The 57,671-nt window shown below is 71.7% G+C and carries 51 protein-coding genes, 3 tRNA genes and 1 pseudogene (2 of these 55 running past the window's edge); 33 read left to right on the top strand and 22 right to left on the bottom strand.

Going from position 1 to position 57,671, the window contains the following annotated elements; all coding sequences use genetic code 11:
* Both NRO40_RS14930 and NRO40_RS14925 read left to right on the top strand, forming a co-directional pair.
* Positions 1 to 20, top strand: partial view of an inositol-3-phosphate synthase gene (locus NRO40_RS14930; RefSeq protein WP_058943631.1) — the 3' portion only. 1,063 nt of this gene lie to the left of the window's left edge; the window shows 20 of its 1,083 coding nt (coding positions 1,064-1,083); the start codon falls outside the window, past its left edge; its stop codon occupies positions 18 to 20.
* A gap of 91 nt (positions 21 to 111) precedes the next feature.
* Positions 112 to 1,368, top strand: a complete 1,257-nt coding sequence (locus NRO40_RS14925; protein ID WP_058943630.1) for an MFS transporter — start codon at positions 112 to 114, stop codon at positions 1,366 to 1,368.
* Positions 1,369 to 1,460: 92 nt separating this feature from the next.
* Here the strand turns inward: NRO40_RS14925 and NRO40_RS14920 are convergent, their stop codons facing one another.
* A complete protein-coding gene (locus NRO40_RS14920; protein ID WP_058943629.1) occupies positions 1,461 to 2,903 on the bottom strand; it encodes a CCA tRNA nucleotidyltransferase in 1,443 nt (480 codons plus the stop codon).
* A gap of 206 nt (positions 2,904 to 3,109) precedes the next feature.
* Between NRO40_RS14920 and NRO40_RS14915 the strand changes: the two genes are divergently transcribed.
* From NRO40_RS14915 to trxA, 7 genes are all read left to right on the top strand, one after another.
* Entirely contained in the window at positions 3,110 to 5,449 is a 2,340-nt protein-coding gene (locus NRO40_RS14915; protein WP_058943628.1) for a DUF6049 family protein, read from the top strand.
* A 45-nt stretch (positions 5,450 to 5,494) separates the two neighbouring features.
* Entirely contained in the window at positions 5,495 to 7,741 is a 2,247-nt protein-coding gene (gene murJ, locus NRO40_RS14910) for a murein biosynthesis integral membrane protein MurJ (RefSeq protein ID WP_058943627.1), read from the top strand.
* 117 nt (positions 7,742 to 7,858) lie between these two features.
* On the top strand, positions 7,859 to 9,577 hold the full coding sequence (locus NRO40_RS14905) for a protein kinase family protein (protein ID WP_058943626.1): 1,719 nt from the start codon (positions 7,859 to 7,861) through the stop codon (positions 9,575 to 9,577).
* Positions 9,578 to 9,634: 57 nt separating this feature from the next.
* The gene (gene sigM / locus NRO40_RS14900) at positions 9,635 to 10,339 is read left to right on the top strand and encodes an RNA polymerase sigma factor SigM (RefSeq protein WP_058943625.1); all 705 of its coding nucleotides are present in this window, start codon (positions 9,635 to 9,637) and stop codon (positions 10,337 to 10,339) included.
* Positions 10,336 to 11,265, top strand: coding sequence for an anti-sigma factor (locus NRO40_RS14895; RefSeq protein WP_058943624.1), 930 nt, complete (start codon positions 10,336 to 10,338; stop codon positions 11,263 to 11,265). Before sigM ends, NRO40_RS14895 begins: the two co-directional genes overlap by 4 nt.
* 125 nt (positions 11,266 to 11,390) lie before the next feature.
* Positions 11,391 to 12,365: a thioredoxin-disulfide reductase gene (gene trxB / locus NRO40_RS14890; RefSeq protein ID WP_058943623.1), complete on the top strand. Its 975-nt coding sequence runs from the start codon at positions 11,391 to 11,393 to the stop codon at positions 12,363 to 12,365.
* A gap of 43 nt (positions 12,366 to 12,408) precedes the next feature.
* A complete protein-coding gene (gene trxA / locus NRO40_RS14885) occupies positions 12,409 to 12,753 on the top strand; it encodes a thioredoxin (RefSeq protein WP_058943622.1) in 345 nt (114 codons plus the stop codon).
* 93 nt (positions 12,754 to 12,846) lie between these two features.
* On the opposite strand, the gene NRO40_RS14880 is transcribed toward trxA, so the two are convergent.
* The 9 genes from NRO40_RS14880 to rpmH all read right to left on the bottom strand — a co-directional run bounded on the left by NRO40_RS14880 (position 12,847) and on the right by rpmH (position 19,508).
* Positions 12,847 to 13,464 (bottom strand): GNAT family N-acetyltransferase, encoded by a 618-nt coding sequence (locus NRO40_RS14880; RefSeq protein WP_058943621.1) that lies wholly within the window; start codon positions 13,462 to 13,464, stop codon positions 12,847 to 12,849.
* A 183-nt stretch (positions 13,465 to 13,647) separates the two neighbouring features.
* Positions 13,648 to 14,751, bottom strand: coding sequence for a ParB/RepB/Spo0J family partition protein (locus NRO40_RS14875; RefSeq protein WP_058943620.1), 1,104 nt, complete (start codon positions 14,749 to 14,751; stop codon positions 13,648 to 13,650).
* Entirely contained in the window at positions 14,748 to 15,833 is a 1,086-nt protein-coding gene (locus NRO40_RS14870; RefSeq protein ID WP_079047285.1) for a ParA family protein, read from the bottom strand. Before NRO40_RS14870 ends, NRO40_RS14875 begins: the two co-directional genes overlap by 4 nt.
* A 238-nt stretch (positions 15,834 to 16,071) precedes the next feature.
* Entirely contained in the window at positions 16,072 to 16,806 is a 735-nt protein-coding gene (gene rsmG / locus NRO40_RS14865) for a 16S rRNA (guanine(527)-N(7))-methyltransferase RsmG (protein WP_391953556.1), read from the bottom strand.
* A gap of 80 nt (positions 16,807 to 16,886) precedes the next feature.
* On the bottom strand, positions 16,887 to 17,396 hold the full coding sequence (locus tag NRO40_RS14860) for a Jag family protein (RefSeq protein ID WP_058943617.1): 510 nt from the start codon (positions 17,394 to 17,396) through the stop codon (positions 16,887 to 16,889).
* 17 nt (positions 17,397 to 17,413) lie between these two features.
* Complete coding sequence (gene yidC, locus NRO40_RS14855; protein ID WP_058943616.1) at positions 17,414 to 18,652, bottom strand: membrane protein insertase YidC; 1,239 nt, start codon at positions 18,650 to 18,652, stop codon at positions 17,414 to 17,416.
* 3 nt (positions 18,653 to 18,655) lie between these two features.
* On the bottom strand, positions 18,656 to 18,982 hold the full coding sequence (gene yidD / locus NRO40_RS14850) for a membrane protein insertion efficiency factor YidD (protein ID WP_058943615.1): 327 nt from the start codon (positions 18,980 to 18,982) through the stop codon (positions 18,656 to 18,658).
* Positions 18,979 to 19,350, bottom strand: a complete 372-nt coding sequence (gene rnpA / locus NRO40_RS14845; protein ID WP_079047284.1) for a ribonuclease P protein component — start codon at positions 19,348 to 19,350, stop codon at positions 18,979 to 18,981. The genes yidD and rnpA overlap by 4 nt, the downstream gene beginning before the upstream one ends.
* 20 nt (positions 19,351 to 19,370) lie before the next feature.
* Entirely contained in the window at positions 19,371 to 19,508 is a 138-nt protein-coding gene (rpmH, locus tag NRO40_RS14840) for a 50S ribosomal protein L34 (RefSeq protein WP_018846094.1), read from the bottom strand.
* Positions 19,509 to 19,868: 360 nt separating this feature from the next.
* On the opposite strand from rpmH, the gene dnaA reads away from it, so the two are divergent.
* The 11 genes from dnaA (at position 19,869) to NRO40_RS14785 (ending at position 35,121) form a co-directional block, all read left to right on the top strand.
* On the top strand, positions 19,869 to 21,707 hold the full coding sequence (dnaA, locus tag NRO40_RS14835) for a chromosomal replication initiator protein DnaA (protein WP_079047283.1): 1,839 nt from the start codon (positions 19,869 to 19,871) through the stop codon (positions 21,705 to 21,707).
* A gap of 1,171 nt (positions 21,708 to 22,878) precedes the next feature.
* Positions 22,879 to 24,009 carry a DNA polymerase III subunit beta gene (gene dnaN / locus NRO40_RS14830; protein WP_058943612.1) on the top strand — a complete coding sequence of 377 codons (1,131 nt, stop codon included), beginning with the start codon at positions 22,879 to 22,881 and terminating at the stop codon, positions 24,007 to 24,009.
* A gap of 91 nt (positions 24,010 to 24,100) precedes the next feature.
* Positions 24,101 to 24,976: a phosphogluconate dehydrogenase (NAD(+)-dependent, decarboxylating) gene (gnd, locus tag NRO40_RS14825; RefSeq protein ID WP_058943611.1), complete on the top strand. Its 876-nt coding sequence runs from the start codon at positions 24,101 to 24,103 to the stop codon at positions 24,974 to 24,976.
* A gap of 31 nt (positions 24,977 to 25,007) precedes the next feature.
* The gene (gene recF, locus NRO40_RS14820) at positions 25,008 to 26,135 is read left to right on the top strand and encodes a DNA replication/repair protein RecF (RefSeq protein ID WP_058943610.1); all 1,128 of its coding nucleotides are present in this window, start codon (positions 25,008 to 25,010) and stop codon (positions 26,133 to 26,135) included.
* Positions 26,132 to 26,683, top strand: coding sequence for a DUF721 domain-containing protein (locus tag NRO40_RS14815; protein WP_058943609.1), 552 nt, complete (start codon positions 26,132 to 26,134; stop codon positions 26,681 to 26,683). Before recF ends, NRO40_RS14815 begins: the two co-directional genes overlap by 4 nt.
* A 749-nt stretch (positions 26,684 to 27,432) precedes the next feature.
* On the top strand, positions 27,433 to 29,565 hold the full coding sequence (gyrB, locus tag NRO40_RS14810; protein WP_257375427.1) for a DNA topoisomerase (ATP-hydrolyzing) subunit B: 2,133 nt from the start codon (positions 27,433 to 27,435) through the stop codon (positions 29,563 to 29,565).
* Between the two features lie 41 nt (positions 29,566 to 29,606).
* The gene (gyrA, locus tag NRO40_RS14805) at positions 29,607 to 32,258 is read left to right on the top strand and encodes a DNA gyrase subunit A (RefSeq protein WP_257375426.1); all 2,652 of its coding nucleotides are present in this window, start codon (positions 29,607 to 29,609) and stop codon (positions 32,256 to 32,258) included.
* A gap of 3 nt (positions 32,259 to 32,261) precedes the next feature.
* Entirely contained in the window at positions 32,262 to 32,921 is a 660-nt protein-coding gene (locus tag NRO40_RS14800; RefSeq protein WP_079047316.1) for a DUF3566 domain-containing protein, read from the top strand.
* A gap of 58 nt (positions 32,922 to 32,979) precedes the next feature.
* Positions 32,980 to 33,053: transfer RNA gene (locus NRO40_RS14795), tRNA-Ile, on the top strand.
* 192 nt (positions 33,054 to 33,245) lie between these two features.
* Positions 33,246 to 33,374, top strand: coding sequence for a DLW-39 family protein (locus tag NRO40_RS14790; protein ID WP_010467770.1), 129 nt, complete (start codon positions 33,246 to 33,248; stop codon positions 33,372 to 33,374).
* A 403-nt stretch (positions 33,375 to 33,777) separates the two neighbouring features.
* Positions 33,778 to 35,121, top strand: a complete 1,344-nt coding sequence (locus NRO40_RS14785; RefSeq protein ID WP_058943843.1) for a hypothetical protein — start codon at positions 33,778 to 33,780, stop codon at positions 35,119 to 35,121.
* A 1-nt stretch (position 35,122) separates the two neighbouring features.
* Here the strand turns inward: NRO40_RS14785 and NRO40_RS14780 are convergent, their stop codons facing one another.
* Positions 35,123 to 36,445, bottom strand: coding sequence for a serine/threonine-protein kinase (locus NRO40_RS14780; protein WP_058943844.1), 1,323 nt, complete (start codon positions 36,443 to 36,445; stop codon positions 35,123 to 35,125).
* A gap of 87 nt (positions 36,446 to 36,532) precedes the next feature.
* The gene (locus NRO40_RS14775) at positions 36,533 to 37,081 is read right to left on the bottom strand and encodes a helix-turn-helix domain-containing protein (protein ID WP_058943845.1); all 549 of its coding nucleotides are present in this window, start codon (positions 37,079 to 37,081) and stop codon (positions 36,533 to 36,535) included.
* 149 nt (positions 37,082 to 37,230) lie between these two features.
* On the opposite strand from NRO40_RS14775, the gene NRO40_RS14770 reads away from it, so the two are divergent.
* A tRNA-Ala gene (locus NRO40_RS14770) sits at positions 37,231 to 37,303 on the top strand.
* A gap of 404 nt (positions 37,304 to 37,707) precedes the next feature.
* Positions 37,708 to 38,166, top strand: coding sequence for a DUF6344 domain-containing protein (locus NRO40_RS14765; protein ID WP_058943846.1), 459 nt, complete (start codon positions 37,708 to 37,710; stop codon positions 38,164 to 38,166).
* Positions 38,167 to 38,168: 2 nt separating this feature from the next.
* Here the strand turns inward: NRO40_RS14765 and NRO40_RS14760 are convergent, their stop codons facing one another.
* On the bottom strand, positions 38,169 to 38,873 hold the full coding sequence (locus NRO40_RS14760) for a DUF5324 family protein (protein WP_058943847.1): 705 nt from the start codon (positions 38,871 to 38,873) through the stop codon (positions 38,169 to 38,171).
* Between the two features lie 194 nt (positions 38,874 to 39,067).
* Between NRO40_RS14760 and NRO40_RS14755 the strand changes: the two genes are divergently transcribed.
* Together NRO40_RS14755 and NRO40_RS14750 are read left to right on the top strand one after the other, a co-directional pair.
* On the top strand, positions 39,068 to 39,595 hold the full coding sequence (locus NRO40_RS14755) for a peptidylprolyl isomerase (protein ID WP_058943848.1): 528 nt from the start codon (positions 39,068 to 39,070) through the stop codon (positions 39,593 to 39,595).
* Positions 39,596 to 39,852: 257 nt separating this feature from the next.
* Positions 39,853 to 40,731: a rhomboid family intramembrane serine protease gene (locus NRO40_RS14750; protein WP_058943849.1), complete on the top strand. Its 879-nt coding sequence runs from the start codon at positions 39,853 to 39,855 to the stop codon at positions 40,729 to 40,731.
* 255 nt (positions 40,732 to 40,986) lie between these two features.
* Here the strand turns inward: NRO40_RS14750 and crgA are convergent, their stop codons facing one another.
* Entirely contained in the window at positions 40,987 to 41,244 is a 258-nt protein-coding gene (gene crgA / locus NRO40_RS14745) for a cell division protein CrgA (protein WP_058943850.1), read from the bottom strand.
* Between the two features lie 145 nt (positions 41,245 to 41,389).
* Here crgA and NRO40_RS14740 point away from each other — a divergent pair, with 145 nt between their 5' ends.
* The 5 genes from NRO40_RS14740 to NRO40_RS14720 all read left to right on the top strand — a co-directional run bounded on the left by NRO40_RS14740 (position 41,390) and on the right by NRO40_RS14720 (position 45,292).
* Positions 41,390 to 42,157 (top strand): DUF881 domain-containing protein, encoded by a 768-nt coding sequence (locus NRO40_RS14740; protein WP_079047317.1) that lies wholly within the window; start codon positions 41,390 to 41,392, stop codon positions 42,155 to 42,157.
* Between the two features lie 228 nt (positions 42,158 to 42,385).
* Complete coding sequence (locus NRO40_RS14735) at positions 42,386 to 42,547, top strand: hypothetical protein (RefSeq protein ID WP_198549420.1); 162 nt, start codon at positions 42,386 to 42,388, stop codon at positions 42,545 to 42,547.
* A complete protein-coding gene (locus tag NRO40_RS14730; protein ID WP_058943852.1) occupies positions 42,544 to 43,182 on the top strand; it encodes an aminodeoxychorismate/anthranilate synthase component II in 639 nt (212 codons plus the stop codon). Before NRO40_RS14735 ends, NRO40_RS14730 begins: the two co-directional genes overlap by 4 nt.
* Positions 43,179 to 44,591, top strand: a complete 1,413-nt coding sequence (locus NRO40_RS14725) for a class E sortase (RefSeq protein WP_058943853.1) — start codon at positions 43,179 to 43,181, stop codon at positions 44,589 to 44,591. Before NRO40_RS14730 ends, NRO40_RS14725 begins: the two co-directional genes overlap by 4 nt.
* 23 nt (positions 44,592 to 44,614) lie before the next feature.
* Positions 44,615 to 45,292 (top strand): class E sortase, encoded by a 678-nt coding sequence (locus NRO40_RS14720; RefSeq protein ID WP_058943854.1) that lies wholly within the window; start codon positions 44,615 to 44,617, stop codon positions 45,290 to 45,292.
* Between the two features lie 222 nt (positions 45,293 to 45,514).
* Here the strand turns inward: NRO40_RS14720 and pknB are convergent, their stop codons facing one another.
* From pknB to fhaA, 7 genes and pseudogenes are all read right to left on the bottom strand, one after another.
* Positions 45,515 to 47,575 carry a Stk1 family PASTA domain-containing Ser/Thr kinase gene (gene pknB, locus NRO40_RS14715; RefSeq protein ID WP_058943855.1) on the bottom strand — a complete coding sequence of 687 codons (2,061 nt, stop codon included), beginning with the start codon at positions 47,573 to 47,575 and terminating at the stop codon, positions 45,515 to 45,517.
* A gap of 144 nt (positions 47,576 to 47,719) precedes the next feature.
* Positions 47,720 to 49,180, bottom strand: a complete 1,461-nt coding sequence (locus tag NRO40_RS14710; RefSeq protein ID WP_058943856.1) for a peptidoglycan D,D-transpeptidase FtsI family protein — start codon at positions 49,178 to 49,180, stop codon at positions 47,720 to 47,722.
* Entirely contained in the window at positions 49,177 to 50,598 is a 1,422-nt protein-coding gene (locus NRO40_RS14705) for an FtsW/RodA/SpoVE family cell cycle protein (RefSeq protein ID WP_058943857.1), read from the bottom strand. Before NRO40_RS14705 ends, NRO40_RS14710 begins: the two co-directional genes overlap by 4 nt.
* A 28-nt stretch (positions 50,599 to 50,626) precedes the next feature.
* The gene (locus tag NRO40_RS14700) at positions 50,627 to 52,123 is read right to left on the bottom strand and encodes a Stp1/IreP family PP2C-type Ser/Thr phosphatase (protein ID WP_058943858.1); all 1,497 of its coding nucleotides are present in this window, start codon (positions 52,121 to 52,123) and stop codon (positions 50,627 to 50,629) included.
* 132 nt (positions 52,124 to 52,255) lie between these two features.
* Positions 52,256 to 52,753: an FHA domain-containing protein FhaB/FipA gene (locus tag NRO40_RS14695; RefSeq protein WP_058943859.1), complete on the bottom strand. Its 498-nt coding sequence runs from the start codon at positions 52,751 to 52,753 to the stop codon at positions 52,256 to 52,258.
* Between the two features lie 10 nt (positions 52,754 to 52,763).
* Complete coding sequence (locus tag NRO40_RS30795) at positions 52,764 to 53,147, bottom strand: FHA domain-containing protein (protein ID WP_391953704.1); 384 nt, start codon at positions 53,145 to 53,147, stop codon at positions 52,764 to 52,766.
* Between the two features lie 147 nt (positions 53,148 to 53,294).
* Positions 53,295 to 53,636: pseudogene (gene fhaA, locus NRO40_RS30790) on the bottom strand (antibiotic biosynthesis regulator FhaA); the annotation flags it as partial.
* Between the two features lie 556 nt (positions 53,637 to 54,192).
* On the opposite strand from fhaA, the gene NRO40_RS14685 reads away from it, so the two are divergent.
* From NRO40_RS14685 to NRO40_RS14670, 4 genes are all read left to right on the top strand, one after another.
* Positions 54,193 to 54,279: transfer RNA gene (locus NRO40_RS14685), tRNA-Leu, on the top strand.
* A gap of 207 nt (positions 54,280 to 54,486) precedes the next feature.
* The gene (locus NRO40_RS14680) at positions 54,487 to 56,013 is read left to right on the top strand and encodes a DUF2252 domain-containing protein (RefSeq protein WP_079047318.1); all 1,527 of its coding nucleotides are present in this window, start codon (positions 54,487 to 54,489) and stop codon (positions 56,011 to 56,013) included.
* Positions 56,014 to 56,046: 33 nt separating this feature from the next.
* Complete coding sequence (locus tag NRO40_RS14675; protein WP_058943860.1) at positions 56,047 to 56,961, top strand: J domain-containing protein; 915 nt, start codon at positions 56,047 to 56,049, stop codon at positions 56,959 to 56,961.
* 16 nt (positions 56,962 to 56,977) lie between these two features.
* Positions 56,978 to 57,322, top strand: a complete 345-nt coding sequence (locus NRO40_RS14670; protein WP_058943861.1) for a rhodanese-like domain-containing protein — start codon at positions 56,978 to 56,980, stop codon at positions 57,320 to 57,322.
* Between the two features lie 116 nt (positions 57,323 to 57,438).
* On the opposite strand, the gene NRO40_RS14665 is transcribed toward NRO40_RS14670, so the two are convergent.
* Positions 57,439 to 57,671, bottom strand: partial view of a 2Fe-2S iron-sulfur cluster-binding protein gene (locus NRO40_RS14665; protein WP_058943862.1) — the 3' portion only. It continues 826 nt past the right edge of the window; 233 of the gene's 1,059 nt are visible here — the last part of the coding sequence; the start codon falls outside the window, past its right edge; it ends in the stop codon at positions 57,439 to 57,441.

Here is a 57,671-nt window from a genome sequence, read left to right as displayed (position 1 = left end):
GGGGCGAGGCCGAGCGCTAGGATCCCCGCTCCAAGGAAGGCCCCGCCTCCCGGTGTTGAGGCCCCCGTGGCGTGTGCCCGGGGGCCTCACCCGTGTGTGACGCTTGTCGGCATGCCTGTCGTACGTGATCTGCGCGTACTCGTGCGCCTGACGAACTTCCGCCGCCTCCTCGCCGTGCGACTGCTCTCCCAGTGCGCCGACGGCGTCTACCAGGTCGCGCTCGCCACGTACGTGGTCTTCTCCCCGGAGCGACAGGCCACGCCCGCCGACATCGCCTCGGCCATGGCGGTCCTGCTGCTGCCCTACTCCGTCGTCGGGCCGTTCGCGGGCGTGCTCCTCGACCGCTGGCGCCGCCGCCAGGTCCTCCTCTACGGCAACCTGCTCCGCGCCCTCCTCGCGGCGATCACCGCGCTGCTGGTCCTCGCCTCCGTGCCCGACTGGCTCTTCTACGCTTCTGCGCTCTCCGTCACCGCGGTCAACCGCTTCGTCCTCGCCGGCCTGTCGGCGGCCCTCCCGCGCGTCGTCGACACCGACCGTCTGCTGGCGGCCAACTCGCTCTCGCCCACCGCCGGCACCCTCGCGGCGACGGCCGGCGGCGGGCTGGCCTTCGCCGTGCGGCTGACCGCGGCCGACTCCGACGCCGTGGTCGTCCTCGTGGGCGCGGCCCTCTACCTCCTGGCCGCCCTGGCCTCGCTGCGCATGGGCCGGGACCTCCTCGGTCCGGACCCCGACCTCGCTCCGGCCCGGATCGGCGCGGCGCTGACGGCGACGGCCCGCGGCCTGTGGAGCGGGCTGCGCCACGTGGCGGAACGACGCCCGGCCGCCCGGGCCCTCGCCGCGATGACGCTGGCACGGTTCTGTTACGGCGCGCTGACGGTGATGGTGCTGATGCTGAGCCGGTACGCCTGGGGCTCGGACGGCTCCGGGGGACTGGCCCTGCTGGGGCTCGCGGTCGCCGTCTCCGGCGCGGGGTTCCTCACCGCCGCCGTGATCACCCCCTGGGCGGCGGGCCGATGGGGGGCGGGCGGTTGGATGGCGGTGTGTGCCGGGACGGCCGCCGTACTGGAACCGGCCCTGGGGCTCTTCTTCGCCCCGGCGCCCACCCTCGCCGCCGCCTACGTCCTGGGCGTCGTCACCCAAGGAATCAAGATCGCGGCGGACACGGTCGTCCAGCGGTCGGTCGACGACGCGTACCGGGGGAGGGTCTTCGCCCTCTACGACATGCTCTTCAACGTCGCGTTCGTCGCGGCGGCCGGAGCGTCCGCCCTGGTGCTCCCCCTGGACGGCCGCTCGCCGCTGCTCATCATGGCCGTCGCCGCGCTGTACACGCTGGCGGCGGCCGCGCTCGCCCGCGCCCCCCGCACATGAGGAAGGGGGGCGGTGTTTCACGTGAAACACCGCCCCTCGCCGTGACTCACGGTCACCGGTCATGTTTCACGTGAAACACGACCGCGACGCGATCAGCCCTCCGCCGCCCACCACTCCCGGAGGGCCGCCACCGCGGCGTCCTGGCCCATGGGGCCGTTCTCCAGCCGCAGCTCCAGGAGGAACTTGTAGGCCCGCCCGACCTCGGGGCCGGGCCGGATCCCGAGGGTCTCCTGGATCTGGTTGCCGTCGAGGTCGGGTCGGATCGCGTCCAGCTCCTCCTGCTCCTGGAGCTGGGCGATGCGGTCCTCCAGGCCGTCGTAGGCCCGGGACAGCGCGGCGGCCTTGCGCTTGTTGCGGGTCGTGCAGTCGGAGCGGGTCAGCTTGTGCAGTCGGTCCAGCAGCGGGCCGGCGTCACGCACGTAGCGCCGGACCGCGGAGTCCGTCCACTCGCCGGTGCCGTACCCGTGGAAGCGCAGGTGCAGCTCCACGAGCCGGGACACGTCCTTGACCATGTCGTTGGAGTACTTCAGCGCGGTCAGTCGCTTCTTGGTCATCTTCGCGCCCACCACCTCGTGGTGGTGGAAGGAGACCCGGCCGTCCGGCTCGAAGCGCCGGGTGCGCGGCTTGCCGATGTCGTGCAGGAGGGCCGCCAGCCGCAGTACGAGGTCGGGGCCGTCCTCCTCCAGGTCGATCGCCTGCTCCAGCACGATCAGGGAGTGCTCGTAGACGTCCTTGTGCCGGTGGTGCTCATCGCTCTCCAGACGCAGCGCCGGCAGCTCGGGCAGCACCCGGTCGGCGAGGCCCGTGTCGACGAGCAGGGTCAGGCCCTCGCGGGGGTGCGCCGAGAGGACCAGCTTGTTCAGCTCGTCCCGCACCCGCTCCGCGGAGACGATGTCCAGCCGCTCGGCCATCCCCTTCATCGCGGACACCACCTCGGGCGCCACCTCGAAGTCGAGCTGGGCGGCGAACCGCGCCGCCCGCATCATCCGCAGCGGATCATCGGAGAAGGACTCCTCGGGCGTGCCGGGTGTACGCAGCACCCGTCCCGCGAGATCCTCCAGTCCGCCGTGCGGGTCGATGAACTCCTTCTCGGGGAGCGCCACCGCCATCGCGTTGACCGTGAAGTCACGGCGGACGAGGTCTTCCTCGATGGAGTCGCCGTAGGAGACCTCGGGCTTGCGCGAGGTGCGGTCGTACGCCTCCGAGCGGTACGTCGTCACCTCGATCTGGTAGCCGTCCTTCTGCGCCCCGACCGTGCCGAACGCGATGCCGACCTCCCACACGGCCTCCGCCCACGGCCGGATGATCCTGAGCACGTCCTGGGGACGGGCGTCCGTGGTGAAGTCGAGGTCGTTGCCGAGCCTGCCGAGCAGAGCGTCCCGTACCGAACCGCCGACCAGGGCCAGGCGGAAGCCGGCCTCTTGGAAACGGCGGGCGAGATCGTCGGCGACCGGGGAGACGCGCAGCAGCTCGCTGACCGCGCGGCGCTGCACCTGGCTCAGGGCAGTCGGGGTGTCTTCGTTGGCGTTCGGCACAACAGAAGAGGGTACGTGGCCCCGCCCTGGGCAGCCTCCTCGATTCCCGGCGCCCTCCGCCCCTCCTTCCGGCGCCTCCCCCGCCCTCCCGCGGTGATCTCGTGCGCGACTCCGCAGCACTTCGCCGCGGGGCGCCTCGTTACCATGCGTGGACGCGGGAACCGGCAGGGACCGACGGCACCAGACGACGAGGGACGGACGAGCGCGTGGCCGAGGCGGCAGACATCCAGGGCACCGATCCCTCCCCTGCCCTCCGATGGCTGCGGCGGGCGGCCGCAGCCGTCGCCGCCGTCCCGCTCATGGCCGGCCTCGTGCAGGTGCCCACCGCGTCGGCCGCGTCGGCCGCCCGGACTCCGGACACGGCCGTCCAGGCGCCTGCCCGCGCAGGCGGGCTCGATGTGTCGCTGGACACACTGACGCCGAGCGCCCCGGTCAAGGGGGACTCCCTCACCATCGGCGGCACGGTGACCAACCGGGGCCGGGAGACCGTGGGGCAGGCGCGCATCGACCTCCACGTCGGCCCCCGGCTCTCCAGCCGGGGCGCCATCGAGGACGCCGCACGGCGCACCGGCTTCTCGGAGAGCAAGGACGGCAAGGCCCTCGGTGGCGCCTTCACGGTCACGTTGCCCGCGCTGCCCTCGGGCACCAGCCGCGAGTTCACGCTCGCCGTCCCGGTCGAGAAGCTCGGCCTCGACGAGGACGGGGTCTACCAGCTCGGCGTCACGCTCTCCGGGCGCACGCCGAGCAACCCGTACGACGAGGTGCTGGGCATCGAGCGGACCTTCCTGCCATGGCAGCCCGCCGCCACCGCGAGCAAGACCCAGCTCACCGTCCTGTGGCCGCTGATCTCCCCGGCGCACCTGTCCGCCGAGACGGGTTCCGACGACCAGCAGACGCCCGTCTTCGAGAGCGACGCGCTCGCGGCGGAGCTGGCACCCGGCGGGCGGCTGGAGCGGATGGTCACCCTCGGCGCGGAGCTGCCCGTCACCTGGGTCATCGACCCGGACCTCCTGGCCACCGTCGAGGCGATGACCCGCGAGTACCAGGTCAGGAGTGCCGACACCACCGTCGCGGGGAGGAACCAGGCCGTCGCCAAGCAGTGGCTGAACGCCCTCGACAAGGCCGTGCAGGGAGACAAGGTCGTCGCGCTGCCCTACGGCGACCCCGACCTGGCCTCGCTCGCCCACCGGGGTGAGCGCATCTCCGGCTCCCTCAGCCACCTGCGGCCGGCCACGGAGCTCGCCGAGTCCACCGTGGAGACGATCCTCCACGTGAAGCCGTCGGTCGAGTACGCCTGGCCCGCGGACGGTGCGGTCGACCCGTCGATCGTCGACGTGGCCACCTCAGCCGGCGCGGACAAGATCATCACCCGCAGCGACAGCATGCGCGAGGACCTGTCGTACACGCCGAACGCCGCCCGCCCCATCGGCGGCGGGACCACCGCGGTGGTGTCGGACGCCGCGCTCTCCACGGCCTTCCAGGGCGACATGGTGCGGGCGGGCGACGCGACGCTCGCGGTGCAGCGGTTCCTGGCCCACACGCTCGCCCTCACCCAGGAACGGCCCGGGACCGGCCGTAGCGTCGTCGTCGCGCCCCAGCGCATGCCGACGGGCTCCCAGGCGGAGTCCCTGGCCGACGCCCTGCGGGTCCTGGGCGCCCAGCGCTGGTCCCAGCCGTCCGACCTGATCGCCGCCACCACGGCCAAGCCCGACCCCAAGGCGACCACGAGCGTGCCCTCCGCCCGGAAGTACCCGCGGGAGCTGGCCCGCCGGGAGCTGCCGGTGTCGGTCTTCCAGCAGGTGCGCACCACCCAGGACACCCTGGACAACTTCAAGGTCATCCTCACCGCCGCCTACCGCGTGGTGACCCCGTTCGGGAACGCGATCAAGCGGGAGATGTCCACCTCCTGGCGGGGCCGCCCGGTGGAGGCCGCCGCCTACGGCGCGAGCGTGCAGACCCACCTGGAGAGTCTCACCGACGAGGTCAAGCTGATCGACAAGTCGGACCTGACCCTGTCGGGGCGCAGCGCCACGATCCCGGTGACCGTGCAGAACAAACTGGTGCAGGGCGTGCACCACCTCGTCCTGCGACTCGAGTCGACCAAGCCGACCCGGCTCAAGCTGAACGGCGGCGAGGCGGTCGCCGAGCTGCCGGTGCGCATCGAGGGGGGCCACAGCCAGTCCGTGAAGTTCACGGCCTCCGCCAACGCGAACGGCCCGGTCCCGGTGAGGGCGCAGCTGTACACCGAGGACGGCCGGCGGTTCGGCCCGCCGATGGAGTTCACGGTGAAGGTCTCGGAGATCACATCGACCGTGATGCTCGTCATCGCCGGCGGCGTGCTGCTCCTGGTCCTCGCCGGTGTCAGGATGTACACCCAGCGCAAGCGCGCCGCGGCGCGCGGCGGGGACGCCGACCCGGCCGAGGGGACGGACACCGCGCCTCCGGTCGCCGAGGGCGACGATCCCGTGCAGGCGGGTGACCCGGCACCGGACACCGGACCGGAAAGCGCGGAGCCGTCCGGCCCGGGTGAGAAAGTGGACCGTTGAGCGATGTCGTGGCCGGCCGGCCGGAAACGATGAGGTGGGGTAACCATGAACGCGCCGTACGACGGTGACCGCGGCCAGGGCGCGGGCGGCAGTGCGCCTTCGGGCGGCGACCCGTCCGGCCCGGCGCCCGGGCATGTACCGCCCGCCGCCCAGCCGGCCCCGCAGGACCCCTACGCGCCGGGTGGCCAGGACCCCTACGCCCAGGGCGCGCACGTGCCGGACCCCTATGTCCAGCAAGCCTACGACCACGACCCGTACCGCTCCCGGGACCTCTCGTCGCAGGACCCGGTCGGTGAGGCGCTCTACGACCGGGCGGCGCACCCGCCGCCCCCGCCGGGCACGTACGAGGAGCCCCGCCCGCTGTACCAGCAGCCCGCCGCGCCGCAGTACGCGCCCGACCCGCGGGTGTGGGCGCAGACCCCGCCGCCGGAGCCGGACGGCCCGTCCCGCCACCTGCCGTACGGCGACGACGCGCGGACGGTGCAGTTCACCGGCGTCGACGACCTGGTGACCCACGCCGCCGACGACGGGCCGGCACCCGACGCCTTCGCGCACCTCTACCGGGACCAGCAGGTCCAGCAGGGGCAGCCGTCGGCGGCCGTCCCCGAGCCGGCCGCGCCGGTGGAGCCCGCGGTGCCCCCGCCGCCGCCGAAGAAGGCCGGCGGACGCGCCTCCGGCGTGCTGAAGTCGAGCGCCGTGATGGCGGCCGGAACCCTGGTGTCCCGGCTCACGGGCTTCCTGCGCAGCCTCGTGGTCACGGGCGCCCTCGGTGCGGCACTGCTCGGTGACACCTTCACCGTCGCGTCCACCCTCCCGACGATGATCTACATCCTCACCGTGGGCGGCGGCCTCAACTCCGTCTTCGTCCCCCAGCTCGTCCGCGCGATGAAGAACGACGAGGACGGTGGCGAGGCGTTCGCCAACCGCCTGCTGACCCTGGTCATCGTCGCCCTCGGCGTGATCGTCGGCATCGCGGTGTTCGTCGCGCCGCTGCTGATCCACGCGATGTCGCCCACGATCGCGGCCGATCCGGACGCCAACGGCGTCGCCATCACCTTCGCCCGGTTCTGCCTGCCCACGATCTTCTTCATGGGCGTGCACGTGGTGATGGGTCAGATCCTCAACGCGCGCGGCCGGTTCGGCGCGATGATGTGGACCCCGGTCCTCAACAACATCGTCGTCATCTTCACCTTCGGCCTCTTCATCTGGGTGTACGGCGCCCACTCGGAGACCGAGATGGGCGTCAGCACCATCCCGGACGAGGGCGTGCGACTGCTCGGCACCGGCATGCTGCTCGGGCTCGTCGTCCAGGCCCTGGCGATGATCCCCTACCTGCGCGAGACGGGTTTCCGGTACCGGCCGCGGTTCGACTGGAAGGGCCAGGGCCTCGGCAAGACGGTCAAGCTCGCCAAGTGGACCGTGCTGTTCGTCCTCGCGAACCAGGCGGGCGTCGTCGTCGTCACCCAGCTGGCCACGGCGGCCGGAAAGGCTTCCGGCCAGAGCGGCGCGGGCATCCTCGCCTACTCCAACGCCCAGCTCATCTGGGGCATGCCGCAGGCCATCATCACCGTCTCCGTCATGGCCGCGCTGCTGCCGCGGCTCTCCCGCGCCGCGCACGACGACGATCCCGGCGCCGTCCGCGACGACATCTCGCAGGGCCTGCGCAACTCGGCGGTGGCGATCGTGCCCGTCGCCTTCGGCTTCCTGGCGCTCGGCGTGCCGCTGTGCACCCTGCTCTACGCCTCCAGCGGCGTGGAGGCGGCGACCGGCATGGGCTTCATGCTCATGGCGTTCGGCCTCGGCCTGATCCCCTTCTCCGTCCAGTACGTCGTCCTGCGCGGTTTCTACGCCTACGAGGACACCCGCACGCCCTTCTACAACACCGTCATCGTCGCGGCCGTCAACGCCGCCGCGTCGGCGCTGTGCTACCTCGTCCTGCCGGCCCGCTGGGCCGTCGTCGGCATGGCCGCCTCGTACGGCCTGGCCTACATGGTGGGCGTGGGCGTCGCCTGGCGCCGACTGCGCGTCCGGCTGGGCGGCGACCTCGACGGGGCCCACGTGGTCCGCACGTACGCCCGCCTGTCGATGGCCTCCGTGCCGGCCGCCCTGGCCGGCGGCGCGGTCGGTTTCGGCCTGCTGTCCCTGCTCGGCATGAGCGCCCTGGGGTCGCTCGCCGCACTCGTGGCCGGTGGAGTGGTGCTGATGGGCGTGTTCTTCGTGGCGGCCCGCAGGATGCGCATCGAGGAGCTCAACGCCATGGTGGGCATGGTCCGGGGCCGTCTCGGCCGCTAGCACGGGGGGTGTCGCACAACCTTCGCCGCCCGCCGCGTGTCGTGCATGGCGCCGGACTGTGGGCACAATTGGCATGGCTGTCGAAGAGGCGGATCGGATGGGGAGGCAGGAACGACGGTGGCGGAACGTAGCACGGCTGCCGTCGACGTGGCCGACAACAGCGGCGACGACCCGCTGACCGCCAAGGCGGACGGGACCACGGCCGACGGGGCGGAAACACTGGACGCGACGGACACGTCCTCCCGTGGCACGGACGGCGGTGGGGAACCCGGCGACGAGACCTCCCTCACCACGCCCGAACTGCACAGCGGACACAAACTGGCCCGCCGCTACCGGCTGGAGGAGTGCGTCACCCGTCTGGACGGGTTCAGCAGCTGGCGGGCCGTGGACGAGAAGCTGCGCCGGGCCGTCGGGGTGCACGTGCTGTCGGCCGACCACCCCAGAGGGCGTTCGGTACTCGCGGCAGCGCGTTCGTCGGCCCTGCTCGGCGACCCGCGGTTCGTCCAGGTCCTGGACGCGGTCGAGGACGACGACCTCGTGTACGTCGTGCACGAATGGCTCCCGGACGCCACCGAACTGACGGCCCTCCTCGCCTCCGGTCCGCTGGAGCCGTACGACTGCTACCAACTCGTCAGCCAGGTCTCGCAGGCGATGGCCGCGGCCCACCGCGAGGGCCTGGCCCACCTCCGGCTCACGCCGGGCGCCGTGCTGCGCACCTCCACCGGCCAGTACCGGATCCGCGGGCTCGCCGTGAACGCCGCCCTGCGCGGCATCACCGTCGACCAGCCCCAGCGCACCGACACCGAGGCGATCGGCGCGCTCCTCTACGCGGCGCTCACCCAGCGCTGGCCGTACGAGAACGACGCCCACGGGTTGTCCGGCCTGCCCAAGGACGTGGGTCTGATCGCGCCCGACCAGGTGCGGGCCGGCGTCCACCGCGGTCTCTCCGACCTCGCCATGCGGGCCCTCGTCAACGACGGGGCGACCGCCTCGCGCCAGGATCCGCCGTGCACGACGCCCGACGAGCTCGCCAAGGCCGTCGCCGCCATGCCCCGCATCCGCCCGCCGGAGCCGACCTTCCCGGCCGTGCCGGACTTCCAGCGCACGACGTACCAGCAGGGCTACGGCAGAGGGCAGCAGCACCAGAGCGTCACCGCCGTCCAGCCCGCGCCGCCGCTCCCCGCTCCGCTGGAGACGCGCACGGGCAGGGCCCTGAAGTGGACGGTGTCCGCCCTCCTCATCGCTGCCCTGGGCTTGGGCAGCTGGCAGATCGCCGACCGTCTCCTGGACCAGAGCGGCGGCGACGACCCCGGCACGACACAGCCGTCGCCAGGCGCCTCGTCCGACGGCAAGGCGGCGCGTCCGCTGAGCCCGCTGAAGATCGAGGACGCACAGGTGTTCGATCCATCAGGTCGCGATCCGATACGGCCGGAGAAGGTCGGGAACACGGTCGACGGCGACCGGGGGACGGCCTGGGTCACCCCCGAGTACCACGGCTACCCCAACTTCGGAAACCTCACCGACCGCCGGGACGGCAGCGGTGTCATCGTCGACCTCGGGTCGGAGCAGGAGGTCTCCGCTGTCCGGGCGCACCTCTACCGCAGCGGCCAGACCCTGCAACTGCGGGCCGCCGGTCCCGGGGCGACGGACCCGGGCTCCCTCTCCGACTTCCCGCAGGAGCTCACCGCCCTGAAGCAGGCCGGTGACAGCCTGGACGTACGGCTGGAGAAGCCGGTCCGCACCCGCTACGTGCTGCTCCACATCACCGAGCTCCCCACGGACGGCTCCCCCGGCAGGTTCCGCGGAGGCGTCTCCGAGATCGAGGTCCTGGGCTGACCGCCGGCCGCACGGGCTCCGTGCGGCCGGCGCCGAGCACGACGGAGGGAAGGCCGCATGGCAGCGGGCACACAGCGGGAACCCGGCGACGCCGACCTCCTCGCCCGGCACGTCGCCGGCGATCCCGATGCCTTCGGTGAACTCGTGCGACGCCACCGGGACCGGCTGTGGGCGGTCGCGCTGCGGACCCTCGGCGACCGCGAGGAGGCCGCCGACGCCGTCCAGGACGCCCTCGTCTCGGCGTTCCGCGCCGCCCACACCTTCCGCGGTCAATCCGCCGTCACGACCTGGCTCCACCGGATCACGGTCAACGCCTGCCTGGACCGGGCCCGCAAGGCCGCCTCGCGCCGGACGTCCCCAGTGGACGACACGGAACGGCTGGAGCAGCTCCTGGAGCCCCACGAGTCGGCCGAGGCGCCCGCAGAGCGCCACGACCTGCACCGCCAGCTGCTCGCCGCCCTCACGCAACTGCCCGTCGACCAGCGGGCGGCCCTGGTCCTCGTCGACATGCAGGGGTACGCCGTGGCCGAGGCGGCGGAGCTCCTCGGTGTCCCCGTGGGGACCGTGAAGAGCCGCTGCGCCCGGGGCCGGGCCCGGCTCGTCCCCCTGCTCACTCATCTGCGCGGTGACCCCGTGGATAACAGCGGTACCGACGGGGGAAGGAACCGGACGCCGGGGACATCCGTCCCAGAGGCGTCGGGTCCCCGGGATCCGGGACCGAATGATCCTGCTGCTGTGAAGGGCGGAGGTGGACGCGCGTGACATCCACGGCCGACACGACCCAGCACCCCGACGTCTCGGAGATCTCGGACCTCACCGAAGGCGTTCTTCCCCCGGCCCGGACGGCGCACGTCCGCCGCCACCTGGACCGGTGCGAGCTCTGTGCCGACGTGCGGGACTCCCTGGAGGAGATCCGGGGGATGCTCGGGACGCTGCCGGGCCCGGCGCGGATGCCGGTCGACATCGCGGAGCGGATCGACGCCGCCCTCGCCGCCGAGGCCCTCCTCGACGCCACCTCCCCCGACGGGGCCCCGGCTGCTGCCCGGGAAACCGTCAGCAGCGGGGCCTCACCGGACGGTGACGCCGAACGGCACGGCGACGCCGTGCGTGGTCCCCGGCCGAAGCCCGCCGAGCGACCGGCCACGCCGCCGCACGGCTCCACCGGCCCCGGGCGCAAGCCGCCCCGGCGGCGCCGACGCCACGCGGTCCTCAGCGCCGTGTGCGGTCTGGCCGCGGTCGGGCTCGGCGTCCTGCTCTTCCAGGCGGTCGGCCCCACGGACGAGACCCCCAACGCCACCAGGGCCGACAGTGCCGTCTCCCAGGGCAGTGACCCGCGCTTCTCCGGTACCGCCCTGTCGGAGCGGGTCCGCTCGCTGCTCGCGGCCCCCGAGCGTTTCCGGTCCGGCCCGTCGCCGCGAGCCCAGCAGGACGACGGCCCCGACCCCATGATCGCCGGGAGCGCCACGCCGCTGCCGCCCTGCGTGCGGCAGGGACTCGACCGCGCTGAGCAGCCACTGGCCGCGGAGCTCGGCGCCTACCGGGGACGGCCGGCGTACCTGGTCCTGCTCCCGACCGCAGGCGCCGAGCAGCGCGTGGACGTCTACATCGTGGACGCGTCCTGCGCGACGGATCGAAGCGCCTCGGGCGCCGCCGACGTGCTGCTCAAGGAGTCACGGCCACGCCCCTGACGGATCCGCCGCACGCCGCGTGGGCCGTACGGGAATGTGCGCCCCGTAGGATCCGTTGGGTGGGGTGAGAGTCAGATCCGGCCCCCGTAGGCAGTAGGCAGTCTGCAGAGACGAGGAAGAAACCCGTGAGCGACGTCCGAAACGTGATCATCATCGGCTCCGGGCCCGCCGGTTACACGGCAGCGCTCTACACGGCGCGCGCGTCGCTGAAGCCGCTGGTCTTCGAGGGTGCCGTCACCGCCGGTGGCGCCCTCATGAACACGACCGACGTGGAGAACTTCCCCGGGTTCCCTGAGGGTGTCATGGGCCCGGAGCTCATGGACAACATGCGGGCCCAGGCCGAGCGCTTCGGCGCCGAGCTGGTCCCGGACGACATCGTCGCGGTCGACCTGACGGGCGACGTCAAGACCGTGACGGACACCGCCGGCACCGTGCACCGCGCCAAGGCGGTCATCGTCACCACCGGTTCGCAGCACCGCAAGCTCGGCCTGCCGAACGAGGACGCCCTCTCGGGCCGGGGCGTCTCGTGGTGCGCCACCTGCGACGGCTTCTTCTTCAAGGACCAGGACATCGCCGTCGTCGGCGGCGGTGACACGGCGATGGAGGAGGCGACCTTCCTCTCCCGGTTCGCCAAGTCCGTCACGATCGTCCACCGCCGGGACAGCCTGCGCGCCTCCAAGGCGATGCAGGACCGCGCCTTCGCCGACCCGAAGATCAAGTTCGCCTGGGACAGCGAGGTCGCGTCGATCCACGGCGAGCAGAAGCTCACGGGCCTCACCCTCCGCGACACCAAGTCGGGCGAGACCTCGGAGCTGCCGGTCACGGGGCTGTTCATCGCGGTCGGCCACGACCCGCGTACCGAGCTGTTCAAGGGGCAGCTGGAACTGGACGACGAGGGCTACCTGAAGGTGGACGCACCGTCCACGCGTACCAACGTGAAGGGCGTCTTCGCCGCCGGCGACGTCGTGGACCACACCTACCGCCAGGCCATCACGGCCGCCGGTACGGGGTGCTCCGCCGCGCTGGACGCGGAGCGTTTCCTCGCCGCCCTCGCCGACACGGAGCAGCTGGCCGAGCCGGAGAAGACCCCCGTGGTCTGACCCTCGATCCCCCACCCACACCCCGCACAGTGAGGAGGCCGACGTGGCCGACCTGAAGGAAGTGACCGACGCCTCGTTCGAGGAGACCGTCCTCAAGAGCGACAAGCCCGTCCTCGTGGACTTCTGGGCCGCCTGGTGCGGTCCGTGCCGCCAGATCGCCCCGTCGCTGAAGGCGATCGCGGACGAGTACGGCGACCAGATCGAGGTCGTCAAGCTGAACATCGACGAGAACCCGACCACGGCCGCGAAGTACGGCGTCATGTCGATCCCGACCCTGAACGTCTACCAGGGTGGCGAGGTCGCCAAGACGATCGTCGGTGCCAAGCCCAAGGCCGCGATCGTCCGCGACCTGGCCGACTTCATCAGCGACGAGGCCACCAAGGTGTGACTCCTGCGTCGTGGTTTCACGTGAAACCACCTGCCGGTGACACAAGAGCGGCCCACCCCCGTCGGGGTGGGCCGCTCTCGTGTCACCGGCAGGTCAGAGCGGTCGCAGCGCCGGTTCCTTCTGTACGGCGCCGAGCAGGCGGTCGAGCGCCAGCTCGACGTCCTCCTTCCACGACAGGGTGCTCCGCAGTTCGAGTCGGAGCCTGGGGTAGGCCGGGTGGGGGCGGACGGTCTTGAAGCCCACGGACAACAGGTGATCGGCCGGCAGCACGCAGGCGGGTTCCTTCCAGCGGGCGTCACCGAACGCCTCGATGGCCTTGAAGTTCCTCCGTAGAAGGTCCTTCGCCACGGTCTGCACCAGAACCCGGCCCAACCCCTGCCCCTGGTAGCCGGGCGTGATCCAGGCGGTCATCAGCTGGACCGCGTCGGGGGACACCGGACTGGTGGGGAAGGCCGTGGAACGCGGCACGTAGGCGGGTGGCGCGTACAACACGTATCCCACCGGGATCTCGTCCACGTAGACGACCCGGCCGCACGAGCCCCAGTCGAGGAGCACGGCGGAGATCCAGGCCTCCTTCTCCAGCTCCGGAGTGCCCGCTTTGACGGCCGCCTCGCCGCTGACGGGGTCGAGCTCCCAGAAGACGCACGTCCGGCAGCGCTTGGGGAGGTCCGGAAGGTTGTCCAGAGTGAGCGGTACGAGCCGACGACCCATGACGGAGCTCCCTCGCTTCCTCGCCTGGCGCGTGACGGACACGCGGATGCACATACCCCAACGCATCGTATCGATCGGGTGATGACACGCATACGGGAACAGGCCGAAGGGCGGACACCACGGCGGTGGGAACACCGGCGCGCTGTCCGCCCTCGGACCGCGGTGACGCGGTACCTCGCGGGGTCAGTCGTCCCCTTCGGCCCTCTCCTGGTCCTCCTGGCCCTTCTCCAGGACCCCGCCCTCGCCCGGGGCGAGGGTGCCGAGGATCCGCTTCAGGTCCTCCATCGAGGCGAACTCGACGACGATCTTGCCCTTCTTCTGCCCGAGGTCGACCTTGACCCGGGTCTCGAAGCGGTCCGACAGCCGCGTGGCGAGTTCGCTCAGCGCCGGGGAGACACGGGCACCGGCCCGCGGGCCCTTCGGCTTGACGGGCTTGTCCGGCTCGGACGCCATGAGCGTCACGATCTCCTCGACCGCGCGGACCGACAGGCCCTCGGCGACGATCCGGTACGCCAGCTTGTCCTGCGCCTCCGGGTCCTCCACCGACAGCAGGGCCCGCGCATGGCCCGCGGAGAGCACACCCGCCGCGACCCGCTTCTGTACCGGCGGCGACAGCCGCAGCAGCCGCAGCGTGTTGGAGACCTGCGGGCGCGACCGGCCAACGCGGTCGGCCAGCTGGTCGTGCGTGCAGTTGAAGTCCCTGAGCAGCTGATCGTAGGCCGCGGCCTCCTCCAGCGGGTTGAGCTGCGCCCGGTGGAGGTTCTCCAGCAGCGCGTCGAGCAGCAGCTGGTCGTCGTCGGTGGCGCGCACGATCGCCGGGATGCGCTCCCAGCCCAGTTCACGGCAGGCGCGGAAACGGCGCTCACCCATGATCAGCTCATAGCGCCCCGGGGCCGCCTGGCGGACGACGACCGGCTGGAGGATGCCCACCCCCTTGACGGAGGAGACGAGTTCCGCGAGCGCGTCCTCGTCGAAGACCTTCCGCGGCTGGTGCGGATTGACCGTGATGGCGTCCAGCGGCAGCTCGGCATAGTGGGCCGCGGCCTGCGTTCCCTGCGCGGGTACGGTGTCGGCCTGCCCGGGAAGCGTGACGGTGCTCTCCACCGGAGCGGCACCCTGCGGGAGGGCCGTCACCTTCGCCGCGGCCACACCGCGGTCGGTGCTCAGGGTCGGAATGGCCGTCGGGGAGGCCGACGCCACTCCGATCGATGTGGTCTGCCGCTCCTGGGGCGCGGCGGGGATCAGCGCACCGAGTCCGCGTCCCAACCCCCTACGTCGCTCACTCACTGGATCCCCTCCGACATGCTGTGCTGACTGTGCTGGTGGTGCTGGGCGCCCGCATGGGCGTGTTGGGCGTCGTAGTGGATACCCACGCCCCGGAGGGCGATCTCGCGGGCGGCCTCCAGGTAGGAGAGCGCGCCGCTGGAGCCCGGGTCGTACGTGAGGACCGTCTGTCCGTAGCTCGGCGCCTCCGAGATGCGGACCGACCGCGGGATGCTGGTGCGCAGCACCTCCTCTCCGAAGTGGTTGCGCACCTCGTCGGCGACCTGGGAGGCGAGCCGGGTTCGGCCGTCGTACATGGTGAGCAGGATCGTCGAGACGTGCAGATCGGGGTTGAGGTGGCCCCGTACCAGTTCGACGTTGCGCAGGAGCTGGCCCAGCCCCTCCAGTGCGTAGTACTCGCACTGGATGGGGATGAGCACTTCGGCGCCGGCCACCATGGCGTTGACCGTCAGCAGGCCGAGGGACGGCGGGCAGTCGATGAGGATGTAGTCCAACGGCTGCTCGTACGCCTGGATGGCCCGCTGGAGCCTGCTCTCCCGCGCCACCAGCGACACCAGCTCGATCTCCGCACCGGCGAGATCGATGGTGGCCGGGGCGCAGAAGAGTCCTTCGACGTCCTGGACGGGTTGCACCACACCGGAGAGCGGCTTGCTGTCCACGAGGACGTCGTAGATGGAGGGGACCTCGGCGTGGTGGTCGATCCCCAGCGCCGTCGAGGCGTTGCCCTGCGGGTCGAGGTCGATCACCAGGACGCGGGCGCCGTGGAGCGCCAGGGACGCGGCGAGGTTCACCGTGGTGGTCGTCTTCCCCACGCCGCCCTTCTGGTTGGCGACCACCATGACGCGGGTCCGCGGCGGGCGAGGGAGCCCTTCACCGGCCCGCCCCAGGGCCTGTGCCGCCAGCTGGGCGGAGTGGCCCAGGGAGGCGTCCTCCAGCGGGAGATGTGTTTCACGTGAAACATCGTCCCCGGAGGGTTCGGTACGGGGGGCGGGGACCGGATCGGTCATCGGTCCCGCGATGTCGGCGTCGGACCGCAACGATTCACTCTCCTCGGCTGCAAGCTCGCGATGGACAGAGCCTGCCATGCTTTCGGGGTCGTGAACCAGCGAGGTCGGTGGTTCTGTGGAGGAATCCACTTCTGTGGACGACTCCGTCACCCCCGCGGGGGGCGTCCTACGGTCTCGTGGTGCGGCAGCCGCACGACCGCGGCTGATGATTCCCTGCAGCAGTGAGCGACGTTTCACGTGAAACACGATGCACTCGCCGCAGGGTCACCACCTCACGACACTCCGAAATAGGTACGTATGAGGATCGAACGGACCGTCATCGACGACGGCGCGAGGTCCTCGCCGCCTTGGCCCGCTTCGCGGCGAACCTGACGCCTCCGGGGCTCTCCCCGACTTCGACCCTGACCACCGTGGACATCGGGTCGACGATCCCCTCTCCGACCTGGAGCACTGACGTCCGCACGACACCGAGCTTGCTCAGCGCGGCGCGGGCACCCTGGATCTCCTCCTCCGCCGTGTCACCCTTCAGCGCCAGCATCTCGCCGTAGGGGCGCAGCAGGGGGACACCCCAGCCGGCCAGCCGGTCCAGGGGTGCGACGGCACGGGCGGTGACCACGTGCACGGGGGGAAGCTTGCCGAGCATCTCCTCGGCACGGCCGCGTACGACGGTCACGTGGTCGAGCCCCAGCAGCTCGACGATCTCCTGGAGGAAGTTCGTCCGCCGGAGCAGCGGCTCCAGGAGCGTGATCTTGAGGTCGGGTCGTACCAGGGCGAGCGGGATGCCGGGCAGGCCCGCCCCGGAGCCCACGTCACAGACCGTCACGCCCTCGGGTACGACCTCGGAGAGCACCGCGCAGTTCAGCAGGTGCCTCTCCCACAGCCGCGGTACTTCCCGGGGACCGATGAGGCCGCGCTTGACCCCCGCGTCCGCGAGCAGTTCCGCGTACCGGACCGCCTCCGGGAAGAACTCGCCGAACACCGTCTGCGCCTCCTGGGGCGCAGGGGGAAGTTCCTCTGCCTCCGACACGGGAACCGTCCTTCCGTACCGCACTACCGCACTGGGTGGCTGACTATCAGGCTGACAAAGATCGGCCCCGCCTGCGAACAGACGGGGCCGAGGGTTCGAGGGGGTCAGGCGGGGAGCACGACGACGAAGCGCTGCGGCTCCTCGCCCTCGGACTCGCTGCGCAGGCCGGCCGCGGCGACCGCGTCGTGGACGACCTTCCGCTCGAAGGGGCTCATGGGCTCGAGCTTGACGGGCTCGCCGCTGTTCTTCGCCTCGTCCGCGGCCTTGACGCCGAGCTCGGTCAGCTCGGCGCGCTTCTTGGCGCGGAAGCCCGCGATGTCCAGCATGAGCCGGCTGCGGTCGCCGGTCTCCCGGTGCACGGCGAGACGCGTCAGCTCCTGCAGCGCCTCCAGCACCTCACCGTCACGGCCGACGAGCTTCTGCAGGTCGCGGCCGGACGATTCGCCGATGATGGAGACCGCCGCGCGGTCGCCCTCGACGTCCATGTCGATGTCGCCGTCGAGGTCGGCGATGTCGAGCAGGCCCTCGAGGTAGTCGGCCGCGATCTCACCCTCCTGCTCGAGGTGGGTGAGGGTGTCGACACCCTCGGCGGCGGACGTGGTGCCTTCCGTCACGGATGGACTCCTTCTTCCTACTTCTTCGACGACGGGTGCTTGGGCCGCTGCTGGCCCTTGCGCTGTCCGGACTTGGCTTGACGGGTGGAGCCGGAGCCGGCCTTGCCCTGCTGGGAAGGCTGGTCGGACTGTCCCGGGTCGGCCTTCTTCTCCAGCGAGTGCTTGGTGCTGCCCTGCTGGACGGGGGCCGTCTGGCGCTTGGCCTTCGTCTGGCGCTTCGGCTGCTGGCGGCGGGCCGCCGCGGCCTCGGCCTCGGCGACGGCCGGGTCGACCTTCTCCACGGTGCCGTCGGCCTGCGCGGTGTAGCCGGCCTTGGCGAGGGAGCTGATGAAGCGGCGCTCGTTGTCGTTGCGGTCCGGGCCCTTGGCGACGATGGCCAGGATGACGGCGCGCCTGCGGCGGCCGCGCACCTCGCCGTGCTGGGTGATGCTCTTCAGCAGCCGCTGGAGGTAGTGGTCCTGGGCCTTGCTGCCCGGCGTCGGGTTCTGGTTGATCACGTACATCTGCTGGCCCATGGTCCACACGTTGGTGGTCAGCCAGTAGACGAGGACGCCGACGGGGAAGTTGATGCCCATCACGGCGAAGATGATCGGGAAGATGTACATCAGCATCTTCTGCTGCTGCATGTACGGGGTCTTCACCGTCAGGTCCACGTTCTTCTGCATCAGCTGGCGCTGGGTGAAGAACTGGGACGCCGACATCAGCACGATCATGATCGCGGTGACGATGCGGACGTCGACGATGGAGGCGTTGAGCGCCTCGACCTTGCCCGGGTCGTCCATGAACTTGGCCGCGATCGGGGCGCCGAAGATGTGGGCCTCGCGGGCGCTGTCGACCAGCTGCTGGTTGAGGCTGCCGATGGTGTCGCCCGACGCGATCTTGCTGAGCACGTGGTAGAGGGCGAAGAAGAACGGCGACTGCAGAAGGATGGGGAGGCACGAGGAGAGCGGGTTGGTGCCCGTCTCCTTGTACAGCTTCATCATCTCTTCGGACTGGCGCTGCCGGTCGTTCTTGTAGCGCTCCTGGATGGCCTTCATCTTCGGCTGGAGCGCCTGCATGTTCCGCATCGACTTGATCTGCTTCACGAAGAGCGGGATCAGGCAGATGCGGATGACGATCACCAGGGACACGATCGACAGACCCCAGGCCCAGCCCGTGTCAGGCCCGAAGACCGCCCCGTACAGCTTGTGGAACTGGACGATGATCCACGAGACGGGTCCGGTGATGAAGCTGAACAGATTTCCAATCGTGTCCACTAATCAGGCTCCTTGAGCATTGGGCGAGGTCTCTGCGGCCGGGCTCGCCCCGTCGGAGCGCCCGCCCTCGTCTCCGCGCAGCCGTGCGCGCAGCATTTCGTGCCAGCGGGGACGCTTGCGCGGCGGCACGTGGTCCACCCCACCGGGCGACCACGGGTTGCAGCGGAGGATCCGCCAGGCGGTGAGGGCCGTGCCTTTGAGAGCACCGTGCCGGTCGATGGCGGTGTAGCCGTAGTGGGAACACGAGGGGTAGTACCTGCAGACGGGGCCCAACAGCGGACTGATCGTCCACTGGTAGATCTTGATCAGGGCCAGCAGCGGGTACTTCATCGCGCGCCCCCTCCCAGCAGCCGCCCCAGGGCGGCGTCCAGGTCTCGGGCCAGCTGTGTATGGTCGGCGTCGCCCGCGCCGGGCAGCGCTCGTACTACCACCAGGCTACCGGGGGGCAGGACGGCGAGCCGCTCCCGCATCAGGTGCCGCAGTCTGCGCTTCACCTGGTTGCGGACGACCGCCCCGCCGACGGCCTTGCTGACGACGAAACCCGCACGTGTCGGGGGAGCGCTCTCCCCTGACGCGTGCGGGTCCGTTGCACCGCTTCTCAGGTGGACGACGAGGAGCGGGCGGCCGGCCCGGCGTCCTCGGCGTACCGCGGTCGCGAAGTCCTCGCGCCGCCTCAGCCGATTCTCGGTAGGCAGCACGTCATGACCTGTTTAAGCGATCAGGCGGACAGGTTGGCGCGACCCTTGCTGCGGCGGTTCGCCAGGATGGCGCGGCCGGCGCGGGTACGCATGCGCAGACGGAAACCGTGGGTCTTCGCGCGACGACGGTTGTTCGGCTGGAAGGTGCGCTTGCTCACTCGGGGGCTCCAGAAATGATTCGGGTGGTGGCGGGACATCGCCTGGCTGTCACCGTGCGCCCACGAGTAGCTCGCAATACGCCCGAGTGCACCGCTTCACGATCACTGACCGTGATCATTGCCCATCGGAGGCAGGCGGCAGCAGCCATCGACAACTCGACCTGGTTACGGTACGCGCGGCTACGCCATCCGGTCAAACCAGCAGGACGGCGGGCCCGGCTATGCACAGGCTGTGGACAACAACTTGAACCGTGCGAGCTGCCGCGACTACCGTGGCCGGACTCGGATTCGTTTCCTGCCTGTCCTTCCATCCCGTCCCAAGAAACACACATTCGTGGGACCCGTGAGAGAGCGTGCCCCGTGGCTGACGTACCTGCTGATCTTGCCGCAGTGTGGCCACGCGTGCTGGAGCACCTCCTCGGGGAGGGGCAGCAGGGCATCGAGCCGAAGGACAAGCAGTGGATCGAGCGGTGCCAGCCGCTCGCCCTGGTCGCCGACACCGCGCTCCTCGCCGTCCCCAACGAGTGGGGCAAGCGCGTCCTGGAGGGCCGGCTCGCCCCGCTGATCAGCGACACGCTGAGCCGTGAGTGCGGCCGCCCCATCCGGATCGCGATCACCGTCGACGACTCCGCGGGCGACCAGGCCCCGCTGCCGCCGGGCCCCGAGCGCCACCAGTCCCACCAGCCGCAGCAGTCCCGGTACGACGAGCGGGGCCAGGGCGAGTCGTACGACGCGTACGGCCGGCCCACGGACGACGGCCTGCCGAGCGTGCGCCCCGCCTACCCCGACTACCAGCAGCAGCGCCCGGAGCCCGGGGCCTGGCCGCGCGCCCAGGAGGACCTGTCCTGGCAGCAGCCGCGGCTCGGCGGCTTCCAGGACCGCGACCCGTACGCGACGGCCCGGCCGCAGCAGCCGCACCACGACTACGGCACCCCGCCGGGCCCCGAGCACGGGGGGTACGACTCCCGGCGCGCCGAGCGGCGCGACCTCCCCGATCACCAGGGGCAGCACCAGCACCGCCCGGGCGGACCGTCGGGCTCCGGCGGGCCGGGGGGCCGGGGCGGCGCGGGCGACCGCGGCCAGGCGCCGGGCCACGGCTCGATGGGCGGGCCGGGGTCCATGGGCGGTACGGGCGGGGGATCGAGGCCCGGCGCGCCGGGGGAGCAGCACGCGCGGCTGAACCCGAAGTACCTCTTCGACACGTTCGTCATCGGGTCGTCGAACCGGTTCGCGCACGCGGCGGCCGTCGCGGTCGCCGAGGCGCCGGCCAAGGCGTACAACCCGCTCTTCATCTACGGCGAGTCGGGCCTCGGCAAGACGCACCTCCTGCACGCGATCGGGCACTACGCCCGCAGCCTCTACCCGGGCACGCGGGTGCGGTACGTGAGCTCGGAGGAGTTCACCAACGAGTTCATCAACTCCATCCGCGACGGCAAGGGCGACACCTTCCGCAAGCGCTACCGCGACGTGGACATCCTGCTCGTCGACGACATCCAGTTCCTGGCGAGCAAGGAGTCGACGCAGGAGGAGTTCTTCCACACCTTCAACACCCTCCACAACGCCAACAAGCAGATCGTGCTGTCCTCGGACCGGCCGCCGAAGCAGCTGATGACGCTGGAGGACCGGCTGCGCAACCGGTTCGAGTGGGGCCTGACGACGGACGTCCAGCCGCCGGAGCTGGAGACGCGCATCGCGATCCTGCGCAAGAAGGCGGTGCAGGAGCAGCTCAACGCCCCGCCGGAGGTGCTGGAGTTCATCGCGTCACGGATCTCGCGCAACATCCGTGAGCTGGAGGGGGCGCTGATCCGGGTGACGGCGTTCGCGAGCCTCAACCGGCAGCCGGTGGACCTGGTGCTCACCGAGAGCGTGCTGAAGGACCTGATCCCGGGCGGTGAGGACAGCGCGCCGGAGATCACGGCGGGCGCCATCATGGCGGCGACGGCGGACTACTTCGGCCTGACGGTCGAGGACCTGTGCGGATCGTCACGCAGCCGCGTGCTGGTGACGGCCCGCCAGATCGCGATGTACCTGTGCAGGGAGCTGACGGACCTGTCACTGCCGAAGATCGGTGCGCAGTTCGGCGGCCGGGACCACACGACGGTGATGCACGCGGACCGGAAGATCCGCGCGCTCATGGCGGAGCGGCGCTCCATCTACAACCAGGTCACGGAACTGACCAACCGCATCAAGAACGGCTGACCCCGCCGGCGGGCGTGCGGGTGGGAGACGTGAGGGCGTCCCGGAGGGTTCCGGGACGCCCTCCGGTGTTCCCCGGAGCCCCGCCGCGCCTGCCCGGCTGCCGTCCCCTGCCCTGCCCGGCCGGGGGCGTGCCCTCCTGCTGCCCTGCCCCGAGCTGCCCCGTCGCCGGGACCGGAGCCGCCCCTCGGTCACCCCCGGGCCCGCAGCACCGTTCCGGGGAGCCCGGCCGCCCCCTCCTGTCCGAAGCCCCCCGAAGCCCTCCCTCGGAGCGCCCCGAAGTCCCCCGGAGCACCCCCACCGGAAACCCTGCGCAGCGGCCGGAACCCTCCGAAACGCCCGCCGCCACCCGCCGGACGACCCTCCGAGAGCCCCCACGGGCTCCCGCGCGCCCTCACCGGTGTTCGAATACCTGCCGCGCCCGGCTCGTTCTCCACAGAAGTGCGGCCGATCTGCCGTCCACAGCCTGGGGACCCCCGAGTTATCCGGATCTCCTCCACAGGCCGGTCGTCGCCCTTACGATCAGGCCTGGTCAGAGGCTTGTGGAATTGTGGCCGAGCGCCCTCCACAGCCTGTGGACAGAGAAACCGTCCACAGGCCGTGCTCGCGGTTGTCCACTCACGGCCCACAGGCACGGGGCCATGGTCCACAGCTTCTCCACACCGCTGTCCACTGTTCGGCAACGAAACACACCTGCTCACTGCCGCGAGTGAAAGCGGTCACACCAAGGCGCCGGATTGGGCTGTGGGGAACGTGGGTAAAGCTGGGGACGGCACTGGGGAGAAGTACGCCCCGCCTGTGCATCGGGTGTGCAGAACTTTGCCGCGTCCACAGCGGACCCCACTTGTCCACCGCTGCCGCCCACAGGGTCGGTGGACAAAATTTGGGCCGTGACCTGCACGGATGGCGTTATCCACCGTTTCCACAGGCCCTACTACTACTCCCACTAAGAGTTAGCTCGGAATCCGATGGGAAGCAGGGCCTGTGCACAACTCGGGCCCGGACCTCCGACTGCGGCTCGACCCGACTTGACCCCGAGCCGCACCGACTGGCGGCGGCGTACGTCAGACTGGACCCCGGCATCCCGACTCCCGGCGCCACGGCGGCGGAGGAACCGGATGCCGGACGAGGAAGGCCAGCAGGGCGAGCCAGCGAAAGCAGGAGGCGGCGTACGGTGAAAATCCGGGTGGAGCGCGATGTACTCGCGGAGGCGGTGGCCTGGGTGGCCCGCAGCCTCCCGGCCCGTCCGCCCGCGCCCGTGCTCGCGGGCCTTCTGCTGAAGGCCGAGGACGGTGCGCTGAGCTTCTCCAGCTTCGACTACGAGGTCTCGGCGCGGGTCTCCGTCGACGCCGAGGTGGAGGAGGACGGCACGGTCCTGGTGTCCGGGCGGCTGCTCGCCGACATCTGCCGCGCCCTCCCCAACCGGCCCGTGGAGATTTCCACAGACGGTGTACGGGCGACGGTGGTCTGCGGTTCGTCCCGCTTCACCCTCCACACTCTGCCCGTGGAGGAGTACCCGGCGCTGCCGCAGATGCCGACCGCGACCGGCACGGTCCCCGGTGAGGTGTTCGCCTCCGCCGCGGCCCAGGTCGCCATCGCCGCCGGCCGTGACGACACGCTCCCCGTGCTCACCGGCGTGCGCATCGAGATCGAGGGCGACAGGGTCACCCTGGCCTCCACCGACCGCTACCGCTTCGCGGTGCGCGAGTTCCTGTGGAAGCCGGAGTCCCCGGACGCCTCGGCCGTCGCGCTGGTGCCCGCCAAGACGCTCCTCGACACCGCCAAGGCGCTCACCAGCGGTGACACGGTCACCCTGGCGCTCTCCGGCTCCGGTGCCGGCGAGGGCCTGATCGGCTTCGAGGGCGCGGGGCGGCGCACGACCACCCGGCTCCTCGAGGGCGACCTGCCGAAGTACCGGACGCTGTTCCCGACCGAGTTCAACTCGATCGCCACGATCGAGACGGCCCCGTTCGTCGAGGCCGTGAAGCGCGTGGCGCTGGTCGCCGAGCGGAACACTCCGGTCCGGCTCAGCTTCGAGCAGGGCGTGCTCATCCTGGAGGCCGGCTCCAGCGACGACGCACAGGCTGTGGAGCGCGTCGACGCGCACCTGGAGGGCGACGACATCTCGATCGCCTTCAACCCGACCTTCCTGCTCGACGGCCTGAGCGCCATCGACGCCCCGGTCGCGCAGTTGTCCTTCACGACCTCCACCAAGCCCGCGCTGCTGAGCGGCAAGCCGGCCGTGGACGCGGAGGCCGACGAGGCCTACAAGTACCTGATCATGCCGGTTCGACTCAGTGGCTGAGTGAGCGGCTGACCCCACAGGTGTGCACCCGTGTCCGGGCGTAGTCTCGGACACGGGTACGAAGCCGCACACAACGCGTAAGGAAGATCTGATGGAGCTCGGTCTCATCGGCCTCGGCAAGATGGGCGGGAACATGCGCGAGCGCATCCGCCGCGCGGGCCACACCGTCGTCGGGTACGACCGCAACGCCGACCTCGCCGACGTCCACAGCCTCGAAGAGCTCGTGGGCAAGCTGAAGGGCCCCCGCGTCGTGTGGGTCATGGTCCCGGCTGGCGAGGCCACCCAGTCGACCATCGACCAGCTGGCCGAGCTGCTCTCCCCCGGCGACGTCGTCGTGGACGGGGGCAACTCCCGTTGGACGGACGACGAGAAGCACGCCGCGGAGCTGGCCGCCAAGGGCATCGGCTTCGTCGACTGCGGCGTCTCCGGCGGTGTGTGGGGCCTGGAGAACGGCTACGCCCTCATGTACGGCGGTACCGCCGAGGACGTGGCGAAGGTCCTGCCGGTCTTCGACGCGCTGAAGCCGGAGGGCGACTTCGGCGCCGTCCACGCGGGCAAGGTCGGCGCCGGCCACTTCGCGAAGATGGTCCACAACGGCATCGAGTACGCGATGATGCAGGCCTTCGCCGAGGGCTGGGAGCTGCTGGAGGCCGTGGACTCCGTCACCGACGTCCGCGAGGTCTTCCGGTCCTGGCAGGAGGGCACGGTCATCCGCTCATGGCTGCTCGACCTCGCCGTCCGCGCGCTCGACGACGACGAGCACCTCGACAAGCTGCGGGGCTACGCGTCGGACTCCGGCGAGGGCCGCTGGACGGTCGAGGCCGCCATCGACAACGCCGTGCCGCTGCCCGCGATCACCGCCTCCCTGTTCGCGCGGTTCGCCTCGCGCCAGGACGACTCGCCGCAGATGAAGATGATCGCCGCCCTGCGCAACCAGTTCGGCGGTCACGCGGTCGAGTCCAAGTAACACGCAGCAGCCGGGAGAGGTCGGCGCCACCATGCACGTCACGCATCTGTCGCTGGCCGACTTCCGCTCGTACGCCCGGGTCGAGGTCCCGCTCGACCCGGGCGTCAGCGTCTTCGTCGGCGCCAACGGGCAGGGCAAGACGAACCTCGTGGAGGCCGTCGGCTACCTCGCGACGCTCGGCAGCCACCGGGTGTCGTCCGACGCGCCCCTCGTCCGGATCGGCGCCGACCGGGCCGTGATCCGCGCGGCCGTGCGGCAGGGCGAACGGCAGCAGCTCGTCGAGCTGGAGCTCAACCCCGGCAGGGCCAACCGCGCCCGGGTGAACCGGTCCTCCCAGGTCAGGCCCCGCGACGTGCTGGGGATCATACGGACGGTGCTCTTCGCGCCCGAGGACCTCGCCCTGGTGAAGGGCGACCCCGGCGAGCGGCGCCGGTTCCTCGACGAGCTGATCACCGCGCGGTCGCCGCGCATGGCCGGGGTGCGCTCGGACTACGACCGGGTCCTCAAGCAGCGCAACACCCTGCTGAAGACCGCCGCCATGGCCCGCCGGCACGGCGGCCGTTCCATGGACCTGTCCACGCTCGACGTGTGGGACCAGCACCTCGCCCACGTCGGCGCGGAACTGCTCGCCCAGCGGCTGGACCTCGTCGCCACGCTCCAGCCGCTCGCCGTGAAGGCGTACGAGCAGCTGGCCCCCGGCGGCGGGCCCGTCACGCTGGAGTACCGGGGGTCGGTCGGTGACGTCGCCGTGACGGCCGGGCGCGAGGAGCTGGCCGAACGGCTGCTCGGGGCGCTGGCCGAGGTCCGCAAGCAGGAGATCGACCGGGGCGTCACCCTCGTCGGGCCGCACCGCGACGACCTCGGGCTGATGCTCGGGCAGATGCCCGCCAAGGGGTACGCGAGCCACGGCGAGTCCTGGTCGTACGCGCTGGCGCTGCGGCTCGCCTCGTACGACCTGCTGCGCTCCGAGGGCAACGAACCCGTGCTCGTCCTGGACGACGTCTTCGCCGAGCTGGACGGCCGGCGGCGGGAGCGGCTGGCGGAACTCGTCGCCCCCGGCGAGCAGGTGCTGGTGACGGCCGCGGTCGACGACGACGTGCCCGGGGTCCTGGCGGGCACGCGGTACGCGGTGGCGGAAGGGGCGGTGGAGCGCGTATGAGCACGCAGTCGCAGGCGGCGTCCGCGCAGGCGCCCGTCCCCGAGTCGTCCGGCGTCGACCTGGCGCGCGTCGCGCTGCGCGCCGCGAAGGAGCAGGCCAAGGCGCGGGGCGCGGCGGCGCAGCAGAAGAAACAGGCGCGCCGCGGCGGCGGACTGCGCTCCGGGGCGCGGGCCGACGGGCGAGACCCGCTGCCGCTCGGCGCCGCGATCAACCGGCTGATCACCGAGCGCGGGTGGGAGACGCCCGCCGCGGTCGGCGGCGTGATGGGGCGCTGGCCGCAGATCGTCGGCGAGGACCTGGCCAAGCACTGCGTGCCCCTGCGGTACGACGAGGACCCCGACGAGCGCGTCCTGACCGTCCAGTGCGACTCCACGGCGTGGGCGACGCAGCTGCGGCTGCTCGCGCCGCGGCTCGTGGCCCGGCTCAACGAGGACCTCGGCCACGGGACCGTCCGTGTCATCCGGGTCCTCGGCCCCGGCGGCCCGCGGCGTGGGTACGGCCCGCTGCGCGCGCCGGGGAGCACCGGCGCGGGCGACACGTACGGCTGACGGCGGCCGGCGACGGCGGTCACGGTGCCCGGCCCCGACGGCGGCCGGCCGGCAGGACGGGTCACGGCGCCCGGCCGACGGCGTACGGCGGCGACCGCGGGCGCGGGGCGGCTGACGGCGGCGGCCCGACGGAAGCGGCCCCCGCCCGACGCCCGGCGGATGCCGGGCGCGGGTGCCCGTGCGAGCGGGTGCGGGAGCCCAGCGGCGGAAGCCCAGCGGCGGGTGCCCGGTGCCGGGGACCCCGGCCGCCGCGTCGTCGCCACCCGTACCCCCGCCCCCGCCCGCAGGGCCGGACCGGTCGTCTCCGGCCGTCGCGCGCACCCCTCCCCGCCCCGCCCCCGACCGTCCCGGCGGCGGTGCCGCGCGCCCCACCGGGAGGGGTCGGACCTCCGCCGCGGACGGGGTGCGGGAACCGGGAAGCGCGCCAGGGTCGTCCACAGGCGGTGGAGGACCGCGCAACACGCGGTGGACGGAGCGGTGAACAGGGCCGTGACCTGCTGCGTACCGGTGGTGGGAGGGGGGCGCCGGGGGCCCGGGGAGCGCGTGGCCGCAGCCGGGTCGCGGTGGTAGCGGGTGGTTGACATGCCGAAGCGCTGAGTGCCCGTGTGAGCCTCTTGGACACCCGTCCCGAATATGGGGAGTCGGCAGCCGCCGGTTCAGGGCGGCACATGCGGACTCAGGTACCGGCAAACCCCCATGACTGTCAGCGCTACCGGTAGACTGGTGGGTAATCCCGCCCACTGCGGAACATGTCGAACGACGCAGCCCCTCCCGGGCTCCCCGAGAGGTGGCTCGCGCTGTGCCAGAAAGGGCGCTTCGTGGCCGATTCCGGCAACCCCAACGAGAACATTCCGTCCACTCCTGCCGGCGAGAACGGCGAGACCCCCACACCGGGGCCCGCGGCGTACGACGCCAGCGCGATCACCGTCCTCGAGGGTCTGGACGCGGTACGCAAGCGCCCGGGCATGTACATCGGCTCGACCGGTGAGCGTGGCCTGCACCACATGGTGCAGGAGGTCGTGGACAACTCCGTCGACGAGGCGCTGGCCGGCCACGCGGACAGCATCGACGTGACGATCCTGGCCGACGGCGGCGTCAGGGTGGTGGACAACGGGCGCGGTATCCCCGTGGACATCCACCCCATCGAGAAGAAGCCGGCCGTCGAGGTCGTCCTCACCGTCCTGCACGCGGGCGGCAAGTTCGGCGGCGGCGGCTACGCCGTCTCCGGCGGTCTGCACGGCGTCGGCGTCTCCGTCGTCAACGCGCTCTCCTCGCGGGTGTCCGTCGACATCAAGCGCGACGGGTACCGCTGGACGCAGGACTACAAGCTCGGCGTGCCCACCGCCCCGCTGGCGCAGCACGAGGCCGTCGAGGACTCCGGCACCACGGTGACCTTCTGGGCCGACCCGGACGTCTTCGAGACGACCGAGTACTCCTTCGAGACGCTGTCCCGGCGCTTCCAGGAGATGGCGTTCCTCAACAAGGGCCTGACGATCACGCTCACCGACGAGCGCGACTCGGCCAAGGCCACGATGAACGCCGACGACCCGGACGCCTCCGCCGAGGCCCCCGAGGCACAGCCGGCCCGCACGGTGTCGTACTTCTACGAGGGCGGCATCGTCGACTTCGTCAAGTACCTCAACTCCCGCAAGGGCGAGCTGATCCACCCGACGGTCATCTCCGTCGAGGCCGAGGACAAGGACCGGCTGCTGTCGGTCGAGATCGCCATGCAGTGGAACTCGCAGTACACGGAGGGCGTGTACTCCTTCGCGAACACGATCCACACGCACGAGGGCGGCACGCACGAGGAGGGCTTCCGTGCGGCGCTCACCGGTCTCGTCAACCGCTACGCGCGCGACAAGAAGCTGCTGCGCGAGAAGGACGACAACCTCACGGGCGAGGACATCCGCGAGGGTCTGACCGCGATCATCTCCGTCAAGCTCGGCGAGCCGCAGTTCGAGGGCCAGACGAAGACGAAGCTCGGCAACACCGAGGCGAAGACCTTCGTGCAGAAGGTCGTCCACGAGCACCTGTCCGACTGGTTCGACCGCAACCCCAACGAGGCCGCGGACATCATCCGCAAGGCCATCCAGGCCGCCACCGCGCGCGTGGCCGCCCGCAAGGCGCGCGACCTGACGCGCCGCAAGGGGCTGCTGGAGTCGGCGTCGCTGCCGGGCAAGCTCTCCGACTGCCAGTCGAACGACCCGGCCAAGTGTGAGATCTTCATCGTCGAGGGTGACTCCGCCGGCGGTTCCGCCAAGTCCGGCCGGAACCCCGAGTTCCAGGCCATCCTGCCCATCCGCGGCAAGATCCTGAACGTCGAGAAGGCGCGGATCGACAAGATCCTTCAGAACACCGAGGTCCAGGCGCTGATCTCCGCCTTCGGCACCGGGGTGCACGAGGACTTCGACATCGAGAAGCTCCGGTACCACAAGATCATCCTGATGGCGGACGCCGACGTCGACGGCCAGCACATCAACACCCTGCTGCTGACCTTCCTCTTCCGCTTCATGCGGCCGCTGGTCGAGGCCGGGCACGTCTACCTCTCCCGCCCGCCGCTGTACAAGATCAAGTGGGGTCGGGACGACTTCGAGTACGCCTACTCGGACCGCGAGCGCGACGCGCTCGTCGAGCTCGGCAAGCAGAACGGCAAGCGCATCCGCGAGGACTCCATCCAGCGCTTCAAGGGCCTCGGCGAGATGAACGCCGAGGAGCTGCGCATCACGACCATGGACCAGGACCACCGGGTGCTCGGCCAGGTCACGCTCGACGACGCGGCCCAGGCCGACGACCTGTTCTCGGTGCTGATGGGCGAGGACGTGGAGGCGCGGCGCTCGTTCATCCAGCGCAACGCCAAGGACGTCCGCTTCCTCGACATCTGAGTCGGTCTCAGCTGACCGTACGAAAGGACTGAAGACCAGCAATGGCCGACGAGAACACCCCCGCCGCCGTGACGCCCGAAGAGGAGCCCGTCGTTCCCGGCGTGGGCATGCGGGTCGAGCCCGTCGGGCTCGAGACCGAGATGCAGCGCTCGTACCTCGACTACGCGATGTCCGTCATCGTGTCGCGTGCGCTGCCCGACGTGCGGGACGGCCTCAAGCCCGTCCACCGGCGCGTCCTGTACGCCATGTACGACGGCGGGTACCGGCCCGAGAAGGGCTTCTACAAGTGCGCCCGCGTCGTCGGCGACGTCATGGGCACCTACCACCCGCACGGCGACTCCTCGATCTACGACGCGCTCGTGCGCCTGGCCCAGCCGTGGTCGATGCGGCTGCCGCTCGTGGACTCCAACGGCAACTTCGGTTCCCCGGGCAACGACCCGGCCGCCGCCATGCGGTACACCGAGTGCAAGATGACGCCGCTGTCGATGGAGATGCTCCGCGACATCGACGAGGAGACCGTCGACTTCCAGGACAACTACGACGGACGCAACCAGGAGCCGACGGTCCTGCCGTCCCGCTTCCCGAACCTCCTGGTCAACGGCTCCGCCGGCATCGCGGTCGGCATGGCGACCAACATCCCGCCGCACAACCTCCGCGAGGTCGCGGCCGGCGCCCAGTGGGCGCTGGAGCACCCGGACGCCTCCCACGAGGAGCTGCTCGACGCGCTCATCGAGCGCATCAAGGGCCCCGACTTCCCGACCGGCGCCCTCGTCGTCGGCCGCAAGGGCATCGAGGAGGCGTACCGCACGGGACGTGGCTCCATCACGATGCGCGCGGTCGTCGAGGTCGAGGAGATCCAGAACCGCCAGTGCCTGGTGGTCACGGAGCTGCCCTACCAGGTCAACCCGGACAACCTCGCGCAGAAGATCGCCGACCTGGTCAAGGACGGCAAGGTCGGCGGCATCGCGGACGTCCGCGACGAGACGTCCTCGCGCACCGGCCAGCGGCTTGTCATCGTCCTCAAGCGGGACGCGGTCGCCAAGGTCGTGCTCAACAACCTCTACAAGCACACCGACCTGCAGACGAACTTCGGCGCGAACATGCTCGCGCTGGTCGACGGCGTGCCGCGCACCCTCTCGCTCGACGCGTTCATCCGCCACTGGGTGACGCACCAGATCGAGGTCATCGTCCGCCGTACGCGCTTCCGGCTGCGCAAGGCCGAGGAGCGGGCGCACATCCTGCGCGGCCTGCTCAAGGCGCTCGACGCGATCGACGACGTCATCGCCCTCATCCGGCGCAGCGACACGGTCGACGTCGCGCGCGGCGGCCTGATGGAGCTGCTGGAGATCGACGAGATCCAGGCGAACGCCATCCTGGAGATGCAGCTGCGCCGTCTGGCCGCCCTGGAGCGCCAGAAGATCGTCGCCGAGCACGACGAGCTCCAGGCGAAGATCAACGAGTACAACCGCATCCTCGCCTCCGAGACCCGCCAGCGGCAGATCGTCAGCGAGGAGCTGGCGCAGCTGGTGGAGAAGTTCGGCGACGACCGCCGCAGCCAGCTCGTGCCGTTCGACGGCGACATGTCCATCGAGGACCTGATCGCCGAGGAGGACATCGTCGTCACCATCACGCGTGGTGGCTACGTGAAGCGCACGAAGACGGACGACTACCGCTCGCAGCGGCGCGGCGGCAAGGGCGTGCGGGGCGCGAAGCTGAAGGAAGACGACATCGTCGACCACTTCTTCGTCTCCACCACGCACCACTGGCTGCTGTTCTTCACGAACAAGGGCCGCGTCTACCGCGCCAAGGCGTACGAGCTGCCGGACGCCGGCCGGGACGCCCGCGGCCAGCACGTCGCCAACCTGCTGGCCTTCCAGCCGGACGAGCAGATCGCCGAGATCCTCGCGATCCGCGACTACGAGGCCGCGCCGTACCTGGTCCTCGCGACCAAGGCCGGTCTGGTGAAGAAGACGTCGCTGAAGGACTACGACTCGCCCCGTTCGGGCGGCGTCATCGCCATCAACCTGCGCGAGCGGGAGGACGGCGGCGACGACGAGCTGATCGGCGCCGAGCTGGTCTCCGCCGAAGACGACCTGCTGCTCATCAGCCGGAAGGCCCAGTCCATCCGCTTCACCGCGACGGACGACGCGCTGCGCCCGATGGGCCGCGCCACCTCCGGTGTGAAGGGCATGAGCTTCCGCGAGGGCGACGAGCTGCTGTCGATGAACGTCGTCCGCCCCGGTACGTACGTCTTCACCGCGACGGACGGCGGCTACGCCAAGCGGACGCCTGTCGACGAGTATCGGGTGCAGGGCCGTGGCGGTCTGGGCATCAAGGCTGCGAAGATCGTGGAGGACCGCGGCTCGCTCGTCGGCGCGCTGGTGGTCGAGGAGACCGATGAGATCCTCGCCATCACGCTGTCCGGTGGTGTGATTCGCACGCGCGTCAACGAAGTCAGGGAGACCGGCCGTGACACCATGGGTGTCCAGCTGATCAACCTGGGCAAGCGCGATGCCGTCGTAGGTATCGCACGGAACGCCGAGGCCGGTGCCGAGGCCGAGGCGGTCGAGGAGACCGAAGCGGCCGACGGTGTGGTTCCGGACGCGGAAGGAACCGAGGCCGCCGCCGATACCGGCGCGGTGGTCGAGGCAGCCGGGGACACGGAGTCCCCGGCCGGGGAGCACGAGGAGTAAAGCGTGAGCGGAGCCACGGGCGCCGGTTCGGCCGGCTCGGCCGCCAAGAGAGCGAACGGTGCCCGTGGCCCAGCCACGGACTCCCAGGGGGTAGCGGTGACGGACACCCGGGGGGCGAAGCCCCCTTACGACACACAAGAGGACGGGCCGCTGCCCGGTGGACGGCCGTCCACCGGCAAGCAGAAGGCCCAGCCGTACCACCCGCCGCAGGCGTACGGGGCGGACGGCCAGGAGGACGCCCACGGCTCCGCCACGGTCCGCCGCCCCCGTACGGGGGCCAAGACCACGCCGCGCACGCGCAAGGCGCGGCTGCGGGTCGCCAAGGCGGACCCGTGGTCGGTGATGAAGGTGAGCTTCCTGCTCTCCATCGCCCTGGGCATCTGCACGGTGGTCGCGGCGGCGGTGCTGTGGATGGTCATGGACGCCATGGGCGTCTTCTCCACGGTCGGCGCCACGATCAGTGACGCCACCGGGTCCACGGCGAGCAACGGGTTCGACCTCCAGGCGTTCCTGTCGCTGCCGCGCATGCTGCTCTTCACCTCCGTGATCGCGGTCATCGACGTGGTGCTCGCCACGGCGCTGGCCACGCTCGGCGCGTTCATCTACAACCTCGCCGCCGGTTTCGTGGGCGGCGTGGAGCTGACGCTCGCCGAGGACGAGTAGCGATTTTGGCGGGAGCCGTCCTGTGCGCTAATCTTCAGAGGTCAGCGCGCAGCGCGGAGGGGCTATAGCTCAGTTGGTTAGAGCGCATCCCTGATAAGGATGAGGCCACAGGTTCAAATCCTGTTAGCCCCACAGTGACGAGAAGGCGTCCCCCAGACGGGGGGCGCCTTCTCGGCGTTCCGGGTGGTCGCGGCGTCCAGACGTGCGCGGCGTCGGGACGGTGTCGTACTGTCGTCCGGAGACAGGTCACCGATTGATATCGGTCGGTGTGTATAGTCGGGCGCCATAAGGACTCCCTACGTCAACGAAAGACGAGGTCGCGCGGTGAAGAAGCTCCTCCTGGTCGCACTGGCCGCCATCGGCGGGCTCCTCGTGTACCGCCAGATCCAGGCGGATCGCGCCGAGCAGGATCTGTGGACGGAGGCGACCGACTCCGTGCCCGCGGGTTCGTGAGAGGCGTCGACTGTTCGTGAGGGGCCCCGGTCGCTGGGAAGCGACCGGGGCCCTCGTCGTCGTGGCCGCCCCTTCTCCGTATCCCCGGTCCGTTCCTCGTCTCGCCCCGGCTCCTTCCTTCCGCCGCACCGACCTGCCCCTTCACGAAAGCGAAGTCTTTCGTTGCGAGCGCGAAGTACGCCGGAGGGAGTGGGGGGTGCCGGTGGGCCGCGGATCACCGGGTTCCGTCGCAGACAGCGCCGGGACCGGCGGGGCAGGATGGTGCGGCCGTGGTGACGACGAGGGGAAGCGCGTGAAGAGGCGGGACCGGAGCGGGAGTGGGGCGGCCGGCGGGCGTACGGGATCGGCCGGCAGGGCGCGGGGGAGCGGCCGGCCCGCGACGGGCGCCGGGGCGCGGACGGCGGTGGCCGCCGTACTGGCCGGGGGATCGCTGCTCGCCGCGGGCGCCGGGGCGGGGCCGGCGCGGGCGGCCGGCGAACCCGCCGCGTACGGTTTCGCCGCGGAGGCCCGGCCCGTCAGCGGCGCCTCCACCACGAGCGACGCGCCGCGGCTCGCCGCCGGCGCCGTGTACCAGGACGTCATCCGGCGCGACGGGAAACTGATCTACCGGGTCGACCTGGACGACGCCCACCACGCGTACGTCTCCGCCGTCGCCGTACCGCCGCGGGGTGCCGAACTGTCCTACCGGGACCAGCTCTCGGTGTCCTTGCAGGACCGCGACGGCTCCGACTGCTCCGGCACCACCACGCAGTTCGGGTCCGCCGACTTCGCCCGGCCGCTCGCCGCGTACGCGCACCGCACCCTCGAAGCCGACCGGTCGCGGTGCCGGGAGGCCGGGTCGTACTACGTCGTCGTGGAGCGCGACGGGCAGGACGCCTCGTCGGCCGAGCCCTGGGGTCTGGAGCTGCGGCACGTGCTGGAGCCGACGCTCTCGTCGTCCGGTCCGACCGAGGCGCCGGAGGGCTGGCCGAGCGCCTCGCCGGCACCGCCCGCCGGCGGCCCCCGCGAGCGGGCCGGGGGTACCGGGTTCGCCGACGCGCCCGGGCTCACCGAGGGCGAGTGGACCGACCGCATCGAGCCCGGCGAGAGCCGTTTCTACCGGATCCCCGTCGACTGGGGCCAGCAGCTCTTCGTCAGCGCCGACCTCGGCAGTTCGGCCGGTGGCGGCTTCGTGTCCGGGGCGCTCCCCGTCTCGCTGTACAACCCCGCGCTCGGCCTCGTCGACAGCGCCGACTCCCTGGCCTACGACGGCAAGCAGAAGTCGGCGACCCTCGACCCGCTGCCCCCGGTGGCCTACGCGAACCGGTTCGCCTCCGACACCGAGACCAACGGGATGCGCTTCGCCGGGTGGTACTACCTGCGCGTCAGCCTCAACCCCAAGGTGGCGCAGGTCTTCGGGAAGAAGCCGTACGGGCTGACGCTGCGGGTGAACGTGGAGCACGACGCCGCGGCGGCGCCCCCGTACGCCGGGCCCGCCGGGATCTTCGCCGTGACGGACGGCGACCGGCGCGCGGCGGTCGACGGCGCCAGTGGTACGGAGCCGGGGGGCGGCGGCGCCATGCGCCTCGTCGCGGCGGGCGGCATCGGAGCCGGCACGCTGCTGCTCGGCGGGCTCGGCGCCTGGACGCTCCTGGCGCGGCGACGCGCGGGGGCGGGGCCGGGAGGGGGAACGGGCGCCGGGGCCGGTGGTGCGCCGGGGGCCGGTGGGGCGCCGGGGTACGGGCCGCCGCAGGGCGGTGGATGGTGACTCAGATGCGGGTCAGCGCCCAGAACCCGACGGCGTAACAGACCAGGGCCAGCAGGACGACGGGGACGGCCACCGCCCGGGGCGGCCCGGGGCGCCCGCGCGGAGCGGGTGCCGGGACCGCGGCCGGTCCGGCGGTGGGGGCGGGAGCCGTCGGTGCCGTGTACGGCGCCGTGGGGTGTGGTGCGTACGGCGCGTACGACCCGTACGGCTGTACCGGGGCGGCGGGCCCCGCGACCGGGAACGCCGACGGGGCCGGCGGGGTCGACGGGGCCGGCGAGGCCGACGGGGCGGCGGCCGGGGGCGGGGACGCCGCCGGGGCGGGGCGCGCGGGCGGCGGCGCCAGGTGGAAACCGCTCGTCCCGGACGCCGCTCCCGCCGGCGGTGCCGGCGCGGGCGCGGGCGACGGGGGCGGCGACCACGGGCCGTACCCGGGCGGCGGTGCGGCGACGGGTCCGTCCGGGCCGTACCCGGGCGGCAGCGGGCCCACCTGGTCGAAGACCTCGACGGGCTCCTCCTCGCCCGTCGGGTCCGGCAGCAGCTCGACCGCCGCCGCCAAGGCCTTCCGCGCGCCCGTCGCCGTACGGAACCGGGCCTCCGGGTCGGGCTGGAGCAACCCCGCGAGGACCTGCCACAGCGGCTCGGGGACGCCCTGGGGCGCGCACGGCGTCCCGTGCGCCCTGAAGTGCTCCACGAGCGCCTGTGAGTCGGGTTTACGGCCCTGCAGCAGGTACAGGGCGACCAGGCCGACCGCGAAGAGGTCGGCCGGGAAGTCCGGTTCCGCGCCGGTCAGTTGCTCGGGCGCGAAGTAGCCGGGCGTCCCGACGACGTAGTGGGTCTCGGTGAGGCGCGGCTCGCCCTTGCGCATCGAGATGCCGAAGTCGGACAGCCGCAGGTGCGGCCGCCCCCTCCCGGTCGCCTCCAGCAGGACGTTCGCCGGCTTGATGTCGCGGTGCACGACCCCCTCCGCGTGCACCGCGGCCAGTCCGGACAGCAGCTGGTCGAGCAGGAGGCAGACGAACCGCGGCGGCAGCGGCCCGTAGTCCCCGATGACGTGCGCCAGCGAACCGCCGCCGACCAGGTCCATGGTGAACAGGACCTTGTCGTCGTCGGCGGCCCAGCTCGCCGGGGCGAGGACGTGCGGGTGGTCGATGCGCACGGCCTGCTCCCGCACGAAGCGCAACAGGGTGTGCGCGTCGCTCTGCTGGAGCACCTTCGCCGCCACGTACCGGCGGCGGCGCTGGTCCCAGGCCCGCCACACGGCGCCCACGCCCCCGCGCCCGATCGGGTCGACCAGCTCGTACCGCCCCGCGAAGACCTCACCCATCGCGCCGTGCCGCCCCCGTTCCGCCGATGCCGATGCCGTCCGATGCCGTCCGATGCGCCCGCTGGCGCCCGCTGTCCGCCGCCGTCGTCAGCTCTGGTGGGCCTCGTAGTGCGCGACCGCGTCCGCGGTGCGCCCGGCGCCGTACACCCGGAGGAACTCTGCCAGCTCCGGGTGGGTGGGGGCGAGCGAGTCCGCGGCGTCGATGATGTCCCCGGCCGCGGCGACGGAGCGCAGCAGCGACTGGATCTCACGGACGACACGGCGGACCGTCGGCGCGCCCGAGCTGGTCGGCGCCTGGCTGGAGGCGGTCAGGACGGAGCCGCCCTGCGCCTTCTTGATCTCCTCCATCCGGTCGGTCGCCTCGACCGCGCTGACGCTGCCGTCGGCGACCTGGCTCGCGAGCTCCTGGAGCGCCTGGACGCGCTGGACGACGGCCGGGTTGCCGATCTTTGCGCGCTGGCCGCTCATCAGCTGCGACAGCATCGGGGCGGAAAGACCCAGGACGGCGGCGAGCCGGGCCTGGTTCAGCCCGAGGTCGTCGATGAGCCGACGGAAGAGCGCCCCCAACGGCTCCCCGTACCAACTGCGCTGGAGCTCTCTGGCTCTGGCGGTCGATTCCTGCTGTGCGGCATCCATGGCGTCTCCCCATCGCTCCGGTTCGCTGCTGCGAACCTCGCGGAGCATCTTACGGAGAGTGGTGTTCCACGGGGAGCCCCAATGCTTTTGCGGGACACCCCCGGTCACCCGGTACTCTGGTCTGCGACCGCCGCGACCGGGCGGTCCCCGGGGCCTTAGCTCAGTTGGTAGAGCGCTGTCTTTGCATGGCAGATGTCAGGGGTTCGACTCCCCTAGGCTCCACTTCCGGAAGACCCCTCCCACCTGCGGACACCGCGGTGGGAGGGGTCTTTTCGCGTCTTCCGCGCACGGCAGAGGGCGTCCTACGGCGCCCGGAGGCCGGGGCGGGGCCGGGGCGGGGCCGGGCGGCGATGCCCGGGGGGCGGAGGCCGGAGAGGCCGGGACGAGACCGGGGGCCGGGGCCGGGCGCGGGGCCGGGCGGGCTCGGGACGGGCTCAGGCAGGACATCGGGGAGGTCCTCTACCGTGCTCCGCGCGCGCGTGCCACCCGGTGCTGCTCCGGACGGGTGGTGTTCATCGGAAGATCTGCGCGACAGCGGCGTCGCTCCCCCGGATCCCGAGTTGCGTACACATCATGAGAAAGGTATGCAGATCGCCCAATCGGGATGTGTGGGAAAGCGAGGGGCCATGGCCGCCGTCAGGATCCAGCAGTTCTGGACCGCAATCGTCTCCTTCTTCTGCGGTGTCCTCGCCTCCCTGAGGCGCTCCGCGCCCACCGCCGGGCCGGTTTCCGGCCGCCCGCCCGCCGCCGGCCCGGCCTCCGCCGCGGTGGCCCTGCCGGGACAGCGGTCGGCCGCGCCCACCGCGGGTCCGGTGCCGAGTCCCGTGCCCGGGCGGGCGGCGGCGGGGGAGCGGGCGCTGCCGCCGACCATCAAGCAGCGGATCCGCGCCGAGGCGCACGGCTCCTCGCCCGCCGTGCGCCGCATGCGCGCCGCCCGTGCCGGGGACACGGCCGCCGCCCCTGCCGGGGACGTGGCCTCCGCTCGTGTGCGGACGGCCCCCGCCCACGCGGGAACGGCCTCCGCCCCCGTGGGGGCGGAGGCCGTCGTGCCCGTCGCCGCGGCCGCCGTCACCGCGGCGCCGTAACGTCAGCGGCGCTCGTCGCCGTTCTCGTTCGTCTCCAGCCCGGTGGCCTCCGTCGACCCGCTCCCCGCGTCCGCCTCGGCGAGTGACGCGTCCGGTCCGCTGCCGTCGACGGACACGAGCGGGGAACGCTCGGGGACCTCAGTGGGCGGTTCCACCAGCCAGTCCGGGTTGGCCTGGTTGTCCCACCACTTCCACACGGCCACGGCACCGCCGATGACCAGGCCCGCCACGGCCATTCCCTTGGCCACGCGGCGCATCCTGGCGCGGCGCTCGTGCTTGCGCACCAGCTTCCTGACCTCCTTCACCGTCACCTGACCGCGCAGCGCGGCGAGGGCGGCGGTGGAACGGGCCACGGCCTCCGCGCCCACCGGTCCAGCGGCGGCCACCGCGCTCTCCACCCGCGGCACGGTGAAGTCGGCGGCCTGACGCGCCGCCAGCCGGGTCCGGTACGCGGCGCGCTGCGCGGCGGCGTCGACCTTCGGCGGCACGTGCGGAGCGACGTAGGCGCCGTACTGCGCGCGGGCCTGACAAGCGGCCTGCTGGGCGGCTCGGGAAACCTTGGGCGCCACCTTCACGCGCGCTGCGTGCGCGTAGAGCGCGGCCTGTTCCCTGGCCGCGCCGGCGTAGGGCGCCACGACGTCCGCGGCGTGCAGCACGCTCTCCTTCGCCGTGTCGGTGGCGGCGCGCACGCTGTCCATGCGGGTCACGGGATCCTCCTCCTGGGTGGCGGGTTGATATCTCACCTTTCCGCCCTTTTCGAAATCATGCCTCCGGGCCCAGCGCTCGGCATGTGGGTGCGCGCATCCGGGGCATCGTCGCGTGGCCCTCCTCGCTTTTGTCCGCCGTCGCGGCTTCCATGCGAGGATCGGAACCGTACGAGAAGACCTAAGGAAGGCACATCGTGGCCGAGCAGCTGTACGCCACCCTGAAGACGAACCACGGCGACATCGAGATCCGGCTCCTGCCGGACCACGCGCCGGTCACGGTCCGGAACTTCGTCGAGCTCGCCAAGGGTGAGCGCGAGTGGACGAACCCGGCGACGGGTCAGAAGACCACCGACCCGCTGTACAACGGCACGGTCTTCCACCGGGTGATCAGCGGTTTCATGATCCAGGGCGGTGACCCGCTGGGCAACGGCACGGGTGGCCCGGGGTACGAGTTCAAGGACGAGTTCCACCCGGACCTGGGCTTCAACAAGCCCTACCTGCTGGCCATGGCCAACGCCGGTCCGGGCACCAACGGTTCGCAGTTCTTCATCACCGTCGCGCCGACGACCTGGCTGACCGGCAAGCACACCATCTTCGGCGAGGTCACCAGCGAGGCCGGCAAGAAGGTCGTGGACGCCATCGCGGCCCTCCGGACCAACCCGCGCACCGACCGTCCGGTGGAGGACGTGGTCATCGAGTCCGTGGTCGTCGAGTCCCGCTGACCGACCGACCGAGGGCGACCGCCCCGGTCATCCGGTCCGGCCGATCACCCGGCCCACCGGTCCGCTGGTCTTCCGGTCCGCCGGTCACCCGGCCGCCCGGTCCGCCGGACACCTGCCCACCGGCCCCCGGCCCGCCGGTTCCGGGGTGGCCGGTCCCGCCGGGGAGCCGTCTCCGGTCCGCCGGGGAACCTTTCCGCCCCGCCCGTCCGTAAGGATGGGCGGGGCGTTGGTACGCGCACGACGACGAGGGGATCCCCATGGAGCAGGACCAGGCGCCGCACGGGCTGTCGAGCTGCTACCGCCACCCCGGGGTGGAGACCGGCATCCGGTGCACGCGCTGCGAGCGGCCGATCTGCCCGGACTGCATGGTCGAGGCGTCGGTGGGCTTCCAGTGCCCGGAGTGCGTGCGGAGCGGGTCGGGCACGGGCCACGGCGCGGCGGCCGCACGTCCCCGCAACATCGCGGGCGGTCCCCTCACGGCGGGTGATCCCCACCTCGTCACCAAGGTGCTGATCGGGGCGAACGCCCTGGTCTTCCTGGCCGGCCTGTTCGTCGCCGACTTCGTCGACCGAACGCTGCTCATCGGTCTCGCCTACGACCTCCAGCTGGGCCGGGTGATCGGCGTCGCCGACGGCGAGTGGTACCGGATGGTGACGTCGGTCTTCCTGCACCAGGAGGTCTGGCACATCGGCTTCAACATGCTGGGCCTGTGGGTGCTCGGCGGTCCGCTGGAGGCGGCGTTCGGCCGGGTCCGGTACCTCGCGCTGTTCCTGCTGTCGGGGCTGGCCGGCAGCGCCCTGACCTATGTGGTCGCGGCGCCGAACCAGGGCTCCCTCGGCGCGTCGGGCGCGGTGTTCGGGCTGATGGGCGCGACGTTCGTCATGGTGCGGCGGCTGCGGTACGACCTGCGGCCGGTCCTGGGGCTGATCGCCCTGAACGTCCTCATCACCGTGGTCTTCCGGGACACCATCGCCTGGGAGGCGCACCTCGGCGGACTGGTCGCGGGGGCGGTCATCGCGTACGGCCTGGTCAGCGGCCCGCGGGAGCGGCGGCCCGTGGTGCAGTGGGGCGTCTGCGCGCTGGTGCTGGTGGCGACCGTCGTCATGACCGTGATGAGGACGGCCGCGCTCAGCTGAGCACCGGCTTTCCCCATAGTTGTCCACAGCCTGTGACGACTCCACTGCCGCCTGTCGGGAACACCCGTGCCCCTCGTCGCTGACCTGGGTCTTTTCGGTGCGGCGAGGGGCGCTACGACAGGGCTCGGGTGTGTGGCGCAGTCACATCGGCGTCAACACCATGCGGGTTATCCACAGATGGTCTGACCTTTTCCACGGCTGTGTACAACGCTGTGGATAACCCTCACGAGTGCTTGACGTGAGAGGGCGCTTCCGCTACTTCCACTGGGTCGAGACGGCGAAGCCGGCGGCGATGAAGCCGAAGCCGACGGCGACGTTCCAGTTCCTCAGCGACTCCATGGGCAGCGTGCCGTCGGTGACGAAGAAGACCACGATCCACGCCAGCCCGATCGCGAAGAGCGCCAGCATGACCGGGGCGACCCAGCTGTGGTTGGTCAGCTTGATGGCGGTCGCCTGCTTCGCGGCGGGGGGCGGCGTGAAGTCGGCCTTCTTGCGGATACGTGACTTCGGCACGAGGGACTCTCCTGTCGATGCGCTGCGTGACCGCGCGGAAACGGTGACTTTGGCTGGTACTGGGCTCGGAGCGAGGTGGCCCGCCTCCTCGCCCAGGCGTCCGTTAGCGTAGTGCTTCGGCGACGCCTAAGGAGATAAGGGTACGTTGAGCAATTCAGCCGACTCTCCCACGGGAGCCGCCCGGCGCGGGAAGTGGCGGCCGGTACGGCTGCTGACGGCCGCCGTGTTCGCGCTCGCGGGCCTGATCTTCGTCACCAGCTTCAACACGGCCAGGGGCACCAACATCCGCACGGACGACTCCCTGTTGCGCCTCTCCGATCTCGTCCTGGACCGCAGCGAGAAGAACAAGAAGCTGGAGGAGACCACGGCGACCGTGCGCGAGGAGGTCGACGGGCTCGCCCGCCGCGACGCCGGCTCCAGCGAGGCCGAGGACGCCCGGCTCGGAGCCCTGGAGAAGGCGGCCGGTACCACCGAGGTCTCCGGCGACGGCCTCACCGTCACGCTCAACGACGCCCCGCCGGACGCCCGCGCCGCCCCCGGATACCCCGAGCCGCAGGCCAACGACCTGGTGATCCACCAGCAGGACCTCCAGGCCGTCGTCAACGCCCTCTGGCAGGGGGGCGCACGGGGCATCCAGGTCATGGACCAGCGGCTGATCTCCACCAGCGCGGTCCGCTGCGTCGGCAACACCCTGATCCTCCAGGGCCGCGTCTACTCCCCGCCCTACCGGATCACCGCCGTCGGCGACACCGGCAGGCTGCGCCGGGCCCTCGCGCTCTCCCCCGCCGTCCAGAACTACCAGCTGTACGTGAAGGCGTACGGGCTCGGCTGGAAGGTCGACTCGCGCGGCGCCATGACGCTGCCCGGCTACACCGGCACCGTCGACCTGCGGTACGCCGAGCCGGCCGCCTGACCGGGCGTCCCCCCGGCCCCTGCCCCGGCGCCGTCTCGCTCCGCCCGTCCGCCCGTCCGCCCGTCCGTCCGTGCCGTCCGGCGGCCGGGGGTGGGGGCAGAGAGGCCGGGGCAAGGCGGGCGGGGGCGTGTGACGCGGGCCGCGCGGGCGGCTTTCCACAGCCGCCCCACCGGAGGGGGTTCGCCCCGTACTCTGGTGCGGTATCGAACGGAAGGGACGGCAGACGTCATGTACGGCTGGATCTGGCGGCATCTCCCGGGCAACGCGTGGGTGCGATCGGTCATCGCGCTCCTGCTCGGCCTCGGGGTCGTCTTTCTCCTCTTCCAGTACGTGTTCCCGTGGGCGGAGCCACTGCTTCCGTTCAATGATGTGACGGTGGACGGTCAGTGAGCGCGCGCATCCTCGTCGTCGACAACTACGACAGCTTCGTCTTCAACCTCGTCCAGTACCTGTACCAGCTCGGCGCCGAGTGCGAGGTCCTGCGCAACGACGAGGTCGAGCTCGGCCACGCCCAGGACGGCTTCGACGGCGTCCTGCTGTCTCCCGGCCCGGGTACGCCCGAGGAGGCCGGCGTGTGCGTGGACATGGTCCGGCACTGCGCCGCCACGGGCGTACCGGTCTTCGGCGTCTGCCTCGGCATGCAGTCCATGGCCGTCGCGTACGGCGGCGTGGTCGACCGCGCGCCCGAGCTGCTGCACGGCAAGACCTCCCCGGTGGTCCACGGCGGCAAGGGCGTCTTCACCGGTCTGCCCTCGCCGTTCACCGCGACGCGCTACCACTCCCTGGCCGCCGAGCCCACCGCGCTCCCCGACGTCCTGGAGGTCACGGCGCGCACCGAGGACGGGATCATCATGGGGCTGCGCCACCGGGAGCACGCCGTGGAAGGCGTCCAGTTCCACCCCGAGTCGGTGCTCACCGAGCACGGTCACCTGATGCTCGCCAACTGGCTGGAGCAGTGCGGTGACACCGGGGCGGTCGGCCGTTCCGCGGGTCTCGCGCCGGTGGTGGGCAAGGCCGTCGCGTGACCCCGGGGCGTCCCGGGCACGCCACGGGGGGCGAGCAGGAGGGGTCGCCCTGGTTCCGGGCGACGAACGCACCGGACCAGGAGCCGGGGCCCGAACCGGCCCAGCAGCCCGCGCCGGCCCAGCAGCCCGGGCAGTGGCCGCAGCAGCCGTACGCGGCGCCCGCCGGGCCCCTCGCGGACCCGGCAGCCGCTCCCGACCCGTACCAAGCCCCGTACGAGCCGTACGGGACGGCCCACGAGGCCCCGTACGCGGCCTACGAGTCCTACGACGGCCTCCAGGCGCCGCAGGGCCGCCACGGCCGGCACGCCCGCCCGCAGCCCGCCACACAGCCGCAGGAACCCGCTTACGGCGAACAGCCGCCCGGGCGCGCGGAGCCGCCGTACGCGCGGCCCGCGTACCCGGAGCCGGCGACCTACGGTGACCCGGCGCCGCGCGGACAGCGGCCCCCGGCGTACCGGCAGCCGCCCGCGGCGGAGTACGACCGGGCCGCCGAGCCCCCCGGCGTCGACGCGACGGCCGTGCTCGCCCCCGTGACGGACGATCCCGCCCCGCCGGCCGCGGGCCCCACGGCGGCGGACGCCCCACCCGCCGGCGGTCGCGCCGAGCGGCGGCGCGCCGCGAAGTCCCGGGGCCGCCGCCGCGCGCCCGCGTCCCCGGCGCCCACCGCGGCGCCCGCCTCCGGCACGCCCATGTCCCGCGTCGAGGCGCGCCGGGCCGCCCGGGCGGCCAAGGAGGGCTTCGGCGTGATCGCCAGCCGGGTCATGGGCGAGGTCTTCATCACCTTCGGCGTGCTGATGCTCCTCTTCGTCGCCTACCAGCTGTGGTGGACGAACGTGCAGGCCGGGCTGGAGGTCGACAGGGCCAAGGACCGCATCGCGGAGGACTGGGCGAAGGGCGGGGGCACCGGCGAACCGGGCGTCTTCGAGGCGGGCGAGGGCTTCGCCATACTCCACATCCCGAAGCTCGACGTCGCCGTGCCCGTCGCCGAGGGCATCGACAAGGAGAAGGTGCTCGACAAGGGCATGGCCGGCCACTACGCCGAAGGCGCCCTGAAGACCGCCATGCCCTCCGACAAGCAGGGCAACTTCGCCGTGGCGGGCCACCGCAACACGCACGGCGAGCCCTTCCGGTACATCAACCAGCTGCGGCCCGGCGACCCCATCGTCGTCGAGACGAGGGACGCGTACTACATCTACGAGATGGCGAGTATCCTGCCGCAGACTCCGCCCTCGAACGTCTCGGTGCTCAAGCCCGTCCCCGACGGATCCGGCTTCACCGGACCGGGCCGGTACCTCACCCTGACCACCTGCACCCCGGAGTTCACCAGCACCTACCGCATGATCGTGTGGGGGAAGATGGTGGAAGAACGGCCGCGCAGCAAGGGCGTACCGGACGCGCTAGCGGGCTGACACCTCAAGACGGGACAGAAGTAGTGGCACGTGCGCGCAGCCGGATCGCCGGCGTCATCAGTGTCTTCGGCGAACTGCTGATCACCGCAGGCGTGCTGATGGGGCTGTTCGTCGTCTACTCGCTGTGGTGGACCAACGTCCTGGCCGACCGCGAGGCGGACGCGCAGGGCGACGCGGTGCGCGACAGCTGGTCCGACACCGGGCCGGGCGCCCTCGACACCAAGGGCGGCGTCGGCTTCCTGCACGTACCGGCCATGGGCGGCGACGAGGTGCTGGTCAAGGCGGGCACCAGTGCGGACGTCCTCAACCACGGCGTCGCCGGCTACTACACCGAGCCGATCAAGTCGGCGCTCCCGCAGGACCGCACGGGCAACTTCACGCTCGCCGCGCACCGCGACGGCCACGGCGCGAAGTTCCACAACATCCACAAGCTGAAGTCCGGCGACCCGATCGTCTTCGAGACGAAGGACACCTGGTTCGTCTACAAGGTCTACGAGACGCTGCCGAAGACCTCGCGGTTCAACGTGGACGTCCTCCAGCCGGTCCCCAAGGAGTCCGGCCGCACCAAGCCCGGCCGGTACATCACGCTCACGACCTGCACGCCGATCCTGACCTCCGACTTCCGCTACATCGTCTGGGGCGAGCTCGTGCGTACGGAGAAGGTCGACGGGGACCGGACGAAGCCGGCCGAGCTGCGCTGACCGCCACGCCCCGCCCCGCGCCACCGGACCCTCGCGCCATCGGACCCTCGCGCCACCGTGCCCCGCCCCGGCGGGGCGACCAGGACGACCGGGGTGACCGCGGCGACCAGGACGATCACGGCAACGGAAAAGGCCCGGCCCCCTCACAGGGGACCGGGCCTTCGTCAGCTGTCGTGGGCCCGCAGGCCCGCAGGCCCGCGAGAACCGCGGTCTCCCGGGCCGTTACGGCTCGGTGCGGAAGACCGCGCCCGTGACGCCGCCGAACCAGCCGGAGTCGCCGCCCTCGCCGTCGTTGTCACCGCCGTTGCCGTTGCCGTTGCCGTTGCCGTTGCCACCGTTGTTCCCGCCCAGGCCCTGGGTCTTCACGGTGACGGTGTCGTTCGGGTTCACCTTGCTGCCGGGCTTCGGGTCCTGGTCGACGACGAACACCGCGTCGTTGTCCGGTCCCTCGGAGACGGCCAGCTGCAGGCCCCGCTGCGCCAGCACCTGCTTGGCCTGACCCAGCAGCAGGCCGGTGACCTGCGGCACGTCGACCTTCTGCTGCTGCGGCCCCTTCGAGACCTTCAGCGTGACCGTCGAGCCCTCGGAGACCCGCTCGTCCGGCTTCGGGTTCTGGTCGATGACCTGGCCCGCCGGCTGCTCGCTGTCCACGTCCTCGCGGACGACCTGGAACTTCAGCGTCTCCAGCTGCGCCTTCGCGTTGTCGAACTGGCTGTCGATGACCCGGGGGACCGACACCTTGCCCTTGACGGCGATGGTGAGGGTGACCTCGGTGCCCTTCTCGTGCTCCGTGCCGCCCTCGGGGTCCTGCTTGATGACCGTGCCCTCGGGCTTCTCCGACTCCTGCGTCTCGACCTTGACCTCGAAGCCCTCGCCCTTGAGGTTGGTGGTCGCCAGCTCCTTCGACTGCTCCATGACGTTGGGCACCTTGACCTTGGCCGCGCCCTCCGACAGCCAGAGGCTGATGGTGCCGTTCTCGTCCATCGTCGCGCTGCCGTCGGCCGCCGGGTCCTGGCGGCAGACGGAGCCCTTCGGCTGCTCGCACGTCTCGCTGCCCGCCTGGGTCACCTGCAGGCCCGAGGTGGTCGCCGTGGTCTGCGCGTCCTGGAGCGTCTTGCCGACCAGGGCCGGGACGGTGACCTGCTTGGGGTCGTCGCTGTCGAAGACGGCCCTGCCGATGAGGATCGCGCCGACCAGCACGAGGATGCCCGCGAGGACCAGCAGGATCGTGGAGAGGTTCGACTTCTTCTGCGGCTGGCGCCGACGGCCGGCGCCGCGGTCGTCGTACCCGTAGCCGCCGTCGTCCGGGTTCATGGGAGGCAGCATCGACGTCTGCGCGCCCGGGTCCACCGGGTGCCCGGCGCCCGTGTGCTGCTCGGGGTGCGGATAGCCGTAACCGCCCGGTACCCCTATGGCGCCCATCGCCGCCGTGGCCGCGACCGGCTGCCCGTCCAGGCACGCCTCGATGTCGGCACGCATCTCGTCGGCCGACTGGTAGCGGTAGTCCGGGTCCTTGACCAGCGCCTTCAGGACGATCGCGTCCATCTCGGGCGTGATCTCGGGGTCGAAGTTGCTGGGCGGCTGCGGTTCCTCACGCACGTGCTGGTAGGCGACCGCGACCGGGGAGTCGCCGATGAACGGCGGGCGGACGGTCAGCAGCTCGTACAGCAGGCAGCCCGTGGAGTACAGGTCCGAGCGGGCGTCGACCTGCTCGCCCTTCGCCTGCTCCGGGGAGAGGTACTGGGCGGTGCCGATCACGGCCGCCGTCTGCGTCATGGTCATGCCGGCGTCGCCCATGGCGCGGGCGATGCCGAAGTCCATGACCTTGACCTGGCCGGTCCGGGTCAGCATGACGTTGGCCGGCTTGATGTCGCGGTGGACGATGCCGGCGCGGTGGGAGTACTCCAGGGCCTGGAGGATGCCGACGGTCATCTCCAGCGTCCGCTCGGGCAGCAGCTTGCGCCCGGAGTGCAGCAGCTCGCGCAGGGTGGAGCCGTCCACGTACTCCATCACGATGTACGGGATGGAGACACCGTCGACGTAGTCCTCGCCCGTGTCGTACACCGCGACGATCGCCGGATGGTTGAGCGAGGCGGCCGACTGGGCCTCACGGCGGAACCGGGCCTGGAAGGACGGGTCACGGGCCAGATCGGCCCGCAGCGTCTTCACGGCGACGGTGCGGCCGAGCCGGGTGTCGTGGGCGAGGTAGACCTCCGCCATGCCACCACGGCCGAGCACCGAGCCCAGCTCGTACCGGCCGCCGAGGCGACGCGGCTCTTCCATAACTGTTCCAGCCCTCTCCGTCAGTCCCGGCCGCAACCGTCTGAGTGGTCCGGCGGTGTGCTGTCCGCGCACAGGCTACCGGCCACGGGAAGCTGATCACCCCGTGACCGAAAGCTGATACGGGACCGGTACACATCCACCGGGTCACCCACGGCCGTCGAGTACCGCCTTCATCACGGACCGGGCGATCGGGGCGGCCAGGCCGCCGCCGCTGATGTCGTCGCGGGTCGCGTCCGAGTCCTCGACGACCACCGCGACGGCGACGGGGGAGCCGCTGTCGGTCTTCGCGTAGGAGATGAACCACGCGTACGGGCGGGCCTTGTTCTTCTCGCCGTGCTGCGCCGTACCGGTCTTGCCGCCGACGGTCACGCCGCGGATGGCGGCGTTCTTGCCGGTGCCGTTCTCGACGACGTTCTCCATCATCTTCTGGACGAGCTGCGCCGTCTCCTGCGACATCGGGCGGCTCATCTCCTCGGGCTCGTTCCGCTCGATGACGTCGAGGTTCGGAGCGACGAGCTGGTCGACCATGTACGGCTTCATCAGCTTGCCGTCGTTGGCGATGGCCGCCGTGACCATGGCCATCTGGAGCGGCGTGGTCGCCGTGTTGAACTGGCCGATGGAGGACAGGGCGTTGCCGCCGCGGTCCATGGTCTTGTCGTAGACGGAGGCCGCGGCGCGGACCGGGGTGTCGATCTCCGCGTTGTTGAAGCCGAACTTCTCGGCCATCTCGACCATCTTGTCGCGGCCGACCTCGTCACCGAGCTTCGCGAAGACGGAGTTGCACGACCACTGCATCGCGTAGTTGAGCGTGGCGTTCTCGCACCCCTGGGCGTGGTTCTTCATCGGCACGGTCGACAGCGGCAGCAGGTACGGCTCCGGCGTGTCCGTCGGCGCGTCGATGTCCTTGACCTTGCCGTTCTCCAGCGCCGCGGCGGCCGTGAGGACCTTGAACGTCGAGCCGGGCGGGTAGATCTCGCGCAGCGCGCGGTTCTGCTTCGGCTTGTTCTTGTCCTTGTCCAGCGCGACCCACGCCTTCTCGTCCTCGGCCTGGTAGCCGGCGAAGGTGGAGGGGTCGTACGACGGGGTGGACGCCAGCGCGAGGATCTTGCCCGTCTGCGGGTCGATGGCCGCGACGGCGCCCTTCTTCTTGCCGAGCCCCTCGAAGGCGGCCTTCTGGGCGGCGCCGTTGAGGGTCGTGACGACGTTGCCGCCCTTCTTCGTGTCGCCCGTGAACATGGAGAGCGTGCGGTCGAAGAAGAGCCGGTCGTCGTTGCCGGTGAGGATCGTGTCGTGCAGCTTTTCCAGCTGGTTGGCGTCGTACGCCTGCGAGGCGTACCCGGTGACCGGCGCCCACATGGGGCCGTTCACGTAGGTGCGCTTGTACTTGTACAGCGGGTCCTTCGAGTCGACGGAGCCGGTGATCGGCTTGCCGTCGACGATGATGTCGCCGCGGACGGAGGCGTACCGCTCGATCGTCACGCGCTTGTTGCGCGGGTGCTTGTTCAGCTCGTCGCTGCGGACGAACTGGACCCAGTTGTCCCGCAGGAGCAGCGCGAGCACCAACAGGCCGCAGAAGATCGCGATGTGGCGCAGGGGCTTGTTCACGGACGGACCACCTGGGTCATCTCGGCGTCGGGGGACGGGGCGGGGGACGGCGCTGGGCGCCGCGCGGTGTCGCTGATCCGGAGGAGGATCGCGATCAGCGCCCAGTTGGCGATCACGGACGAACCGCCGTACGCGAGGAACGGCATGGTCATGCCGGTCAGCGGGATGAGGCCCATCACGCCGCCGGCGACCACGAAGATCTGGAGCGCGAACGCGCCGGACAGGCCGGTCGCGAGGAGCTTGCCGAAGGGGTCCCGCGCCGCGAGCGCCGTGCGGATGCCGCGCTCCACGATCAGGCCGTAGAGGAGGAGGAACGCCATGACGCCGGCCAGGCCGAGCTCCTCGCCGACGGTGGCGAAGATGAAGTCGGAGTTGGCAGCGAAGCCGATGAGGTCGGAGTGGCCCTGGCCGAGGCCCGTGCCGAGCGTGCCGCCGGAGCCGAAGGACATGAGCACCTGCGTCATCTGGTCGCAGGCCTGGGACGTCTCGTAGCAGGAGAACGGGTCCTGCCAGGCCTGCACACGCGCCTGGACGTGCCCGGCGAAGGAGGCCACGGTCACCGCGCCGCCGACGGACATCAGCAGACCCATGACGATCCAGCTGGTCCGCTCCGTCGCCACGTACAGCATGATCACGAACATGCCGAAGAAGAGCAGCGACGTACCGAGGTCGTTCTCGAAGACCAGGATGAGCAGGCTGACGACCCAGATCGTGATGATCGGGCCGAGGTCGCGGCCGCGGGGCAGGTAGAGGCCCATGAAGCGGCGGCTGGCGAGCGCGAGGGCGTCCCGCTTGACCATCAGGTAGCCGGAGAAGAAGACCGCGATGACGATCTTCGCGAACTCGCCGGGCTGGATGGAGAACGGGCCGACCTTGATCCAGATCTTGGCGCCGAAGACGTCGGCGCCGAGGCCGGGGACGAGCGGCAGCAACAGCAGGACGATCGCCGCCACCATCGAGATGTACGTGTAGCGCTGGAGGACGCGGTGGTCCTTCAGGAAGACCAGCACCAGCAGGAACAGCGCCACGCCGATCGCCGAGTACAGCAGCTGCTGCGGGGCGTCCCCGCTGTGGCTCCCGTAGCGGCGCATGGAGTCGGCGATGAGGCGCGGCGACTGGTCGAGGCGCCAGATCAGCACGAGGCCGAGGCCGTTGAGCAGGGTGGCGAGGGGCAGCAGCAGCGGGTCCGCGTACTTGGCGAAGCGCCGCATCAGCAGGTGCGCGATGCCGGCGAGGAGACCCAGCCCGACGCCGTAGCCGAGCATGCCCGCCGGGACCTCGCCGTCGAGGGCGAGGCCCACGTTCAGGTACGCGAAGACCGGGATCGCGACGGCGAATCCGAGCAGCACCAGTTCGGTGTTGCGGCGGCTGGGCGCGTCGATCGCGCCGATGGTGGTCGTGTTGGTGACAACGCTCATGGTGGTGAAAAGGCCCCCCTACGGGTGCTTACTGCTTGCCGCAGTTCGAGGCCAGCCTCTTCTCGTCCTCGGTGAGGGTGGGGCCCGGGGAGGGGACGGCTGCGGTGGACGGCTTGGGCTTGGTGGAGCCTGCGGCACCCGTGGTGCCACCGGCCTGCTCCTCGCTGGGCGGCGTGGCGGGGGTCGCCGCGGCGGCCTTGCGGGCCTGCTCCTGCTTGCGGCAGGCACTCGCCTGGGTGCCCAGCTCCTTGATCTTGGCCTCGGCCTTCGCCCGGCTGCCGCCGGCGATCGTCTCCTCGACCTGCTTCTGCTGGTAGGCGGGGAGGTACTTGAGTTCGATGTCGGGGCGGTCCTTCTCGACCTCCGACAGCGAGACCCACGCCAGGTCCTGGCTGATGCCGCGGAAGAGCGCGACGTGGCCGTCGTTGGCGCCGACGTAGTACTGGGTCTGCGTCCAGCGGTAGCCGCCGTAGGCGCCACCGCCGATCAGCGCCAGCACCAGCAGGGCGAAGAAGATCCGCTTGAACCATCTGCGGCCGGTGCGCGGCTTGCTCAGCTCCGCGTCGCCGTACGCGCCGTAACCGCCGCCCTCCGGGGGCATGCCGTCGTAGCCGATGTCCTCGCCGCTGCCGGGCGGGCCGAAGCCGCCGGCCGGCGGCTGCCGGCTCCCGCGCCCCAGACCGGACGCGCGGCCCGCCGGGGTCTGCATGGCGCCGCCGTCGTTGAGCTGCTGCTGGTTCTCGGCGACCGCGCCGACGACCACGGGCGTGTCGCTCAGCCGGCCGGCGAGGGTGTCGCCGCCGTCGACGTCCAGGACGTCCGCGACGATCACCGTGATGTTGTCCGGGCCGCCGCCGCGCAGCGCGAGCTGGATGAGCTCCTGCACGGTCTCCTGCGGGCCCTGGTAGCTGGCGAGCGTCTCCTCCATCGTCTGGTGGGAGACGACGCCCGAGAGGCCGTCGGAGCAGATGAGGTACCGGTCGCCGGCGCGGACCTCGCGGATCGACAGGTCGGGTTCGACGTGGTCGCCACTGCCCAGGGCGCGCATCAGCAGGGAGCGCTGCGGGTGGGTGGTGGCCTCCTCCTCGGTGATCCGGCCCTCGTCGACGAGGCGCTGCACCCAGGTGTGGTCCTGCGTGATCTGCGTCAGGGCGCCGTCGCGCAGGAGGTACGCGCGGGAGTCGCCCACGTGGACCAGGCCGAGTCGCCGGCCGGTCCACAGCAGGGCGGTGAGGGTGGTCCCCATGCCTTCGAGCTGGGGGTCCTCCTCGACCATCATGCGCAGCTGGTCGTTGGCGCGCTGCACCGCCGTGCCGAGCGAGGTGAGGATGTCGGAGCCCGGGACGTCGTCGTCGAGCGTGACGAGCGTGGAGATCACCTCGGAGGACGCCACCTCGCCCGCCGCCTGGCCGCCCATGCCGTCGGCGATGGCGAGCAGGCGCGGGCCGGCGTAACCGGAGTCCTCGTTGCCCTCGCGGATCATGCCCTTGTGCGACCCGGCGGCGAAGCGCAGTGACAGACTCATGCGCACCTGCCCTGTCGACTCTGCCTCGGGGTACAGCCGGTCTCGAGCCACACTGCCCACCCTCCGGTCGGGAGCCCCCTCCGGTCCTCCCGGACCGCTGCGGCTCGCTCGCTCCGCTCGCTCATTGTCGTACTACTTCCGCAGCTCGATGACGGTCTTGCCGATGCGGATCGGCGCGCCCAGCGGAATCGGGGTCGGCGTGGTGAGTCGGGTCCGGTCGAGATAGGTGCCGTTCGTGGACCCGAGATCCTCGACGATCCACTGGCCGTCACGGTCCGGGTAGATCCTGGCATGCCGACTGGAGGCGTAGTCGTCGTCCAGCACGATCGTGGAGTCGTGGGCGCGGCCCAGCGTGATGGTCTGGCCCTGGAGGGCGACCGTCGTGCCGGTGAGCGTGCCCTCGGACACGACGAGCTTGGTGGGGGCGCCGCGGCGCTGCCGCTGCTGCGGCGGTGCCGCCGCCCCCTGGCGGCCGCCCTGCTGCGGGCGCGCGGCCTCGCGGCGCGAACCGCGCTGCGTGACCCGCGTACCGAACAGGTCGCTGCGGATGACCTGGACGGCCACGATGACGAACAGCCACAGTACGGCGAGGAAACCCAACCGCATGACCGTGAGGGTCAGCTCTGACATTGCCCCCGCTTCACCCTTCGGCTTGCCGGTAAACGATGGTGGTGCTGCCCACGACGATCCGCGAGCCGTCGCGGAGCGTAGCGCGGGTGGTGTGCTGCCCGTCCACCACGATGCCGTTGGTGGACCCCAGATCCTGGATCGTCGAGGGCGTTCCGGTCCGGATCTCGCAGTGACGGCGGGATACGCCGGGGTCGTCGATCCGCACGTCGGCGTCGGTGCTGCGGCCCAGCACCAGGGTGGGGCGGGAGATCTGGTGGCGCGTGCCGTTGATCTCGATCCAGCGGCGCGCCTGGCCGGCGCCCGGGGCGTGCCCCGAGGCGCCCGGCGGGCGGTGCGCCGCGGGGCCGGGACGGGGCGCCGCCCCCGCGCCGCCGGGCGGCGGAGCCGCCGGCATCGGCGGGGCGCCCGCGGGCGGGTAGCCGTAGCCGCCGGGACGGCCGGCCTGGCCCTGCGGCGGGCCCGCCGGGCCCGGGTGCCCGCCGTCGACCGGCTGCGCCGACTGCGACGAGCTGGACGCGAGCGTGCGGCTGCGGACCCGGTACAGGCCGGTGTCGAGGTCGTCGGCCTTCTCCAGGTGGACCTTGACGGGGCCCATGAACGTGTACCGCTGCTGCTTGGCGTAGTCCCGGACCAAGCCGGCGAGCTCGTCACCGAGCTGGCCCGAGTACGGGCTCAGCCGCTCGAAGTCCGGCGTGCTCAGCTCGACGATGAAGTCGTTCGGGACGACCGTCCGCTCGCGGTTCCAGATCGTGGCGTTGTTGTCGCACTCGCGCTGGAGGGCCCCGGCGATCTCGACAGGCTGGACCTCGGACTTGAAGACCTTGGCGAAGGTGCCGTTGACCAGGCCTTCGAGACGCTGCTCGAACCGCTTCAGGACTCCCATGGGGCACCTCCTCCGTCGTTGCCGTCCTGGTACTGCTCACTGATCGTATCCACGCGTCGGGAAATCGGCTGGTTCCCCTTCTCTGCCCTGTGGACGAGTGTCACCTCTCACATCTCCCACACGGATCGTAGAGGCGGCCTGTGGACAGTGTCCCGCACCCGGGGCACACCCGGGATGAGTGGGGGGCGAGCCGTTCCGTTCCCACCCGTACCGATCGGCCGGCGGCGCGTTTCTCCATGTGAGCTCTCCGTGCGTCCCGTGGGGGGTGTGGTGGGTGTGGTGGGTGTGGTTGGCGTGGGCTGGTTGGCGTTGGCGGGGTCGGGGTCGGGGTCGGCGTGGTCGGGTGGTCGGCGGGGTGGTCGGTGTCGGCGTGGCCGGGTCGGTCGTGTCAGCGGGGGTGTCGGGCCGGCCGCGCGTGACCGTCTCCCTCCTCCTTGTTCGTCCTCCGGGCCCCCGAAACAACGGATGTGAATCCACCCCGTCCGACGTGCTAATCTTCAGATGTCGCCAGGCGGTCGCACCGAACGAGGTGGGGCCCCGAACGACAACACCCAATGCGCGGGTGGCGGAATAGGCAGACGCGCTGGATTCAGGTTCCAGTGCCCGAAAGGGCGTGGGGGTTCAACTCCCCCCTCGCGCACCACAGGAGACAGGGTCTCCACCCGGACGAAAGTCCGAGTGGGGGCCCTGTTTCGTTGTGCGGTGGTCGCCTCGCGCCGGAGAGTCCGGGTGCTTCCCCGGCGGTGGTCGCGGGTTTGTCCGCCGGTTGTCCACAGGGGGAGACGGGCAGTGGGCGGAGGAGTACGGTCGTCGGCACTGCCGGTGAGTGGACATGGGGAAAGTGGGGCGCATGGACGAGATCCGGGCTGCGGTGCCCGCGCAGCGGACGGGCAGCGGCGGTGCCGCCGGCGCCGGGTCGGGTAAGCCCGGTGCCGGCACCGGTGCCGGTGCGGCGGGCGCGGGTGGTGCGGTGGGACGGATTCCGGTCGTGCCGGGGTTCGCGCGGCGTGCGCCGGGCGCGTACGGGTCGGGCGGGCCGGAGGGACCCAAGGCGCGCGGCAAGGCCCTGCGCGGGCGGGTGCCGCGGTCGACGCACGACGGACTGGAGCTGAGGGGCGGGCGGCCCGACGCCGTGCTCGCCGTCGAGGAGTCGAGCCAGGGCCGAGTGCCGGCGCTCACACCGATACGGGTGGGGCGCATGGCGTCGACGCCGTTCGCGTTCCTGCGCGGGGCGGCGGGGCTCATGGCGCACGACCTGGCGGCGACGCCGGTCACCGGGATCGGCGCCCAGATATGCGGGGACGCGCACGCCGCGAACTTCGGCCTCTACGGAGACGCGAGCGGCCGGCTCGTCATCGACCTGAACGACTTCGACGAGACCGTCGTCGGCCCCTGGGAGTGGGACGTCAAGCGGCTCGCCACCTCGCTGGTGCTGGCGGGGCGGGAGGCGGGCGCCGACGAGGACGTGTGCCGTGCCGCCGCGTACGACACGGTGGGCGCCTACCGCCGCACCATGCGGCTGTTGGCGCGAATGCCCGTCCTGGACGCCTGGAACGCCATCGCCGACGAGGAGCTCGTCTCGTACACGGACGCGCGTGACCTGCTGGGCACGTTGGAGCGCGTGTCGGAGAAGGCCCGGCGGAACACGAGCGCCCGGTTCGCCGCCCGGTCCACGGAACCCTGCGAGGACGGCGGCCGCCGCTTCGTGGACGCCCCGCCGGTGCTGCGGCGCGTGGCGGACGAGGAGGCGGCGGCGGTCGCGGCGGCCCTCGGACCGTACCTGGAGACGCTGCCGCCCGACCGGCTGCCGCTGCTCGCCCGGTACGCCATCCACGACGTGGCCTTCCGGGTGGTGGGCACGGGCAGCGTCGGCACCCGGTCGTACGTGGTGCTGCTGTTGGACCACCGGGGCGAGCCGCTGGTGCTCCAGGTGAAGGAGGCCCGGCCGTCGGCGCTCCTGCCGTACCTGCCGGAGGCCGGCTTCGACGTCGAGGAGCCCGGACACGAGGGGCGCCGGGTCGTGCTGGGGCAGAAGCGGATGCAGGTGGTCAGCGACAGCCTGCTGGGGTGGACGAGCGTGGAGGGGCGGCCGTACCAGGTGCGGCAGTTCCGCAACCGCAAGGGGAGCGTGGACCCGACGGCGCTCTCCGCCGACCAGATCGACGACTACGGGCGGATGACCGGTGCGCTGCTGGCGCGGGCGCACGCGCACAGCGCCGACCCGAGGCTCGTGGCCGCGTACTGCGGCAAGAGCGACGAGCTGGACGTGGCGGTGGCCGGCTTCGCCGTGGCGTACGCCGACCGCACCGAGGCCGACCACGCGGATCTGGTCGCCGCCGTACGCGCCGGCCGGATCGCCGCCGAACTGGGCGTGTGACGGGTGGGTGCCGTGCGCCCGTAGTCTGGTCGGGTGACGACCCCGAGCGACGACGTGACCGGCGCCCCCGAGGCAGCGGAAGCCCACCGGGCCGCCGGAACCCCGGAAGGCCCCGAGACGCCCGAGACTCCTGAAGCGCCCGAGACTGCTGAGGCGCCTGAGGCGCCTGAGGCGCGGCTGGCGCGGGCCGTGCGTGCGGCCGAGCAGGCGCTGATCGAGTTCGAGATCGCGGTGGAGACCTTCCGCGTCGAGGTGGAGAACTTCTCCCGCCTGCACCACCAGAAGCTCGGCCCGACGTACGCGCGCCTCGACGAGCTGGACGCGCTGATCGCCGAGGCGCGGGCGGCGCGGACCGGCGACCCCGACGACCTGCGCAAGGCGCGGGAGGCGCGGGCCATGGTCATGCCGATGCCGGGCGTGGACGAGCTCTTCCACAGCTGGATCGACTCCGACGGCCTGTCCCCGGAGGCCGCGGCCATGCTGAACGAGCAGCCCGTCCAGGCGCCCCGGCGGGTCCGGCCCAGCGACGAGGTGCGTCGGGTCTACCGCGACCTGGTCCGCAAGGCCCACCCCGACCTGGCCACCGAGGACGGGGAGCGCAAGCGGCGGGACGAGTTCATCACCCGGGTCAACGCCGCGTACGCGCGCGGGGACGAGGCGCTGCTGCGCGAGCTGGCCGAGGAGTGGGCGGCGGGCCCGGCGCCCGCGGTGCCGCTGCTGAGCGAGAGCGAGGAGCTGTACGCCCGTCTGGAGTGGCTGGCGCACCGCAAGGAGCTGCTGGCGGCGGCCGCGCGTGAGCTGGAGGACAGCGCGATCGGTGCCATGCTGCGGATGGCCCCCGACGACCCGGACCGGCTCCTCGACGAGGTCGCCGAACAGCTGCTGGCCCAGGTCTCCGAGCGCGAGGCGGAACTCGCGGGCCTGACCGGATCCCCGCAACAGCCCTGAGTAGAAGGACGCACAGATGAACTTCGCACCGCTGCCCACCGTGGACGTCGCGTCCGTACCGGGTGACGCGCTGATCCTCGACGTACGGGAGGCCGACGAGTGGGCGGCCGGCCACGTCGACGGCGCCCTGCACGTGCCGATGAGCGACTTCGTCGCCCGCTTCGGCGAGGTGACAGAGGCGGTGGCCGACGGGCGGCGCGCCTACGTGATGTGCCGGGTCGGCGGCAGGTCCGCGCAGGTGACCCAGTACCTGGTGCAGCAGGGCATCGACGCGGTGAACGTCGACGGCGGCATGCTGGCCTGGGAGGGCGCCGGCCGCCCGATGGTGACCGACCACGACGGCCCGGCGACCGTCGTCTGAAGCCGGAGCCGAGCTGGAGTCCCCACCGGTGGGCGCCGCCCGGCCGGGGGCGTCCGGCGGCCGGGGGCGTCCGGCGGCCGGGGACCGTCTCGCCGTCCGGAGCGGGCGGCGAGACGTCAGCGGTCGAAGTCCAGCTCGACCCGCGGTGTCGTCGGGTGGGACTGGCAGGCCAGGACGTATCCGGCGTCCGTCTCCTCGGACTCCAGGGCGTAGTTGCGGTCCATCCGCACCTCGCCCGTGACCAGGAACGCCCGGCAGGTGCCGCACACGCCGCCCTTGCAGGCGTAGGGCGCGTCCGACCTGCTGCGCAGCACCGTCTCCAGGAGGGTCTCGCCCTCCATGACCGGCC

Source organism: Streptomyces changanensis, from assembly GCF_024600715.1.
Lineage (GTDB): Bacteria > Actinomycetota > Actinomycetes > Streptomycetales > Streptomycetaceae > Streptomyces > Streptomyces changanensis.
This window is presented reverse-complemented; position numbering and strand designations above follow the sequence as displayed.

What these genes read in the sequence shown, in the direction of transcription:
- NRO40_RS14815 (WP_058943609.1), top strand. Translation starts at nt 26,132, where the DNA reads ATGAGCACGCAGTCGCAGGCGGCGTCCGCGCAGGCGCCCGTCCCCGAG.
- NRO40_RS14735 (WP_198549420.1), top strand. Translation starts at nt 42,386, where the DNA reads ATGTACGGCTGGATCTGGCGGCATCTCCCGGGCAACGCGTGGGTGCGA.
- NRO40_RS14680 (WP_079047318.1), top strand. Translation starts at nt 54,487, where the DNA reads ATGGACGAGATCCGGGCTGCGGTGCCCGCGCAGCGGACGGGCAGCGGC.
- pknB (WP_058943855.1), bottom strand. Translation starts at nt 47,575, where the DNA reads ATGGAAGAGCCGCGTCGCCTCGGCGGCCGGTACGAGCTGGGCTCGGTG.
- gyrB (WP_257375427.1), top strand. Translation starts at nt 27,433, where the DNA reads ATGTCGAACGACGCAGCCCCTCCCGGGCTCCCCGAGAGGTGGCTCGCG.
- NRO40_RS14775 (WP_058943845.1), bottom strand. Translation starts at nt 37,081, where the DNA reads ATGGATGCCGCACAGCAGGAATCGACCGCCAGAGCCAGAGAGCTCCAG.
- gnd (WP_058943611.1), top strand. Translation starts at nt 24,101, where the DNA reads ATGGAGCTCGGTCTCATCGGCCTCGGCAAGATGGGCGGGAACATGCGC.
- yidD (WP_058943615.1), bottom strand. Translation starts at nt 18,982, where the DNA reads ATGAAGTACCCGCTGCTGGCCCTGATCAAGATCTACCAGTGGACGATC.
- NRO40_RS14880 (WP_058943621.1), bottom strand. Translation starts at nt 13,464, where the DNA reads ATGGGTCGTCGGCTCGTACCGCTCACTCTGGACAACCTTCCGGACCTC.
- sigM (WP_058943625.1), top strand. Translation starts at nt 9,635, where the DNA reads ATGGCAGCGGGCACACAGCGGGAACCCGGCGACGCCGACCTCCTCGCC.
- NRO40_RS30795 (WP_391953704.1), bottom strand. Translation starts at nt 53,147, where the DNA reads ATGCCGGCGGCTCCGCCGCCCGGCGGCGCGGGGGCGGCGCCCCGTCCC.
- NRO40_RS14780 (WP_058943844.1), bottom strand. Translation starts at nt 36,445, where the DNA reads ATGGGTGAGGTCTTCGCGGGGCGGTACGAGCTGGTCGACCCGATCGGG.
- NRO40_RS14750 (WP_058943849.1), top strand. Translation starts at nt 39,853, where the DNA reads ATGGAGCAGGACCAGGCGCCGCACGGGCTGTCGAGCTGCTACCGCCAC.
- NRO40_RS14925 (WP_058943630.1), top strand. Translation starts at nt 112, where the DNA reads ATGCCTGTCGTACGTGATCTGCGCGTACTCGTGCGCCTGACGAACTTC.
- gyrA (WP_257375426.1), top strand. Translation starts at nt 29,607, where the DNA reads ATGGCCGACGAGAACACCCCCGCCGCCGTGACGCCCGAAGAGGAGCCC.
- NRO40_RS14700 (WP_058943858.1), bottom strand. Translation starts at nt 52,123, where the DNA reads ATGAGTCTGTCACTGCGCTTCGCCGCCGGGTCGCACAAGGGCATGATC.
- NRO40_RS14695 (WP_058943859.1), bottom strand. Translation starts at nt 52,753, where the DNA reads ATGTCAGAGCTGACCCTCACGGTCATGCGGTTGGGTTTCCTCGCCGTA.
- NRO40_RS14870 (WP_079047285.1), bottom strand. Translation starts at nt 15,833, where the DNA reads ATGGCAGGCTCTGTCCATCGCGAGCTTGCAGCCGAGGAGAGTGAATCG.
- NRO40_RS14670 (WP_058943861.1), top strand. Translation starts at nt 56,978, where the DNA reads ATGAACTTCGCACCGCTGCCCACCGTGGACGTCGCGTCCGTACCGGGT.
- NRO40_RS14705 (WP_058943857.1), bottom strand. Translation starts at nt 50,598, where the DNA reads ATGAGCGTTGTCACCAACACGACCACCATCGGCGCGATCGACGCGCCC.
- murJ (WP_058943627.1), top strand. Translation starts at nt 5,495, where the DNA reads ATGAACGCGCCGTACGACGGTGACCGCGGCCAGGGCGCGGGCGGCAGT.
- NRO40_RS14765 (WP_058943846.1), top strand. Translation starts at nt 37,708, where the DNA reads ATGGCCGCCGTCAGGATCCAGCAGTTCTGGACCGCAATCGTCTCCTTC.
- recF (WP_058943610.1), top strand. Translation starts at nt 25,008, where the DNA reads ATGCACGTCACGCATCTGTCGCTGGCCGACTTCCGCTCGTACGCCCGG.